Below are 57671 nucleotides of genomic sequence, written 5' to 3'. Positions count from 1 at the left end.
ACCTGACCCAGATCGAGTTCAAGCTGGTGTCCCTGCTGGCGCAAAACGCCGGCCGCGTTCTGACCTATGATTCCATCATATCGAAAATCTGGGGGCCTTATGCGGGGAGTAATAATCAGATCCTCCGGGTAAATATGGCGAATATACGCCGCAAGATCGAGAAGAACCCTGGAGACCCCCAATATATCTTTACCGAGGTCGGTGTTGGATATCGTATGATAGAAGAGGACGGGGAGTCCTGACTGCCTGCCGGATTACTTTTATGAGCTGGATCAGCAGAGTCGGAAGGAAGGCCAGCACATAGATCAGGCACAGTTCGGTGATGTCAGGCTTACTTACGGAGAACAATCCCTGCAGGCCCGGTATCATCAGAACGGCATTTAACAGCAGAAAGCCTGCGCCGAATGCGGCGATGCTGTATTTGTTGGAGCCAAGGCCGATATCAAAGACGGATCTTTGGTTCCGGCAGTTAAAACCGTGGAACAGCCGGGCCAGAGTCAGCGTGGCAAATGCCATTGTGCTGGCCATAGCGGCGCCGCCCCGGTTCATACCGATAAAATAGGCAGCCATCGTAAAGACGCTGAGCAGCATGCCCTGCCAGAGTACGGCGGTAAGAAAATCTCCGGTTAAAATGCCCTGCTTTGGATCGCGGGGCTTTTGTTTTAAGAGCCCCCGCTCTGCAGGCTCCATCCCTATGGCCAGCGCCGGCAGACTGTCGGTCAGCAGGTTGATGAACAGCAGATGGACCGGTGCGAACGGTACCGGAAGAGCCAGCAGGAAAGTGAACAGTACGCATAAGATGCCGGCCGTGTTCCCGGATAACAGGAACTGGATGGCATTTTTTATATTCTGGTACACGTTGCGGCCGTTGGCCACCGCCTTGATGATGGTGGCGAAGCAGTCGTCGGTCAATATCATGGAAGCGGCGTCTTTGGAGACCTCCGTGCCGGTGATTCCCATGGCGACTCCGATGTCTGCCTTTTTTAAGGCCGGCGCGTCATTGACGCCGTCTCCGGTCATGGCTGTGATATGGCCCCGGCGCTGCCAGGAATCCACGATCCGGATTTTGTGCTCCGGCGATACCCGGGCGTACACGCTGATACGGGGTAACTTTTCATCCAGCTCTTTTTCCGTCAAGCGGTCCAGCTCCGTTCCGGTCAACGCCAGATCTCCGGCCGTGTAGATACCCAGCTGTTTTGCAATCGCGGTGGCGGTAATTTTATGGTCTCCGGTGATCATGATGGTGCGGATACCGGCTTCCTTGGCCTGTGCCACCGCATCTATGGATTCCGGCCTGGGAGGGTCGATCATGGAGACCAGCCCCAGAAAGATGAAGTCCGTCTCCTGGTCCGGGGTGAGTACGGCGTTATCCGGAAGATAACGAAGAGCCAGGGCCAGAACCCGGAGTCCCTGTTCGGAAAAGCTCTGGTTCTGATATAGAATTTCCGCTTTGTCGATGGCTGTCAAAGGCCTTGGGCCATCCTCCGTCATGATGCGGATGGTTTTTTCCAACAGGATATCGGGGGCGCCTTTGGTCAGCAGCACAGGCTGGCCGTCAATGACATGGGCGGTACTCATAAGCTTCCGGTCGGAGTCAAAAGGCAGCTCACCGATCCTTGGATAAGACTTCTGTAATTTTGCCGGGTCCGTCCGAAGCATTATGCCCATATGAAGAAGCGCGATTTCGGTAGGGTCGCCGATCTGCTTCTCACCGGCGATGGCGCTGTCGTTGGCCAACAGAGCTGTATATAAGAAATATTTGTGAACCGGGGAAGCGGGATTCAGGTTGTGGAAATCCAAAACCTGCCCGCCCAGGTAGCAGGACTGCACCGTCATTTTGTTCTGTGTCAGAGTCCCGGTTTTGTCGGAACAGACGATGGAGACGCAGCCTAAGCTTTCCACGGCTTTGAGATCCTTGATGATCGCGTGTTCACGGACCATCTTCTGGGTTCCCATAGCCTGTACAATCGTGACAATGGAGCTTAAGGCTTCCGGAATGGCGGCCACGGCCAGAGCGACCGCGAACATCAGGGAGTCCAGTATAGGCATATCCCGGTACAGACTCAGGAGGAAGATGATTCCGCACAGGACCAAAATGGCGAAGGCAAGACGGCTGCCGAACTGATCCAGGCTTATCTGGAGCGGGGTTTTCTTTTCTTTGGTCTGATTCATCAGGGAGGCGATTTTGCCAAGCTCCGTGTCCATACCGGTAGCGGTAACCACAGCGGCCCCTCTGCCATAAGAGACCAGGGAACCGGAGAAGATCATGTTTTTTTGATCGCCCAGAGCTACTTCCTGTGAAGGAAGCACCACATCCAGCTTTTCCACCGGTACGGATTCACCGGTCAGGGAGCTTTCGTTGACCTGCAGGGAATGGCTGTCTATGATCCTGGCGTCCGCGCTGATCAGGTCGCCGGCATCCAGCATCAGGATATCGCCGGGCACGATCTGGCTGGCCGGGATCTCGACTTTTGCGCCGTCTCTCTGCACTTTGGCCGTCGGGGCGGATAAGGCTTTCAGACTGTCCAGGGACTTTTCCGCTTTCCTATGCTGTACCGTACCGAGAATAGCGTTCAGAATGATGACGGCAAAGATAACCAGGGTGCTTTCCAGATTGCCGGAGATCATGGAGATCACCGCCGCACAGATGAGGATGAGGACCAGAAGATCCTGAAACTGCTTCAGGAATATGAAAAAGATACTGGTTTTTTTGGATTCTGTCAGGGTATTGGGTCCATATTCCTCCAGCCTTTTTAAGGCCTGCCGGCTGCTCAGACCATCGGACCCCGTATGAAGGGATTCGAATACTTCCTGTTGTGTCTGATTGAAAAATTTCATAATAAAACTCCTCCTTTAAATAAAAAAGACCTTCAACGTACCCAATCCTTGATCGGATACGTTAAAAGTCTTGTTACCGGATACGGTATGGCCTGCCAGGCCTTACAGGGCCGGGATTGTTGACAGGACATTTGTAACTACTCCCTTTTAACTTAGCCGCATTATATCGAACAATGTGCGCCGGGTCAACCACTTTCTATTTTTCTTTACAAATTTTTAACGACGAAATGAGGGATTTCATGTTACAATTGGTATGAAATGAAGCTATGGCGCTGTAAATGCGTAACTGGAGGTAAATATGAGAAAAACTAAAATAGTTTGTACCCTGGGTCCGGCCACGGAGGATGATCAGATTTTGAGACAGCTGATGCTGGAAGGTATGGATGTTGCCAGATTTAATTTTTCACACGGAGATCATGAGCAGCACGAGCACAACTTGACGCGGATCCGTAAACTGAGGGAGGAGCTGAATCTTCCCATAGCCGCTTTACTGGATACCAAGGGGCCTGAGATAAGGATCGGAACCTTTCCCAACGGTCCGGTAATCCTGAAAAAGGGCCAGCAGTTTACGCTGACGGTCAACGAAGTCGAAGGGGATGAGCACAGAGTTTCTATTACCTATAAGGAACTGGTGAAAGATATCGAGGTGGGAACGAGAATTCTAATCGATGACGGGCTTATTGAGATGAAGGTGTTAAGCTTTGATGACACGGATATCCTGTGTGAAGTGATTAACGGCGGGACCATATCGGACCGCAAGGGCGTCAATGTGCCCGGAGCTAACTTAAGTATGCCATATATCAGCGATAAAGATTATGAGGATATCGTATTTGGTATTGAAAAAGGTTTTGACTTTATAGCCGCTTCTTTTGTCCGGACGGCGGATGATGTTCTGCAGATCCGTAAAATTCTGGAGGAACATCATTGCGACAGCATCAATATTATATCAAAAATTGAAAATTTACAGGGTGTGAAAAACATAGATGAGATCATCGAGGTGTCCGACGGCATTATGGTTGCCAGGGGAGATATGGGAGTGGAGATTCCGTTAGAAGATGTCCCCATTGTCCAGAAGATGATCATACGGAAGGTATACAATGCGGGAAAACAGGTGATCACCGCTACCCAGATGCTGGATTCCATGATCAAGAATCCCCGTCCGACCCGGGCGGAGGCGACAGACGTGGCAAATGCGATCTATGACGGTACCAGCGCGATCATGCTGTCCGGAGAGACGGCCGCGGGCCAGTATCCGGTCGAAACTGTTAAAACGATGGTAAAGATCGCCATCAAGGCGGAAGAAAGTATCGATTACCGGGCGTTGTTCAAAAACAGAGAATCTGTGAATAATCCGGATATCACCAACGCCATCTCCCATGCCACCTGTATGACGGCGGTGGATCTGAATGCCTCGGTGATTATCACCGTCACCAAATCCGGAAAGACGGCGCGGATGATATCCAAGTACCGGCCGCCCTGCCCGATTATCGGAGGCAGCACCTATGGCTATGTCTGCCGGCAGTTAAACCTGTCCTGGGGTGTGATTCCCATCATGATGCGGGAAGAGCGCAATACGGACGAACTGTTCCACCATGCGGTGGAAGCGACCAGAAGGGAGGGATACTTAAAGGAAGGGGATCTGACCGTTATTACGGCTGGGGTACCGCTTGGGATGTCGGGCACTACGAATTTGATAAAGGTACAGACCGTCTGAGAGGACATTCGGCAGAGAAGAAAAGGGCTGTGAAAAAACTTTAAGGAAAAAAGGTTTTTTCACAGCCCCGTTTATGCTATTCTTTCGCAGCGTACGTTCTACCTTTTGCCGGGCTTACTGCCGGGCGGGGGGAACCAGGTTGCCGATGGGGTCCTTGACCGTATCGGTGGCGCTCAAGCCTTCTCCGATATCGGAAAGGTATTCCCCACCATCTTCGACAAGGCGGACGCCTCTATAATTAGCATCCTCCTTATCAAGGTGGTCTTCGGCTGTAGCGAGAGGATCCAGGCCCTCGCTGATTTCCGTAAGAGCAGGTTTCGCTTCGTCGGGCACATTGCTGTCGGGTGTGTTGTGTCTCTCGGCAGCGAACGCGGAGATGGTAAGGGTGGTAATGATACCGACAGCAACGATAGCGGAAATAATTTTTTTCATAATAGCATCTTCCTTTCATACCTGTTTTTGTGATTTTGTGTTCTGGCCGGGATGGGTTCTCCTGGGGAACAGCATCAGTATAGCATAGTCTTTATTAGATAAACGTTAGTTTTCAGAGGCGGACGTCAAATCTTAAATTTAACTTTAGTGCCCTTTCCCAAAACGCTGTCTATTTCAAGCGTACCGCCGTACCGGTCCATAACCGTCTTTACGATGGACATGCCCAAACCGCTGCCGGGAATTTTTTGGGAGCGGGAGAGATCGGAACGGTAAAAAGGTTCGAAGATGTTTTGTACCGCTTGCGTGTCCATACCGATACCGTTATCTTGAATGACTAAATAGCGTTCCCGGCCTGATACGGTAACGTTCACATAGCCCCCCTCGCGGTTATATTTTACGGCATTTTCGATCAGATTAAAAATAATTCTGTAAAACAATTCTTTATTATAAATCAGCTGAAAAACGTCCCCTGTTACGGTTATGCGGACTCCCTTTTCTTCCGCAAGTGGAGTCAGGTGAGCTTTGATTTGATTTACAACCGACAAAGCGTCTATAGCTTCAGTTTCATCTTTCAGGGATGAATTGGTCAAGGTAGTCAGGCCTTCCACCGTTTGAATCAGCCGGTTCATACTTTGCTTTACGTCGTCGGTACACTCGATATAGTCCTCGTGACTGGGGTTTTCTTGCAGTTCCAGTACCTGCAAGGAGGTTTTCATAATAGAAAGAGGTGTCTTCAGTTCGTGGGCGGCATTGGCGGTAAAGTTTTTTTGGGCGGTATACGAGCCTTCCAGCCGGTCCATCATGTTGTTAAAGGATTTTGTCAAACGAAATACTTCGTCCTCTGACTTGGGGAGTTCCACCCTTTGACGCATATTTTTATCGTCCATGCTGCTCATGAACTGTGTCAGGTGACTGAGCGGTCTCAGTATCTTTCCTGTAAGGATGTATATTACGGCCGCCAAAACAAGAATGGTGAGCAGCATTGACATAAGGGCGTTTCTTGCAAAGGCATTCATGATGACCTGGTAGGAAATCCGGTTTTCTTCAATGTCTTTAATAGGTGGGGTGGCTGGAGACTGTCTTAAAAAACTATCTTCCCGAATGCCGCCCTGTGAAGGAGGGGGAGCAGCCGTACCCTGATCAGAGAAGCCTACATCATAGGAAATCATGGAGCGCATATACTTATTTGCGGATGAGATGGAGATTGCAGTCAAAAAAAGACCGGCTACGGCTACCGTCATACTTGCCATAATTACGATCTTGCCTCGAAGCGACATGGATTTCATACGCTGTCCTCCTCGCAGGATGAAACCATATATCCCTGGCCTCTGACGGTAGTAATGAACTCACCAGTACTTCCGGCCTCCTTGATCTTTTTGCGCAGGGAGTGTATATGAAAGCGGAAGGAGTTTGAAAATAAATCAATATCACTGTCCCAGACATGTTCTATAAGATCTTCCGCACTTATGACAGTATCTGGGTGATGAAGGAGATATTGAAGGATAGAATATTCTTTTTTGGTCAGGTCTAAAAGAGCACTATCCCAATAGGCCTTTTTTGCCGAAGTATCTATAGACATTTTGCCACACCGTAAAACAGAGTCATGAAAGCCGGTGTTTTGGCGGAGCAAGTTTCTGATTCGAGCTTCCAGTTCAAGGAAATCAAAGGGTTTGGTTAAATAGTCGTTACTACCACAATCTAACCCCTTTACCTTATCGAAAACTGTATTTTTGGCGGATAGTATAATGACATGCAGATGGCTGCCTGCTTCACGAATTCTTTTGAGCACATCTAAACCGTTTATTTTGGGAATGTTAATGTCTAATACCATCAGGTCATATGTGTTTATTTCTAAAAGTTCAAGAGCTTCTTCTCCGTCAAAGGCACAGTCCACCGCATAGCCCAGTTTGCGTAGTCCCTTTGCAATGGATTTTGAAAGCAAAACTTCGTCTTCTACAATTAATAGTTTCACAAGATTCCTCCTCTGTTAAGAAAACAGGTATAATGGTCGTATTTTAACTATTATACCTGTTTTTATGTTAGATTTATATTAGTTTTTATTGGATATACATTCGTGACTGACGAAATATAAACGATAATTTTTTGGGAATTTATAAGGTGAATTCTTTTCATGGAGCACTTTCCGACGAAAGGAAAGTAGAAAAGGGTGGACAAAACGTCCGCCCTTATTTATTATGGATAAGGATAAGATATGCTGTATTAAGAAAATGCAGTAAATATATATTAGTGGAGGATAACATGGAATATTATGAGACACAGATAGAAGGATTCCGGATTCGGAAAGCAGAGCGTACGGATATACCGGTAGTTCTGGAGCTGATCAAAGAGCTGGCGGAGTATGAAAAAATGTCGGACGATGTGGTGGCGACTCCGAAACTTCTGGAGGAATGGATATTTGATAAAGAAAAAGCGCAGGTGCTGTTAGGAGAGGCGGATGGAGAAATCGTCGGTATGGCGCTTTATTTCTATAATTTTTCTACTTTCCTGGGCAGAGCGGGAATCTATCTGGAGGATTTGTTTGTAAAGCCTTCCATGCGTGGCAGCGGAATGGGAAAAGCGCTGCTGACGCAGCTGGCCCGCATCGCCGTGGAAGAAGGATGCGGCCGTATGGAGTGGTCCTGTCTGAATTGGAATGCGCCCAGCATCGGATTTTATAAATCTTTGGGGGCGGTGCCTATGGATGAGTGGACCGTGTACCGGTTGACCGGGGATGTGCTTGACGAGTTGGGAAGGTGAAAGCATTTTCTCCTAACGACCGATCGTGCACAAACAAAGAGAAAATTGGATGGGTACCCGGAGGGCAGAGGGGATTGGCTGCGCTCCGGGTGAGGACGTTTAGCCAATACCAGGCGGTATAGCCGGAGCTTGCGAATCATGAGTATGTGATTTGCAGGCTCCGGCTTTATTTATTTGTTATTGGGTGAGAAGCATTAATAGAGGTGAGAATGAGAATATGAGTGTTAGAAGGTATTGGGATTCCGGAAGGAAAAAATATATATAAAATCACAGTATATATATTGACAGAGTATATTATATGATATATAATATAGAAAAATTAAGCATATATAAAATATTTTATATATTGGAAAGGAGGAGTTGATATGGTGTATCAGTTGGGATCGGCGTTGTTGGATGCTTTTGTACTGGCGATTGTGTCGAAAGGAGACGCCTATGGCTATCAGATCTCGCAGGAGATCAAGACTGTGGTGAATCTGAAGGAATCGACCCTTTATCCGGTGCTGAAAAGGATGCAGGAGGCAGGATACCTGGAAGTATATGACAGGCCGTTCCAGGGAAGGAACAGGAGATATTACCGGATTACGGACAGCGGACAGGATAAGAAACGTTATTATGTGAAGGAATGGATCGACTTCCGTATGGATGTGGAGAGAATTTTGCGAGGAGGGGAAAGCGATGAACAGACAGGAATATCTGCGGATTTTGAATAAGGAGCTCAGAAGACTGCCGCGCGCGGACCGCGAGCAGGCACTTCAGTATTATGAGGAATATTTTGAGGACGCCGGACCTGAGAATGAGCAGGCGGTGATGGAAGAACTGGGGAACCCGATAGACATTGCCAATCAGATTATACGGGATCTGGCAATTAAGAAGATGGAGGAGCCGGAGAAGTCGGTTAAGCATGGTTTTTCCGCTATCTGGATTGTGATTCTGGCCGTGTTTGCGGCACCGATCGGGCTGCCCCTGGCATTTGCCTTCGCATTGGTTATTTTTTGTGTGGTTTTGGTGGTATTCATCTTTGTGGCCTGCTTTATTTTCGCGGGAATCTGCCTGGGCGCCGGGGGATTGCTGTCATTAGCGGCAGGCGGATACCTGCTGTTCCAAACATTCGCCGATGGCCTGGCGGTGATTGGAAGCGGACTTTTGGCGGCTGGCGTTGGAATCTTTATCCTTTACGGGAGTTATTATCTCGGAAGATTACTGTTTGCCGGAATTGCGCGTCTGTTCCGCAGAATGCTGACAAGGGGGAAGAAAAAACATGAAAAAGTTCAGTAAAACGATATTAATGATAGCCACCTGCCTGGTCGTGGCAGGAGCCGGTTTTTTGGGAGTCGGATACGCGCTGGGCGGCAGCCCTTCTTTCGCGATTGGACCGGAAGGGATTGTCAACGGGACGACATCCGTGAATCATTCACTGGAAAAGACCCGAATCGACGCTTTTGAAAATGTGAAACTGACCGTTAATTTCGGTGATATTACGATCGTACCTTCGGACGGATATTATCTGGAGTATTCATTAACCGGAGATGAGAAAGGTCCGGCTTACAGTGTGGACAATAAGACGCTCACCTTCCGGGAAATCCAGGAAAATGCAGGCGCGGTATATAGCTTTTTCTATTCCGGCCCGGTAGGAAACGTCTATGATCCGAAGGGAAATGATTATCTGAAATTATATGTGCCCGAGGATGTCTATCTGGAAAATGTGCAGATCGTCGGAAGCGACGGGGAATTTGTCTGGGATGGCTCGGTGAAAACAGACTGGCTCAGCGTGGATATCTCATACGGGGATATGAAAGTGAGCGATGTACAGGGAAAACAAATCGAACTGAATTCCAGCGACGGAAAGATAGAGGTAAGTAATTGCGCCGCGGAAACGCTGAAGGTCTATAACGCCTATGGAAATACCATCTTAAAACAAGTGGATGTGCAGGATTTGACCGTTGAATTAAGTGACGGCAAGCTGGAAATGGAACAGATAAAAGCGGAAAATAACGATATCAGAAACTATTACGGCTCGATCAAAGGGGACGTTCTGAGCGGAAATATCTGGAACGTATACCAGTCCGATGGAAACTGCCGTTTTGACGAGGCGGATATACAGGATCTGAAGGTTGAGAGTTCTTATGGAGATGTGGAGCTGAATATGCTGGGAGCGGAAGACGATTACGACTATGATCTGCACTCAGATTACGGTTCTGTCAGACTGAACGGATACCGCCGGGATGAAGAAATAAGAATCCGGAATAAGGCCGACCGTGTGATCAGAGTGGATTCCTCTGACGGTAAGATCGTTGTCAACACGGAGAAAGATTGAATCCAACCCCAAAACAGAAGTCAAATGTCCTGGTCAAGGCGGAAGACAGAGGCGTCCATTCGAAGAGCATCCTCCTCATCGTGGCTGACCATCAGAACCGTCTTGCCGGACAGTTGACGATATAACCAGGAACCAACCACAGACCGGGTGGCTTCGTCCAAACCTTCAAAGGGTTCGTCCAGAAAACAGATCTCAGGATCGGAAAGGACGGCGCGGACGATGGCCACCCGGCGTTTCATTCCTCCGCTGTAATCACGTACCGGCTTATACAGGCTGTCGGTAATGCCTACTTGTGTGAGCGCTTGGGTGATCCGTTCTTTTGGAAGCGCGTGGCTGCAAACCATCCGCACATTGGAGATGGCATTCAGATTCTCACACAGGCGGTATTCCTGGAAAACGGCGCCCATCCGCAGACCGGACAGGCCCAGGATCTCACCCTCATCCGGCTTTTCAAGTCCCATCAAAAGGCGGAGCAGGGTCGTCTTTCCGCAGCCGGAAGGCCCCATGATGCAGGTAGTCTCCCCCTCACGGAACGTATGGTTAAACTGGCGCAGCACTGTCAGATCTCCATATGATTTTGTCACATTTTTCAAAGTGATATCCATAATTGCCTCCTTGTGTGCGGATTGTTTCCTAAACCGTTAACTTCTCTCAATTGCGTGGATCGCCGTGTCCAGCAGTTTCATGAACACTTTTCCAAACAATACGCTGACCAGAATGATGACAAAGGTCCAGGCAAAGAGATCCGGGGTATCGAGATAAATCTTAGCCTGATACAGCATGTCGCCGATGGAGCCATCCGGCATACCGATCACCTCCGCCGCGATCCCGGATTTCCAGCAAAGCCCCAGGGAAACTCCGCACGCGGAGCGAAAATACGGCATGACCTGCGAAAAATAGATGTAACGTATTCTGCGCAAGCCCCGTACCCGGAAGATTTCGGCCATCTCCAGCAGCTGCCGGTCCGTATGATGAATACCTTCCAGCACATTCGTATAAATGATGGGAAGCACCATCAAAAAAGAGATAAATACCGACAATCCCCTGGAAGGAATCCACACCAGGCAGAGGATAATAAAGGAAGCCACGGGAGTCGCTTTTATGACTGCCATCAACGGATGCAGAAGTTCCCGGAACCAGGAAAAGCAAAAAGAAAGCGCGGCAAAAAGCACTCCGGCCAATAGCGCCAGCACAAATCCGCCGACAATCCGTATAAAAGAAAAAGATACCGCATGCCAAAACGCAAGAGTCCGAATCAGTGTTCCAAGACGCAAAAGGACCGAGACAGGAGAAACCAAAAGAATCTCCTGCCCCAGCGCCATGCTTGTCAGCTGCCAGACAACAAGCCAAAAAACGATTGCCCAAACACGGAAACCGGTACCTGCCTTTGCAGCCGTTCCTTTTCGAACCGTGAATCTTTTACCGTCTTTTCGGTTATCTGCTGTAGTAGAACGTCTCATCCGGCAACGCCCCTCCGACCGCCTTCGGATTCTGCTCCAGGAGTACGGCCAGATATCCGCTTAAGGCGTCTTTCATTTCAGTACCTTCCATAAATACGATATTACAAGCCGGAAGCGCTTTCACCGCCACTTCCTCAGGAACGATATTGTAAGAGCCTACCAGCTTGGCAGCGTCCTGCACATTACCATTCACATAATCGATAGAAGTGTGATACTCATCCAAAAAAGTATGAACCAGATCCGGATGCGCCTCTATGAATTCGTTCCTGGCGACAACGACCCCTGTGATGAGAGAACTTTTGACTTCCTGTCCCTCCTGGGCGTTATCCCATTCCTTCGTCAGATCAAGCGCCACCCGGATATCCGGATTTTTTACCTGGGCTGTCGTCACAAAGGGCTGGGGAAGCATGGCGACACCTGCAGGGTCAGCCGCCAGCGCGGCCACGCATTCCGTATGTTCCGATTTATATTCGATCGTCAGATCTTTTGCGGGATCCAGTCCATTCGATTTCAGGATGTAATTAAGGGCATATTCCGGAGTAGCGCCCTTCCCGCTGGCATACAAGGTTTTTCCCTTCAGATCCGCCACAGACCGGACAGTCTCTCCGTTTTCCACGATATAAAGCACGCCCAGCGTATTAACGGCCAGCACGCTGATCTGTCCTTTGGTATTATGATACAGAACGCTGGCCAGATTCGCGGGCACAGCGGCGATATCAAAATCTCCCTGCACGATCTTCGGAGTCATCTCATCCACCGCGCCATGAATCGAAAATTCATATTTGCCGGCGGTAGTTCCCGCGTCTGAATCCGCCATCAGCTTGACCATACCCATAGAAGTAGGGCCCTTTAAAGCGCCCACATGAATGACCGTCTCATCGTCTGTCACTGCCGGAGCCTGCGGGCTTTCCGACGGTTCCGGTGTCTCAGCCGCCGGAGCAGGGCTTTCTTCCGCCGCCGCAGGCGTGGCCGAAACCGCCGGCGCACTGGTGCCGCTATCCTTTGAGCCGCACCCCGAGAGCAGTCCGGCAGTCATACACAGTGTTACCATTACCACGAATATTTTTTTCATAATCTTATCCCTTCTTTCCCACCTAATTTAACAGTATGTTATGAAAAAGTCAAGCGGACCGGCGGATTCAAGGCCCACAACCGGACCGTTCCGGCGGAAAGAAGTTTTACTTTTTAAGAAGATTGTATTATGATAGTAACATCTGAAAAATGACGAGAGGTGATGATGGAATGAAATTGATTTCCTGGAATGTGAATGGAATCCGGGCTTGTGTGCAGAAAGGGTTTCTGGATTTTTTTGGGGACGCGGATGCGGATATTTTCTGTATTCAGGAAAGTAAGGTACAGGAAGGGCAGATCGACCTGAACCTGCCCGGGTATTATCAATATTGGAATTACGCAGTGAAAAAGGGGTATTCCGGGACTGCTATATTTACTAAAAAGGAACCTTTGGCTGTGAGCTATGGAATAGGGATGGAGGAGCACGATCAGGAAGGACGGGTCATAACCTTGGAATTTGATGAATTCTATATGGTGACCGTCTATACGCCGAATTCCCAGGACGGCCTGGCGAGGCTTTCTTACCGGATGCAGTGGGAGGAGGATTTCCTTGGTTATCTGGAGAAGCTGGAGGAGTCAAAGCCGGTGGTGGTGTGCGGTGATATGAATGTGGCCCACCAGGAGATTGACTTGAAGAATCCGAAGACGAATCATAAGAACGCCGGCTTTACCGATGAAGAGCGGGAAAAATTCACCAGGCTTTTGCAGGCGGGCTTTATCGATACCTGGAGGTATTTTCACCCGGATACCCAGGGCGTTTATTCCTGGTGGTCCTATCGCTTTAAGGCCAGGGAGAAAAATGCGGGATGGCGGATCGACTATTTCTGTGTGTCCCAGGGACTAAAAGACCGGCTGCAAGGAGCGGATATACATACGGATGTTTTCGGATCGGACCATTGCCCGATCGAGCTGGACCTGGATGTGTAAGGATGCCAAAGGTTCAGGCGGGACAGGCACAGGATGAAGACTTCATACAGAAAGAAATTCAGAAAGCGGATGATTGGATATGGAACGATTATTTGAGCCCCTTGCGATCCGGGGCCTGGAGATAAAAAACAGAATTTGTATGCCGCCCATGGTATGCTATGGATGGGTGGGGGACGATGGATTGGCGGTTGAGAAAAATGTGGAGCATTACAGGGCGGCGGCCCGGGGTGGCGCCGGTCTGATCATTCAGGAGGCAACCTGTGTGACAAAGGAAGGCAGAATCTGCCGGGACCAGTTGGGAATCTGGGAAGAGGAGCAGATCCCGGGACTTTGCAGGATTACCGAGGCGGTCCACCGGGAGGGATGTCCGATTATCGTCCAGATTCACCATGCCGGGGTGGTAGGGGGAACCACTCAGCACGCGTATTGCCCCAGTGATTTCCGCTGTGTGAAGAACGGGGAAGAAAAGACCGGGTATGAGATGAGCCTGGAAGAGATCCGGCAGATACAGGATGCGTATATACAGGCAGGAAGAAGGGCTTATGAGGCGGGGTACGACGGTGTTGAGCTGCACGGCTGCCATCAGTACCTGATGTGCCAGTTCTTTAACCGCAGGGTGAACCGGCGCAGCGATGAGTACGGCAGGGAACCGGAACGGTTTGCGCTGGAAATTCTCAGGGGAATCCGGGCGTTAACGCCGAAAAGCTTTATCATCGGAATCCGGCTGGGCACCTTCGAACCTGCTCTGGCCGACGGAATCGCTCACGCGAAGGCGCTTGAGGAGGCCGGAATCGATTTTCTGGACATCTCGTATGGTTTTCAGGGAATGGATGAGCCGGAGAAGCCGGAAGACTTTCCGTACCGGGATGTCATATATGGAGCCGCCGAGATAAAAAAACAGGTGCACGTGCCTGTATTCGCGGTATATGGAATACAATCCCCGCAAATGGCAGAAGATATTCTTATGCGCACCGGTGTGGATATGGTGGACATCGGCCGCGGCATCCTGGTGAATCAGAACTGGGCACAGGACGCGCAGGCGGGACGGGATACGGGCAGATGCCTGGACTGTAAAACCTGTATGTGGCGTGTGAATCCGGATAAATGCGCGGGACGGGTTCTGCTGAACCGCAGAAGAGAGGGTTAACAGATCCGGACCGGCAGATCAGGAAGAGGAACTATATGCAGACAAACATAATGCAGACAAACATAATGCAGACAAACAAGAAAAAGCGGGCGGGAAAAGTGATTAAGTGGATCATTATCATTGTAATCTTATATGTGGCGGCAGGAGCGCTGGTGCCATTTATGTTTCATCCGAAAGTGAAGGCGGATGCGCAGAAGGAATTGGATATTTCAAGATTTTACGGACAGGATTCGCCGGGAATAGACCGGGCTGTGGTTGTGGAGACCAGCCAGGAAGCGCTGGATGCCAGAATACTGATGATAAATGAGGCAAAGGAGACGATCGCCCTTTCGACATTTGATATCCGGCCGGGCGGCAGCTGCGACGATATTTTTGCCGCGCTTCTTGACGCGGCGGACCGAGGAGTCAAGGTAAGGGTACTGGTAGACGGCCTGTACGGCATGATTCATATGAAAAAGCTTCCGATGTTCTACGCGGCCGGCAGCCACCCGAATTTGGAGATCCGGTTTTATAATAAGCCCAACCTTCTGATGCCCTGGACGATTAACGGCAGGCTCCATGATAAACTGATCCTTGTGGACGATAAGCTTCTGATGGCGGGCGGCAGAAATACATTCGATTATTTTCTTGGCAATTATACGGATAAAAATCTAAGCTATGACAGGGACGTGCTGGTCTATAATACAAAGAGCGGCAGTGAAGAGGGAACGGACAGCGTCGTTGCCCAGGCGTTATCGTATTATGAAGGAGTCTGGAATCTGGGCGTATGCAAAACGGAATATGCCCGTGTGCCGGGGCGGCGCGCGGATGAGGTGAAGGCGGAGGAAGAACGTCTTTGCAACCATTATCAGGAGCTTCAGAAGAACCGGCCCGAGCTGTTTGACGGACCATTGGATTATGAAAGCTTTACGCTGCCCACCGATAAGATCACGCTGATTCATAATCCGACTCATATCTACTCCAAACAGCCCTATGTCTGGTATCAGCTGCAGCAGCTGATGCTGCAGGCGAAGGAGAGGGCCTATGTGCAGACCCCCTATGTGGCATTCAGCAAGGATATGTATGCGGGGATGACAGAGGTGGGAGAGCGGCTTGAGCGGTTTGACATGCAGATCAATAATCCGGCGGTGGGGGATAATCTGATGGCCGGATCGGATTATCTTTTCCAGAAGAAAAAAGTGATAAAAACGGGCGTGCAGATCTATGAATTCCAGGGTGATCATTCCTCTCACGGTAAATCGATGCTGATCGATGAGGATATTTCCCTGATCGGGTCTTATAATCTGGATATGCGCAGCACCTACATCGATACGGAAACCATGCTGGTGATCGACGGGGAGGAATTCCAGGATCAGCTGGAGGCGAAGATCATGGCTATGCACGCGCAAAGCCTGGCGGTGAATCCGGACGGCACTTATGCCCCGAATCCGGACGTGCCCGTGGCGCAGGCGCCGAAAAAGAAGGCGGCGATGTTTCGGATTACTCCCTATCTGTTCCAATTGATCCGTTATTTAATTTAAAGGAATCCGTTATTTTCTTATAAATGCGAAAAATGTATAAAAATGTTAAAATTTTACATAATCTTAAGGGAATTTTAAGTTTCTTAGGGTTGTGTATCCACCGAGCTTTGTGATAATATTAACATGCCGATTCATAAATTATAAGAGAGGGGGAACTCAAATATGAATCTAAAGACATTTCAGGGATATTTAAACAGCCGTGGGTATAAGATATTAGATAAAATTGCTTATGGTGTAGAAAATGATTATCCCACAGCAGTTCAGTTTAACGCCAATAAGCAGTGGAAAGTCATTATGTCCGCTCCGGTAACCGAGTGGAAAGCTCTGGTTAAGGATTTGAAATCAGAACTGGGCAAGAAGTATTACTTTATGTACGAAAACGGACATCTGTGTTTTACCTTGGTATTAAAAGATGCGGATTACCAGCAGGCCTTCCAGGGAGCTGTGAACGCGGTAACGGAAGCTTTGAGAAGGCGCAGTGTGGCGCCGTCCAAAAATTGTCCGGTCTGCGGAAATTCCGGCTGTGACATTCTGGTTGCCTATAAAGGCGGCTATGAAGCGGCTCATAGGAGCTGTATGGAACAGGTCGTGTCCCATGTTAAGAACAAGGCGCAGAAGAGCGTCAGTGAGGGAAATTATTTTACCGGAATTATCGGTGGTATCCTGGGTGCAATCGTCGGTGTGCTTCCTTCCTTTTTAAGCGTGGTGCTGGTTGAGAAGATATACGCGCTCCTGTTTGCGCTGATTCCGCTGTGCATTTATTATGGATATAAGCTGCTGAAGGGTAAAATGAATAAAGTAGTGATCGTTTTGACGGTCATTTTATCTGTTTTAAGCGTCTATATGATTGAGATGCTGCTTCTGGCTTATTATATAGTAGCAGAAGGGTTCCTTATATCGGAGGCGATACAGATCGTATGGGCGTCCCTGTTAGAACCCAGCGTTTGGACTGCTATGACGATGGACGCACTCACATCCTTCCTCTTTGTTGCGCTTGGTATCTGGATTGCCTGGGGAAGAATCTCCAGAACAGCCGGAACCGAAGTGAAAACGATGGATCAGGTTATGGCGACAGTCACTCCTTATGGTACGACGGATGGATTTTCGGATTATGCGGCATTTACCAGCGAGGACCGTGGAGAAAAAGATCCGGCGGATGGTGTATCGCTATAAAGAGTACATATGAATGAAATATCGGGTTGCTGCAGCGGTTTTTTTGCAGCAGCCCTATTATTTTGCTATGAGCACTTAGCGGCTCGAAAGAAAAAATAAATAAGTAAGACAGATTATTAATAATAAACAAGCGATGGTCTGCCGGTTAACGAAACGCATCTACCGGAAAAGAATCAGCAAGGAACAAAATACACAGCCAAGTCTGTTCAAAAACTACGATATACCCGTCCCTCCTCTGTACAGGCAAGGAGGGGGAGTCAGGCTTCAACAGAGATTTATTAATAATAATTAACATGGATTTTATTAATAACAGAATAGTACAGGGCTTCTGTTCTTGACGGCGGTTCATTTTATGTTACAATCAAGAAAAACGATGATAAGAGAGGGTGATAGACTTGAGAGAGTCGATGGAGTTGAAGGAATATTTGAAGGGAAGACCGGACTGCGCCTGTAACAGAGCCCATGGCACAGATCTGATGGAACTGGAAATCGGAAGCGGGGCGATTCAAAAGCTGCCCGGGATTCTAAAAAAATACAACTATAAAAAGCTGCTGGTGGTGGCGGATGTAAATACATGGGAAGCGGCCGGCTCTTATACCGCGTCGGTTCTCGAAACCGCGGGTTTTACCGTGGACACTTTTGTCTATCAGGATACGGCTCTGGTTCCGGAGGAGCGGGCGATCGGCCGGCTTACGGTGGCGGCGGACCCGGGCTTTGACGCAGTCGTCGGGGTCGGAAGCGGTACCCTGAATGATCTTTGTAAATATATCAGCTATAAAATGGGACTGGACTATTTCGTGGTGGGATCGGCTCCTTCCATGGATGGATTTTCCTCCAATGTGGCGGCTATGATTACGAATCAGTTAAAGACTACATACGAGGTTCATACGCCCAAAGGCGTAATCGGGGATGTGGACGTTCTGCGCACCGCGCCCATGCCGATGATCGCGGCGGGCGTCGGGGATATTCTGGGCAAATATGTCTGTTTAACGGACTGGAAGATTTCCCACCTGCTTCAGGGAGAGTATTACTGCGGTTATGTGGAAGAGATGGTGCTAAATTCCATTCGGGTCATTATGGAAAACGCGGATCTGGTTCGTGAACGGGAGCCGAAGGCAGTGGAAGCGGTTATGAACGGATTGACCCTGTCCGGCATCGCGATCAGTTATGTGGGGAATTCCCGCCCGGCATCGGGAAGCGAGCATCATTTATCCCATTACTGGGAGATGATGTTCTTATTTCAGAACCGTCCGGCCGTGCTCCATGGGACCAAAGTGGGAATCGGTACCATCAGCGCGCTGAAACTCTACGAGATGCTGGCGGATACGCCCATAGATTTTGAAAAGGCCCGGGCGAAGGCGCGAAGCTTTGATCTGGAAAATTGGAAAGAAAAGATCCGAAAGGCGTATGGACCGGCGGCCGGGGAAGTGATCCGCCTGGAAGAACGGGTGCACAAGAACGATCCGCAGGTGGTCCTCAGCAGGATCGGCCAGATGGAAGCGAATTGGGACGAGGTATTAAAATTGATCCGTGCCCTGCCGAAGGCGGAAGAGATCAGCGCGGTTTTAAAGGGGATCGGCGCGCCCGTCACACCGGCGGAGATCGGTGTGGACGCATCCATGGTAAAAAATAGTGTGCTGTATGCCAAGGAACTGAGAAACCGGTTCGGACTTCTGCAGATCCTGTTTGACCTGGGCTTGAATGAGGAATTTGCAGACCGCCTGACGGCAGAATTCGGGATGTGAGGTTTTTTATGTTAAAAGAAAAGAAATTGTTTTTATTTGATATTGACGGAACCATAGCGGTGGGGGATGAACTGCTCCCCGGCACCAGGGAGCTGCTGGAGCATATCACCGGCATCGGGGGGAAGGCCCTTTATATTACCAACAATTCCACCAAAAGCCGGAAGGATTATGTGAAAAAGTTCAAGAAGTGGGACCTGGCAGTTCCGGAAGAACACTTTGTGACCGCTGCCTATGCGGCGTGTCTCTATCTGAAAGAACGCTACGACGGAAAAAAGTTGTTTGTACTGGGGACACGTTCTTTTGTGCAGGAGCTAAAAGGCTGGGGACTGCGGGTCACGGAAGAGGCAGAGCCGGATACGGAATGTGTGGTAGTGGGATATGATAATGAACTGACCTATGAAAAACTGGAAAAGGCCTGTGAGCTTTTATTCCGGGAGAAGATAGATTATGTAGCCACAAACCCGGATCTGTGCTGCCCGGCTCCTTTTGGTTTCATACCGGACTGCGGCGCTATCTGTAACATGCTGTATGACGCGGCCGGAAGGCGGCCCGAATATATCGGTAAGCCGAACCGGAAAATCGTGGATATCTGTCTGAAGCAGACCGGTTTCACAAGCGCGGAAACACTGGTGGTGGGCGACCGGCTCTACACCGATATTGCCTGTGGAATCGAGGCGGGGGTGGAAACCTGCGTGCTTCTGACCGGGGAAGCAAAACAGGAAGATTTGGCGGATACTCCTTATAAGCCTACCTACTGTTTTGAAAATGTAGAACAGCTATACCGGGCGGTTATCCTGTGATGCTGCCGTACAAAATAACAGAAAGCCGCTTAAAACAAAAGAATGTGCCGTGAGGCACATTCTTTTGTACACTTTATGAGGGGGGAGATAGTGAGTGTGTAATCAACTATCTAAATACATTATAACTGCAAAGTATGTTCAAATTGTGTCGAAAATCTTAAAGAATCTGAAAACATCTTAAGTTATTCCAAAATCCTTATAAAAATTTCCGAATATAACCCATGAATCCTCCTCCAGCCAGATGTGATATTACAGGAAAAAACAGGGTCATGCGACAAAAAGTTTCACGGCCTTAAGCCTTTGGTAGATCCATAAGGTTAACGCAGCGTACAGCAGAGTAAATACGGCGGTAACGGCCAAAGGGTTCTGGAACAGGATGGCGGCCGCGATTGGAACCAGAGTAGTCAAAAAGCCAAGCAGCATAGAGACGAGTACGGCGGTTCCGCGTTTGACTACCGCGTATTCGCTTTCCCAGTCATAAAGCGGGAACTTTAAATTGATCATAAGGCCCGCGACGGAGATAAAAAATGTATATACAACGGGCAATGCGAACAGGAGCAGGGTGTTCAAAAGTCCGGTTTTTAACCCCAGAGCCAGCAGGAGGCTGCTGACCAGTACGCAGGGCAAGAATAGGATTAAGTTTACAGCGATTTTCGAAACAAAGACCGTTATGGTCTCAACCGGCGCAGAATAAATAATCCAGCGGTTCTTACCCTCCAGAGAGATGGAACTGTTGGTCGTGGGGGAGAGCCCGATAAAAAACAGCGGAATTAACGGCGCCAGTGAACGGAACCACTGACCGGCTCCGGGCAGGTTGAGCAAGTCTTCCAGCTGACTCGGATCAAAGAAGACCAGAGCAATGGAAAGCGCCAGAAGAAGCAAAACGCCCATGACGGTATTCAGCACATAAATGGAACAAGAGAAATATCGGCGGAGTTCTTTGGAAAACAGCGCCCGGAACGGTGTGGACACCCGAAGTTCTTTTAACTGATAACCGCCCCTGGTGTGTACCGCCCCAAGCAGTGTGTTCAGTCTGGTATAAAAAAGAGACAGGACAGCCAGCAGCAGAAGCGCTCCTGCGATGGATAGCAGAGTAAACAGCCCGAAATCCGCCCAGGAGGAACTGACGACGGCTTTGGACACCAGAGAAGCGGGCGGATAGTAGTGATTTACCGCGTCACCGGCGGCTTTTCCCAGTGCCGTTATATCCCGGGAATCCCACTGGGACGTCTGCATACTGCCGGCCAGAAACAAAAAGATGAGAGTCAGGCTTAACAAAATGGTTACCAGGTTCCGGTGCCGGAAGCGCAGCGATACGGCAGTGATCAGGATACAGAGCAGTGTAGCTGCAGCCAACGGCAGCAGCGGCGCCAGAAACAGCAGGAAAAACAGCATGACCCAACTGGAAAAAGAGAGCTCCGCAGCGCTGCCGTAAACAATCCCGGCGGGTACTAAAGCGACCAGGTTAAAGAGCAGATTCATTCCATAGACACTGGCCATCCGGCTTAGAACCACGGTAAAACTGGTGACCGGCAGCGACATGATCATATCATAGTCATGAAATCCGAATAAAATGCCGTTTCCTTTTAGAAAAGTAGTGACCAGGGTAATCATAGCGGAAATCAAAATCATCATGGAAGGCAGTAAATCTTCCAGACCCAGATACACGTACCCGTATGCGGCTCCGGCGCTGTAGCCGGCCAACAGCAGAGCCAGCAGCACACCGCCAATGAACAAAAGGAGCATCCGCCTTTTCTCCCTGGAAGTGCCGGAATGGATCAGGCGGTTGATACCAAACTGCTGGAGCAGCTGTATTTTAAAGAGCAGAGCGCATTTACGCATCATGATCCACCACCTCCAGAAATACCTCTTCCAGGCTGCTGTCTCCGCGGACATCCTGTGTGTTACCGCTGGCGATCAGTTTTCCGTTCTTTATGATGGCGATCTTGTTACAGAGCTTTTCGGCTACCTCCAATACATGGGTGGAGAAAAAGATGGCGCTGCCTTTTCCGCAGAGCTCATGCATCATATTTTTCAGATCGAAGGATGCCTTGGGGTCCAGGCCGACAAAAGGTTCATCCAGGACAAGCAGCCTGGGCTGATGCAAAAAGGCGGATATAATGGCGGTTTTCTGCTTCATCCCATGGGAGTAGGAGGAGATCAGATCACCCAGATTCGGGGTCAGTTCCAGCAAATCCCCGTAATGCCGGATCCGTTCTTCCCGTTCCTGCCTTGGCACCTGAAAAATATCCCCGATAAAATTCAGATACTGAATTCCGGTTAAATGCTCATACAAATCGGGATTATCTGGTATATAAGCGGTCATGGATTTACATTGGACAGAGTCTTTTTTGACAGAATGTCCGCAGATGAAGATTTCGCCCTGATCAAAATCCATAACCCCTGTAACCGCACGGATCGTAGTGGTCTTCCCGGCGCCGTTGTGTCCGATGAATCCGTAGATATCTCCGGCCTGTACGGTCAGGCTCAAATCATCAACCGCTTTCTTTTCCTTATTATATGTCTTGGTTAAATGCCGGATTGTGAGTATATCAGCAGCCAATATCAGTACCTCCTTTGAAGACTAGGGTTTCAGAGTTCCTTCGGCGGCGTGAGGATCACGCCGAATGAGTGCATTTTCCGGTCCGGTGTGGACGGATTTTGAAGCAGCGGCGTCAGAATCTCGCCAATTTTGGTTAAGGCGTCTTTGATTTCCTCCGGGGAAGCGTAGCAGGGACATACGGTAAAGCTGAACGGCTCCTTCTCCGGATCGATCTTCCCGCGCCTGGAATAGTCTTTGAATTCCTGTAAAAACGCCATCATATACTGCGTAAACATCTGCAGCAGTGTGGCGCTGGGATTTTTCTCGAACAATTTCTTCCCGACGGAGTCGAAGTCAAAAGCGATCCCGTACACCTTTTCCGTCACGCCACGAATTTTATTTTCCTCAACGACCTCGATCAATCCGTCTGTTAACATGCGGTTCAAGTGACGGTACAGGGTAGCCTGTGGAATATCGGGTAAAGCGGCGGATAATTCCTTTGTGGTCATTTTTTGGCGCGTATAAATTTCCAGCAGCAGTTTACTTTTTACCGGGTTGACAAATGCATCCATTAATTTTTCAATCAATCAGCATCCTCCTTCCATAGGTTTCTCATTTGTTAAACAAAATAACATCTCGTATCCTAATCCGTTAATTACGGATATAAAATATTATCAAATGATAATATTATTAATGTGATAATATTATCATAAATGAGAATAAATAGCAAGCAGTATTTTTGATTGACAATGATTTCCGGTAGGATAAAATCCTATTGCGAGGGACATGGTCTGGACCACTGCGGCCAATGTGCGGAATTTCCGTGTGATATGCTGAGTCAAATGGGAAAGGACCAGGGCTTTGATCCCACGATCAAAATTGAGCAATTAAGAAAATGGAATCAGGAGTAATGCATAACACGGGAGTAAAGCACGCGCTTGACAGAAAAAAACCGGATGTTATAATGAATGTTAGGTTAACATTACGGAGGCGATATCTTGAAAAACAGAGTGAGGCAGCTAAGAGAGGAACACGGCTGGACACAGGAACAGCTGGGACGAATGGTAGGGACATCCAGACAGGCGATCCATGCGGTCGAATCGGAAAAATTTGAACCATCGATCTGGCTGGCCCACGATATATCCCAAGTGTTTCAATGTCCGATTGAAGAAGTATTTCTCTTTGAACAAAGTGAAAGAAAATCAAGAGCGACAAGCAGCAGAAGGGCGTACGAGTGGCAGACAGAAAGCTGCTCATAGCGATAAACATCATCCGTGGAGACCGCACAGCGGCGGAAAGGAACCAACTCTATGAAAAAGACACAGGAACTGGTATTACTCTATAATTTCCAAAATACCGAAAAAGCAAGAAAATTAAAAGCAGTACTGATCCAAATGGGAATCCGAATCAAAAATGTAGAAAAAGGAGCCTATCTGGAGCCCATAGGCAGTCTATGCGGCATAGAAGGAATCGAAAAGACCGACAAACAATACGAAGGCGAAGGATTCCCGGAGGAAATGCTGGTCATGAAAGGCATGTCCGGCGGCAGGGTCGACACCCTCTTGACTCTCCTGCGCAAAAACAAAGTAGAAAAAATCCAATTAAAAGCCATACTCACCGAAACAAACCAGCAGTGGAACTCTCTGGAATTATATGAAGAGCTGAAAAAAGAACATGAAGCGATGAGCAAGCAATAGAGTAAATTTTTCCCGGCAACGGAAACAACAGCCGATCCTGCAGCTCTGCGGAGCAACAGGGGTTCTTCCTCGGGCTTGGGCATGCCCGCTGCTCAGGGCTGGGATGCTCCGGACTGCCGGGTTCAGGAACCGAGCCTATTCACCGGGGGCCGTCGCACGAACTTAGCGCACTTCCTGGGGACTTCATATGCCGCTGCTTACGGCTTGGAACCGCGGGCGGTATGGTATAACGGGGATGCTCCGGGCAGCCAGGTTCTTTTGTATCTCCCTGGGGGCGCAGAGGGCTTGCGCTGGAATACGCTAAGTGAAATCGAAAAGCCGGGTTCAGGAACCGAGCCTATTCACCAGGAACACGTGATGTGTTCCCGGTTCAGAGGCTCTTGCCCGTCGGACGTGAAGTCCGCCGTGCATCCTGAATCCGGCTTTCCGATTTCACTAAGCGTATTCGCAGCCGCCCTATGCGTCCCCAAGGAGATACAAAAGAACCTGGCTGCCCGGAGCATCCCCGTTATACCATACCGCCCGCGGTTCCAAGCCGTAAGCAGCGGCATACGCCCCCCAGGAAGTGCGCTAAGTTCGTGCGGCGGCCCCGGTGAATAGGCTCGGTTCCTGAACCCGGCAGTCCGGAGCATCCCGGCCCTGGCAGCGGGCACACCCAAACCCGAGGAAGAACCGCAACAGGTCCTGCGTGGTTGCAGCAAAGTAAAATCCAAAAGCCGGACAGGACAAGAGCCCAGTCACCAGGAAACGTATGACACGTTTTCACGGTGACTAGGCTCTTACTCATCGGACTTGGAGGCCAGCACCAAAGCAGGCGGGAAACGGGGCGGGGGCAGGCGCGGTGTATGGAGGAAAAAACATTGGGGGCGGGCTTAGAGCTATGGGCATGGCCGGGAAAGAACCCCCGTTTTTCGGAGCATGTTTGAGCGAAGCGAGTTTGCGTAGAAAAATGTAATAAGGGGTTCTTTCCCGGCCATGCCCATAGCTCTTAGCCCGTCCCCACGTTTTTTCCCTCCATACACCGCGCCTGCCCCCGCCCCGTTTCCCGCCGGCCCCCTCCAAAAATAACAAAAATCCCCCGGATTCTTACAAGTCCGGCGGTTTTCCCCATCCTCAAAAACCGCTAGGATAGGAGGTATAAAAAAGAGAGGATGATTAAAATGCTGGAATTGAATCATTTAAGCAAGACATATCAAACGGGGAATCAAGCCTATCCCGTGCTGAAAGATATTTCCCTGCGGGTGGAGAAAGGAGAATTCACCGCTGTTATGGGGCCGTCGGGAAGCGGGAAGACCACATTATTAAACTGTGTCTCCTGCTTTATCCCTTTTGATGAAGGAGAAATACATCTGGGAGACACCGTAATGAAAAATCTTACGGAGAAAGAACTGGCCTTTGTGAGAAACAACAGGCTGGGGTTTGTGTTTCAGGATTATATGCTGTTTGACGGACTGACGGTTTTTGAAAATATCTGTGTGCCTCAGATTATCCGGGGAGGCCAGATCCCTCAGATGGAGACACGGGCAAAGGAACTGTGCCGGTTGTTTGGGATTCATCACATTGCAGAAAAATATCCGGTGGATATCTCAGGCGGGGAAAAGCAGAGGACTGCTGTGGCCCGGGCGCTGATGAACGATCCGGATCTGATACTGGCTGATGAACCTACCGGAAATCTGGACAGCAAATCCTGCCGCACAGTAATCGATTCCTTTCTGAAAGCCAAGGAGGAGCTGAACGCTACGATTTTAATGGTAACCCATGACAGCTTTGCCGCCAGCTTCTGCGACCGGGTGATTGTATTAAAAGACGGCCGGATCTTTCAAGAAGTGGTGAAAATGGGAAGCAGACAGGAGTTCTTTGACGAATTGCTGGATCTGCTGCGGGAACTGGGAGGCGGAGAAAATGACGGCGAATAAACTGTATGCAAAATTACGGTACTATAACCGGAAAAATTATCTCATGTTGTTTTTGTGTACCGTACTGTCCGTTATGCTCATTACCTCCTACGCGTTGATCTACTTAAGCCCTACGGTGCAGAATGTGCTGCCGGCCGGAGGGGACAGCAGAAAACAAGCGGTAATGATATTTGCGGTGGCGATTGTCGGATGCGCAATCTTTTCCACATATGCCTCCTCTTTGTTCCTGAAATATAAGAGCAGAGAGATCGGGATTCTGATGGCTTTGGGGGACCGAAAGGGACAGCTGAAGAAAATGCTGTTCTCGGAAATTATGCTGGTGGCCGCTGCTGCCTGCGCTGCGGGACTGGTCTTAAGCTTCCCGCTTTCCTATGGCATATGGCGGATATTTCAGCTGCTGATTGTAGATACCAGGGAAATGGGCTATCAGGTGCAGGGCGCCGGACTTTTATTCGGAGTTGGATTTTCCGCTGTGCTGGTTCTTTGTATTTTTTTGCTGGCGGTCCGGTTTATCAACCGGACGAATGTTATGGACATCATCTATGAGCAGAGAAAATCAGAGCCAATCCGGGATGTGGGAAAATGGACCGGGGTGACCGGAGTTATTCTTCTCATTTTGGGCTTGGTTCTCGGTTATCTGGTGCCTGTGGCGGTGTTTAAGTTGTTTCATTTCTATATGCCGTCCGTCTGGAATGTGGTATATTTGCTTTCGGCAGCCGGCATTTACCAGATGATGACCTTTCTGGCCGTACATTCCAGGCGTGGAAATCACCCGCGTAAATACTACCGGAACCTGATTTCCACCAGTATGATGCGATTCCTGGGACGCCAGACAGTCCGTAACATGTGCGTTATTATCTTGCTCACCGGAGGGGCTTTGTTTGCCGCTTTTTATCTCCCGGTAACGATCATGGGGGTGAAGGAAAATGTACGGAATAATCCGGTGGATTATCTGTTCACTTATCCGTCCGGACAGATTCAGTTCAGGGAATCCGAGATAGAAGCGCTGGCTGATGCGCATCAAATTAAAATAAAAGGTTATCAGGAACTGCCGTCCCTGAATCTTCAGGTCGATGGCTATGAATGGGTATACCAAAAAAGCGGTAAGGTGGATATGATTTACCATGATGTGGCCGGGACGAGTACTTTTTTTAATGCAGAGGACCTGTCTGTACTATTAAAAAAAACAATTGAAGTAAAACCGGGCGAATACAGGATGATTGCAAGCGTTCCGACTACACAGGCGGACGACGGGCTGCCGACCCTTATTACCGATCCGGTTACCGGGGAACAGAATCCTGTACAATATGTGGGGACGGTAGAATTCGCTGGAAGATTTTTTAATACCCCGGAAGGCATTAACACCTGCTATGTGCTGAGCCCGGAAGACTTTGCGCGGTATGACAATCATTTAAAGGGGGCGGACCGCAATGTCACTGTGGCCTTCGGGGTTGAGCATTGGGAGGAGAGCTATGCGTTCGCAAAAAATCTGAAGGATGAGATGATCAACCGGTATCCGGGCGAGACCGTGAAGGATCTCATGGACAGACCCATAGAACTTTCCCCGGATAATCCGGAGCTTAGCAGGAGCTGGGCGTATTATCCGCTCTTTAAGCCCTTGCAGAGTCAGGATTATATGAAAAACATGGCCGTATTTTTCATGCTGTTTGCCTATATTGCAATCATATGCTTTACGGCTGTGGGCATCATTGCCTATACGCGGGGAGTCACCATAGCGGTTAACCAAAAACATGTGTTCGTAGATCTTGAGCGTCTGGGCGCCGACAGCCGATATGTGGACCGGTGCATGAAGAACCAGCTGCGCAGGATTTTTATCTATCCCTATCTTACAGGCAGTATAGCCGCGCTGGGATTTATCATGATGATCTTATACACCAACGACGGCCGGATCAGCATAGCGGAAGCTAAGGCGACAGGCATTAATCTGATTATCATGGCCGGGCTTGGGGTATACCTGTTCCTGGTATATGCGGGAACTTGTAAAAAATTCCGCGCGGTTATCAGGGAATCCTGATATAATAGAAAGAAATCCGGGCAATAGCATAGTGACCGGAAGGGAAGGAGTGCCGGACCGATAGAATAACCGATATAGATCGGAAACCGGACCTATACGGGAACTGGTGCAGAAAGGATAAGTTATGGTGGTTATCGGAATTTGTGATGATGAAAAACAGCAGCGCGGTCAATTACAAAAGACCATAGGGACTTATCTGCAGCTGGCAGGAGAAGAGTACGAGATCCGGATGTATCAGGAGGCGGAACAGTTACTGAAGGATATAAAAAAAGACCGCAACTGCCTGGATATCCTGTTCCTGGACATTGAGCTGGGAGGTATGAACGGCGTGGAGGCTGCCCGCGTATTAAGAAGATATACGAGGGATCTGATTCTGGTATTCATTACCGGATATGAGGATTATGTGTTCAATGGATACGAAGTGGGCGCTTTGAATTATATTATGAAACCCTACCGGCAGGAGAAGATCAAAGAGGTATTAAGAGAAGCCCTGCTTCGTCTGGATAAGTGCAAAGATCATTACCTCACCGTTCAAAACGGCACGCAGATATGCCGGTTTCATACCAAAGACATCCTATATCTGACCAGCGATCTCAGAAAAATAACGATTTTTACACGGGATGCAGCGTTTGAATTTTATGGTAAATTAAGCGATCTGGAACAAAAGCTGCCTTCCACCTTTGTAAGAACCCATCAGAGATATCTGGTAAACTTACCGGAAGTGGAGCGGATAGATAACAAATGCGCGGTGATTCATGGCAAAGCGGTTCCGGTCAGCAAAAGCAGATATCAGGAAGTGGCAGGCAAATTTGCCAGAATGATGCTGGAAATGTAAAGATCCATGAGAAAAAACAAAGAGCTGCAGGAGGTTTGAAATCTTGAAAATTCTTTACCCGTTCATGTATCTGATGCAATTTATATTATCCTTCTGGAACGCCATCTATCTATACAGAATCATGGGTCAGTTTGTGGATTACAGAAATGGCAGTCTGTTCAAGGCTGCCATTATCCTGGGCTGCTGCGCTATGTCCAATATGCCCATTGATCTGCTGGACCCGGTTAATAGCCTGGGTATATTCTGCCTGTTCATGGGACTGATGCTCGTGTGCAGCAACAGCCGTCTGATCAACAAGGTTTCCGTTATTCTCTTACTGTTCCCTATCATACTGGGCATGAACTTTATCACCGGTCGCCTCGTTTGGAAGATCATCGACCTGACCGGAAGCGGTTTGGAACATGTGATCTGGCTGAGAAATATTTTTTCCCTGATCAAAATCGGTATCTGGTATCTCATCAGCCGTAATCTGGCCGGCCGCCTGAAATCCATAAAAAAGTACGTAGACACCAAAACCTGGCTCCTGGCAGACACTATTTGCCTGCTGGCCCTTTTGTCTATGCTGGTTGCTATCATCAAACCACCCAGCACAAATATACTGCAGGAGTACCGGGAGATCACAACCGGATACGACCTGTTTGGGACTTATCTCATCGTCATGGCGGGTATCTTTACCAATCTTGGCGTGATACTTCTATTTGATCCGCTGATTGAAAATGTGAAAATGAAGATGGATCATCAGGCTTCCCGAATCCGGGAAGAATATTATCATTCCCTGGAAAAGCAGCAGGATCAAATACGGAAAATCCGGCATGAAATGAATCATCACTTCCAGATGCTGTACACCTGTCTGGAACAGCAAAATCCGAAGGAGGCGAAACAATATCTGGAAACTCTTCTGGAACAGACCCAATCTACATGCGGGAGAAAATTCTGCCAGAACCAGGTGCTGAATGCCATACTCAATGATCGTTACGGCAAATTGCTGGAAAACCAGGTAGACACCCATTTTAATATATCCATCGATACCCATCTGGGCATCGACGTCATGGATCTGGGAATTCTATTTGCGAATGCGCTGGATAACGCCCTGGAAGCCTCTTTGAAAATTACGGAAACTAATAGGCGCAAAGTGGTCCTGCAAACCCGCTGTGAAAACGGCATGTTCAGTTTCCGCTTGAATAACCGCAAGAACAATGAGATATACGCCTCCAAAGGCAGAATCCTGACGGACAAACCAGATAAAAGAAATCATGGTTACGGACTAGAAACGATGCAGGAACTGGTAGATAAATATCACGGAACTCTTGAAATTAGTTATACAGACGATGAGTTTACCCTTTTCTTTTATATTCGAACGCTATAGGTTCCCGGCCGGTAATGGAAGCCAAAGATTGTATTCTGAAGCCAAAGGTGATAGAATAGACGAATAAAGGATAGTTGAATAGGAAGCCTAATTGCGCATGGAAAGAATTCGATTACGAATAGAAGGGTATACGGATGACAGAGTTGAGCGGCAGACACATACATAATATTGTACGCAGGGCATTGAATCGGGTGGATGACAGACTGGTGGACCATGGGGAGCGGGTGGCGTATCTTGTGATGCACATGCTGTTAGAAGAGGGGAGCTGCGACGCCAGAACCATCCGGAACGTATCTTTCGTGGCGCTGCTGCATGATATCGGAGCGTACAAGACAGAAGAAATTGACAATATGCTTCGGTTTGAGATTGAGCAGTCCTGGAATCATTCGATCTATGGATATTTATTTTTGAAATATCTTTCTCCCTTTCGTTCCTATGCGCCGGTGGTGTTGTTTCACCACACGCCCTATGTGGAACTGGAGGCTATGAACGTCCCCTTAAAAGAGCTGGCGGAGTGTGTCAGTTTGGCGGACCGGGTGGATGTCTTTATGGAGCAGGGGGCCGGGGAGCATGTGCTGGAGGTTATGGAGGCATACAGAGGAACGAAATTTTCCCCTAAATGGCTGGATCTTTTAAAACAGGCGGAACAAAAAAAGGGGATTCTGGAAAAGCTTTCCGGCAGCCTGTTTATGGATAAAGTCTATGAGGCGCAGGAGAAGGTACCTTTAAGTAAAGAAGAAATCGACGTCTTTCTGAAAATGATAATCTTTGCCATAGATTTCAGAAGCCGGTATACGGTGATACATACCATCACAACGACCAGTATCAGCAGACAGTTGGCGGTCCTGTTCGGTTTTGATGAGGAGAAAACCGATAAGGTGCGGCAGGGGGCTTTGCTGCATGATCTTGGAAAGATCGGCATACCGGTGGAAATCCTTGAATTTCCCGGGAAATTAAGCCCCCAGGCGATGAAAATCATGAGGACCCATGTGGATATCACCGAGGAGATCATGGGGGGCGAGATCGAGGAAGAGATTACCAGGATAGCCCTGCGCCATCATGAGAAACTGGATGGGTCCGGCTACCCCAGAGGGCTTCGTGACGAAGATATGACGATGGGAGAGAAGATCGTGGCCATTGCGGACATTGTCAGCGCGCTGACCGGAGAGAGAAGCTATAAAGTGGCCTTTGATAAAAAGAAAACGGTTCGGATATTACGGGAGATGAAGGAAGAGAACCTGCTTTGTCCTTACTGCGTGGAAATGATGATCAGCCATTTTGATGAAATCATGCGGCAGGTGGGGAAAACCGGAAATCATATACTGAATATCTACAATATTATGCAGCTGGAATATGAGGAGCTGGCAAGACAGTATGCATATAAGGGAAGGGATACCAATGAAACATAAATACCAGACGAGCAGGCTCATATCCATATTGTACCGGCAGGGATGCCGATTTTTTGACCGTGAGCTTTCCGGGACGATGGTTGGTTATGGACAGCAGCTGTTTTTAATCCTGATTTATGAAAATCAGGGAATCAGCGTTCTGGATCTGGCTAAAACCGGACAATTCGATAAGGGCACCGTGACCAAGGCCATACAAAAACTGGAAGAACAGGGATTGATCCGATGGGAACCGGACGCCAAGGACCGGCGGATTCACCATGTATTTACCACGGAGGAGGCGGAGCCGATCATCGAAGAGGTCTATCGCAAGCGGCATAAATGGAACAGTATCCTGGTGCGCAATATGTCAAAAGAGGAGGCCGCCGCCGTAGATAAATTGTTATTGCGTATGACAGAGAACGCATTTGATTATATCAATCACGGAAATCAGGATGAGAGTACGTTGACAAGCGCTGATGAATCTGATATACTGTGAAAAATTAAGAAAAGAAAGGTTGGTTTTGATGTCGGTATTGTCTGTAGAGGTAAAAGACAACTAAATCGTTGTAACAGGTATTCGATGCCAGCGGCCTGAGGCCGTTTGTTTTGGTACCCTGTTTGCTGCCCTTACAGACTTCTGTCAGTATAGAAAACCAATATGCGATAAAGGATATGTAGCGGGGATATTCATGCCCCGTTTTTTTATGCCATAGGAAATCCTCCTATGGTATAGATAAGCGGTCATCAATTTGAGCTGTACCGCCTTATCCGCTATCCCGCAGATGCATTTCGACTGAAAGTCGTAGGTGCAGCTGCGGGATTTTTTTATCCGCTAATCGATGAAGACAGCGGATCAGAAATTTGGAGGTAACTATGAATCAAAATGAACAGATATTAGAATTTCATAAAATACGGGAGATGCTGTGTGATATGGCAGTGAGTGAAGAGGCGAAGGAAAAACTAAAGCAGCTGTCCCCGTTTCATAAGGAAAGAAAATGCATAGAGCAGCTGGAGGAGACCACCCAAGCCAGGCGGATCTATGATACGTATGGTCTTCCGCCGGTCTGTACGATGAAGAATTTGGAAAACATCATGGAATTATGCCGGGCCGGGGCTATGCTGCTGCCGGAACAGCTAAGTGAGGTGGCAGGATTTATCACCGGCTGCAGACGGATGAAACAATATCTAAAAAAAGGGAGAGACTTAGAACCTGGTATGGCCTCTTATGGAGAAGGGATTTATGATCTGACAGATTTGTGCGAGGAGATCCACCGTGCGGTCCGCTATGATGAAGTAAACGAAAACGCATCGCCTGATCTGCGCGCAGTCAGCCGGAACATCGAACAGGTACAAAGCCGGATTCAGGAGAAATTAGGCCAGATGCTTAAAAGGAACCGGCAGTGGTTTTCGGGGGATACTCCGGTCCAACGGAATCAGATCTATGTCCTGCCGGTTAAAAAAGAATATAAAAATCAAGTCAGCGGTTCTGTGATAGAAGTCTCGGGCAGTAAGGGGACCTGCTTTATAGAACCCTCGTCAACGGCCAGGCTGCGGGAAGAGTTATCCTGTCTGAGGATCGAAAAAGAAGATGAGATCCGCAGGATCCTTTATGAGCTTACCGGATACGTGGAGGCAAAAGGGAAGGAACTCCGGTTCAACATGGAAATGATGCAGAAGCTGGATATCATCTTTGCAAAAGCAAAGTTAAGCGCCCAGATGGACGCCATACCGCCTGTACTTACTACAGAACGCAGAATTCGGATCTTCAGCGGACGGCATCCGCTGATACCGAAGGATCAATGCGTGCCGTTAGATTTTAAACTGGGTGATGAGTATGACGGGGTGGTGATTACCGGGCCGAATACCGGCGGCAAGACCGTAGCCCTTAAGACCGTTGGTCTCTTATGTATGATGGCCCAGTGCGGCCTGCATGTACCGGCCGGCGACGGTACATGCCTGTGTATGAACAGCCAGTATCTGTGTGACATTGGCGACGGACAAAGTATATCGGAAAATTTATCTACTTTTTCCGCCCATATGACCAAGGTAATTGATATTCTGAATCGGGTCAATGAAGAGAGCTTGGTTCTGCTGGATGAGTTGGGTTCCGGGACAGATCCGGCGGAAGGCATGGGGATCGCGGTCGCGGTTCTGGAGGAACTTAAGAAACGGGGATGCCTCTTCCTGGTGACGACGCACTATCCGGAAGTGAAAATTTACGCGGAGAAGACAGGAGGCATACAAAATGCCCGAATGGCGTTTGACCGGGACACGTTAAGCCCCTTATACCGGATGGAACAGGGGGTAGCCGGAGAGAGCTGCGCGCTCTATATCGCCGGCAGACTGGGTATGCCCCCGGGATTGCTGAAAAAAGCGGAGCAGGCAGCTTACGGATTGGAATCGGAACAGGTTCCGGTGAAAATCTGGGAACAGAAGAAACCAGAGCCGCCGGGTGAAATTGTCCGGTTTAAGGGCCCAAAGATTCAGCCGATACAGGAAAAGCCGTCCCCTAAGAATCTGCCCCAAAATACTTTTCAAGTGGGAGACAGTGTATGCATTTACCCGCAGAAAGACACCGGGATTGTATATAAACCGGCGGATGAGATGGGAGAAGTGATTGTTCAGGTCAAAGGGCAGAAGCGGAAGGTGCCGTACAAGAGATTGAAACTGCTGGTTCCCGCCTCTGAATTATATCCCGATGATTATGATTTCTCCATTATATTTGATACGGTAGCGAACAGAAAGGCCAGGCATAAAATGGGGAAAGGGCATCAGCCGGGACTGGAAATTCAGTATGACGAATAATATGATCAGGAGGAAACAGCAAGGTCTTTGACCATAAAGAGATCTGCGTGGGGATTGTTATTATACCGCGGTATTTCCCGGAATCCATACTTACGGTAAAGAACTTCGGCACCGGAGCCGGACCGGATGGTATCCAGGTACATGCTGTGGTAGCCGCAATCCTGCGCATAGGAAAGGGCTGTGGTTAAGAGAAGAGAACCATAGCCTTTTCCGTGGAATGTCTGGCGCAGATACAGTATTTTCAATTCGCAGCTGCGGGAACAAGCGGAACCGGTTTTTTTATCCGTTAAGGTTAGGGGACGGACGGCTACGGTTCCGACCAGTTCGCCGCGTTCAAACAGACACCAGCATCTGCCTTCCGAAAAAGTTTCCGCCAGACGAGTAAGCGAAGCATGCCGGCCGGCGGGTTCAAATACCCGGCCGGATTCCGGCAGGCATTGTGTGAAAAAAGTATTGGCCAGAGGCTGGTCGTTTTCCTGAAAGACGCGCAGATCCATTGTAGAATCATCCTTTCGCATGCACTTGTATTTAAATAAAGTGTAGCTGTATTCGGATAAAAAGGCAATTATAAAATATTTCTAAAATGTCCGGCAGTTATTGCAAATAGCATAATAAATATATATAATAATCTTATTAGAATCAGGTTATCTCATTTGGCAGTTCTGCCCGTTTTCCCTGAAGCTTTAAGAAGAAAAAATATGTTATGAGTCCCGAGATTTTACTTGTAATAGTTACTATTTAAAGACTATAATAAAGAAAGTATAAGCTTAGTATGTCGGCGGTGCATAAGAAATTCCGAATGAATATGCGATAATAAGGTTGGTTTCGGTTTTTTTGTTCTGCTTATGAGAAAATCAATCCCCGGAGATTCTAATGCCGGAGATCCTGTCCCACCGGTCGTATGGGTGTATTTATCCTGGGGAAAGAAGTTGTAGTCTACTAATAATTTTGAAAGAGTCGAAAGGAGGAGTTTAAATTTGGCATTATCACAGAAGGATTTGCAGGCAATAGCAATCTTAATGGATTCTAAATTGGATCCAATCAAAACGGAGATCGTTGAGTTGAAAGAAGGAATTACAGGGTTAAAGACAGAGATTACAGGGATGCAGACAGAAATTACAGGATTAAAGACAGAGATTGCAGGGATGCAGACAGAAATTACAGGGTTAAAGACAGAGATTACTGGGTTGAAGACAGAAATTACAGGGATAAAGACAGAGATTGCAGGGATGCAGACAGAGATTACGGGGATAAAGACAGAGATTACTGGGTTGAAGAAAGAGATAGTAGGAATCAAAGTCGAATTATCCAAAAAAGCAGACAAGAAGGATATTGAATATCTTAAAAACCAAATCAGAAAGTCCGAAAGACTATTGCTTGACGAAGTGGAAAGAGTGCATGAGATCTTAGATATGCATATCAAAGACACTACGCGGCATACAGCATAAGCGGGTCCCCCGTATGGGCGATGCCGGCCTGTGCGGGGGATGGTTATAGTTGTCACATATAAAGCGGTATAAACAAAAAGAACAGAGGATACTAATACCCCTGTTCTTTTAATTTCTTAACCAATTCCACATAAAATTCTCTTACATCAAAACCCCTGATATTTTCTCTGCGCAGATCGATCATATCCCCATGGGAGATACCGCGGCGTCCGGGTGTATCCAAATACCCTAAAAACTTTCCCCAAACTGCCGAATCGGCGCATACCAGCCCGTCGTTGACACCCTCACAGTGCTTGACAAGCAGATACCCGATATTGCAGGGAACACCGTCACTGAACATACTGCTCATACGGGACATGACACTTTGACAAAGAATGTCGGAATAATCCCCGGTTTCTTCGTTGAATTGTGAGCAATGGTCGTGCGTCAGGTCGAAAACTGCTGCTTCAAAGTCCGGTGAAGCGTCGCCTAACTTGGAAAAGATCCGGTTATATTTAGCGGCTACGAAAGACAGCAATTTTTTCGGACATCGCGCCAGCACCTGATCCACCCAGCAGCAGCCCAGATGAGGTGTATTGATAGTAGTCAAAGAGGCGACATAGGGGGCGAGACCGAGACGGCTGATCGCATAACGGGAATCCAGCCCGCCTTTGGAGTGGGCGATGAGATTCACTTTTTCACAGCCGGTTTCCTCTATAATCGAAAGAACCCGTTCTTTAAGCTCCCGGGCGCTGGTCTCGACCGAAGCGGCGGACTGCTGCTTACCATAATAAACCGTACAACCATTTCGGATCAGCTCTTTTGGTATTCTGCCCCAATAATTAAAATATTGCCAGTCTCTGAAGAAAACGCCATGCACCATCACAACCGGATACCGGGTTTTACAGCATTCATTTTCCCGGCGTACTTCGTTTAATTCAATCTTACTCAACTCAAATTCATATTCCATACGGACCGCATGACAGATGGAAAAAGTCAGCCACAGATTCAGCACGGGAACCCACCAAAGCAATAACCAGGCCAGTCTTTTAAACAAACTGATCTGAGTGGAGGTCGCAATAATCCGCAAAAAACCGTTTAGCATCATCAGAAAACCCAGAATCACAGCCACCAGAATATTGAGCAGGAAGATGACAACCTCCCCCCAATTCGACAGCCGTTGGGTTCCAAACCAGACCAGAAATGCAACTTCGGCCACCGCACTGACTCCGGTTACCAGGATTAGTTCATACCCGCCGGATAAAGCCTGCAGACGGACCGTCATCTTTTTCCGGTAGACCGGCAGAATCTGATATAACACATAGGCAGTACAAAACAGGAGTATTCCGGCGATCACCAGCGGCAGAGGGAAACGATGCCGTGTGATAATTAAAATATAATTCGCTAAAATAAGATAAATACAAATTCCACAGAACCTTTTCAACCATTTCATCCTAAGTTCCTCACTTTATGTAGAAAAAACAGATATCTTGTCTGCCGCTATTATATCATAAATAGAAATGACGGACAATTTGATCTTTTTTATATAATCATTTACAACGTTTACAACTGCTTGCCTGCCTGTTTCGATTGAGGTGAGTGTATAATGAAGCTTGTTCCATACGTTAACAAAATCTTAATGCCGGATAAGGAAAGCGATATGCTTTCTTTATTTTTTTTGTGCTACCCTTTAAGTGTAGAAAAGATAAAGTCATAGAAAGGGATGTTTCCTATGTTAGCACAGAGCAGTTTACAGACCATACCAGAATCTTATGGATACCATCCGGTTGTTCCGTTTAGAAAGAGAATCCGCAATTTTCTGAAATTCAGAGAAGATGCGAAATACCAGGAATTCGTCGATGCACATCCGTTTACAGCTATACTTCTGGGGCAGTTTGTGTTAGCGACAGGACTGGTCATATCGCTTGGCGTCCTGACCACGATCTGTGCGGTCCCGGTATGGCTGATCTATAAACTACTGGGAGTTATGTAAAAAATGGAGGTAGAAGTCTATGAGTGTAATGCTAGGTTTAATTGGATTGACAGCGGTATTTCTATTTGTGTATTTGACGATTATCTTGTTAAGAGGTGATAAGCAATGAGCAATGTGGTGATTCAGTGTGTGTTATATCTGGTGATTTTAGTTGCGCTTGGAATCCCATTAGGCAAATACATGGGAAAAGTGATGAACGGGGAGAAAGTGTTTTTATCGAAAGTTCTGTCCCCGGTGGAACATGGGATTTATAAACTGTTACATATCGACAAAGACGAAGATATGACCTGGAAAAAATACGCAGTGTGTACGGTGGTATTCAGTGTTATAGGCTTTATTTTTTTGCTTGTAATGTGTCTGGGACAGGGAATCCTTCCGCTGAATCCGGAAAAGTTTGGCGGACAGTCCTGGCACCTTGCCTTTAATACGACGTCAAGTTTCGTTACCAATACAAACTGGCAGGCGTATTCGGCGGAGAACCCTTCCGGCGGGCTGAGCTATTTTACACAAATGCTCGGATTAAATGTCCAGAACTTTGTGTCGGCCGCCACCGGAATCGCAGTACTGTTTGCGCTGATCCGCGGATTCCTGCGGGTGAAGAAAAAAGGCCTCGGGAATTTCTATACGGATATGACGAAGATAGTCCTTTATATCCTGTTGCCGATCTGTCTGATTTCCGCGGTTGTATTGGTGTCTCAGGGCGTTCCGCAGACTTTCCGGGAATATGAGGAGGTAGATCTGCTGGAGCCTGTAACGCTGGAAGACGGCACAGTCGTCACGAAGGAAGTCATTCCCTTGGGACCGGCGGCGAGCCAGATCGCGATCAAACAGGCCGGCACCAACGGCGGCGGCTTCTGGGGGGTAAATTCCGCGCATCCGTTTGAAAATCCCACCCCGCTCAGTAATATGTTCGAGATGATTCTGCTCTTGCTGATACCGGTTGGGCTTTGCTTTACATTTGGCCGCAATATAAAAGACATGCGCCAGGGCCGGGCGATTTTTATAGCCATGTTCCTGATGCTTGTCGTTGCCCTTGGAATCGTTGCTTTTAACGAACAGGCGGGTACTCCCAAGCTTGCGCAAAACGGCGCGGTGGATATCGCTGCCGGGGCGGACCAGGCCGGCGGAAATATGGAGGGGAAGGAGACCAGGTTTGGCATCGCCACCTCGTCTGCCTGGGCGGCCTTTACGACGGCGGCGTCCAACGGTTCGGTTAACTCTATGCATGACAGCTATACTCCGATCGGCGGTATGATCCCCATGCTTTTGATGATGCTGGGCGAAGTCGTGTTCGGAGGGACCGGCTGCGGACTGTACGGAATGATCGGTTTTGCGATATTGACCGTATTTATCGCGGGTCTGATGGTAGGCCGGACTCCGGAATACCTGGGTAAAAAGATAGAACCATTTGAGATGAAGATGGCTGTGCTTGTGTGTCTGGCCACACCGATCGGAATCCTGATCGGAAGCGGGCTGGCCTGCTTGCTCCCGGCAACGGCGGACAGTCTGAACAATCCGGGCGCTCACGGCTTATCCGAAGTCCTGTACGCATATTCCTCCGCAGGAGGAAACAATGGATCGGCGTTTGCCGGATTCAATGCGAATACGCCGTTCTTAAATGTCAGCATAGGACTGGTCATGCTGTTTGTACGTTTCCTTCCCATGCTGGCTACCCTGGCAATCGCAGGAAGTCTGGTACAGAAGAAAAAAGTGGCGGTCAGTGCGGGAACTCTGCCGACCCACAACGCGATGTTCATTTTCCTTTTGGTCTTTATCGTTCTTCTGGTAGGAGCGTTGAGTTTCTTCCCGGCGCTGGCACTTGGACCGATCGCTGAATTCTTTCAAATGATTGCTTAGTGGAGGCTATATAAAATGAGTGATAAAAAGAAGAGTATATTTGCCGATAAAAATATAATGATACGGGCGCTGAAGGATTCCTTTGTCAAACTGGATCCCAGAGTGCAGATTAAAAATCCGGTTATGTTCATGGTCTATGTATCGGCCATACTGACCCTGGTGCTGTTTGTCTTTGCCCTGTGCGGTATAAAAGATGCGCAGCCCGGATTTATCCTGGCAGTTTCTGTCATACTTTGGCTTACGGTTCTGTTTGCTAATTTCGCGGAAGCGATCGCCGAGGGGCGGGGAAAAGCACAGGCAGATACGCTGCGTGCGAACCGGAAGGACGTGACCGCCAATAAAATTCCGTCTCCGGAGAAAAAAGATAAGATCCTGCAGGTCCCGTCCGGGAACCTGGTGAAAGGTGATATTGTATATGTACGTGCCGGGGAACAGATCCCCGGTGACGGAGAGGTGATCGAAGGCGCGGCATCGGTAGATGAAAGCGCGATTACCGGTGAATCCGCGCCGGTGATCCGGGAAAGCGGCGGGGACAGAAGCGCGGTCACAGGCGGGACCACGGTGGTATCCGACTGGCTGGTGATTCGGATTACCAGCGAGCCAGGCGAGAGCTTCCTGGATAAGATGATCGCCATGGTAGAAGGTGCCGCCAGAAAAAAGACCCCAAACGAGATAGCCCTGCAGATCCTGTTGGTAGCCCTGTCTATTATATTCCTGCTGGTTACGGTGGCACTGTATTCGTATTCCCTGTTCTCCGCTGAACAGATGGAACGGCCGAATCCGACGTCTGTGACGGCTTTGGTGGCTCTGTTAATCTGCCTGGCGCCCACCACGATCGGTGCGCTTTTGTCCGCCATCGGTATCGCCGGGATGAGCCGGCTGAATCAGGCCAATGTACTGGCCATGAGCGGCCGCGCCATAGAAGCGGCCGGGGATGTGGACATTCTGCTGCTTGATAAGACCGGAACGATCACGCTGGGGAACCGGCAGGCGGACGAATTTATTCCGGTAGACGGCAATGATAAAAGAGAACTTGCGGATGCCGCGCAGCTGGCCTCTCTGGCGGATGAGACACCGGAAGGAAGAAGTATCGTAGTTCTGGCGAAGGAAGAGTATGGCATCCGGGAGAGGAATATCGGACAGATGCATGCGCAATTTATCCCCTTTACCGCCAAGACCCGGATGAGCGGTGTGGATTATGACGGCAATGAGATCAGAAAAGGCGCGGCTGACGCCATCCGGGAATATGTGGTGTCCAGGGGCGGAACCTTCAGCAGTGACTGCGAGGACGTTGTGACAACTATTTCCACCCAGGGAGGAACACCGCTGGTGGTGGCTAAGAATGGGAAAGTGCTCGGCGTGATCCACCTGAAGGATATCGTAAAACACGGAGTCAAAGAAAAATTTGCAGATCTTCGGAAGATGGGAATCAAAACGATCATGATCACCGGGGATAACCCGCTGACCGCATCCGCCATAGCGGCGGAGGCCGGCGTGGATGACTTCCTGGCGGAAGCCACACCGGAAGCAAAATTATCCATGATCCGTGATTATCAGGCCCATGGCCATCTGGTGGCCATGACCGGTGACGGGACCAACGATGCTCCGGCCCTGGCCCAGGCCGATGTGGCCGTGGCTATGAATACCGGCACGCAGGCGGCCAAGGAAGCCGGAAACATGGTGGATCTGGACTCCTCGCCGACGAAACTGATCGAGATCGTGAAGATCGGCAAGCAGCTGCTGATGACCCGGGGAGCCCTTACCACTTTCAGTATAGCCAATGATGTGGCAAAATATTTTGCCATCATTCCGGCCTTATTTGTCAGCTTATATCCGGGACTGCAGGCCCTTAACATTATGAATCTGCACAGCGCCCAGAGCGCGATTATTTCGGCGATTATCTATAATGCGCTGATCATAGTGGCGCTGATCCCGCTGGCACTCAAAGGAGTGAAATACCGGGAGGTACCCGCATCCAAGATGCTTTCCAAAAACCTGCTGGTCTATGGGCTGGGCGGTATCCTGGTCCCGTTCCTGGCGATTAAGCTGATTGATGTCATTATTGTTGCACTGGGAATTCTGTAGGAAGTGATTCGGAATGTATGTTAGATATTCATCAAAACAGGTTTTAAAAATGTTCCGGTATGCGGTAATCGTACCGCTGGTAACGGTATTGTCTGCGATGATCCTGCTTGGGATCATACAGACAATCATCACCGAGTGGCTGTAAAACCTATATGTGCCAAAAAAGCACACGATTGGAGGATAATATGAAAACATTAAAAGCAGTTGTACCGAGAATGTTGGTTTTTTTTATATTGTTGATGGTCATAACCGGTCTGGTCTATCCGCTTGTAGTAACCGGTATTTCCAAGGTGTTTTTCAATGATAAGGCAACCGGATCTATTATAGAGATCGACGGTAAAAAATACGGCAGTTCCCTTTTGGCCCAGGAATTTACATCCGATGATTACCTGTGGGGCAGAATCATGAATCTGGATACGGGAACCTACCAAAACGAAGAGGGTGAAACGCTTGCCTATTCCTGGGCATCCAATAAAACCCCGGCCGGCGAGGAGCTGGAAAGTATGATTGCCGAAAGAGTGGAAAAAATCAGGAGAGCGAATCCCGATAGAGAGGGAGAAGCGATCCCGGTGGATCTGGTCACCAGCTCCGGTTCCGGTCTGGACCCGCATATCTCTCCGGCTGCGGCAGAGTACCAGATTCCGAGAATCGCAAAAGCCAGAGGAATTACCGAGGATGAGCTAAGAGCGGTGATTGACCGGTACACGGATGGAAAATTCCTGGGGATTTTCGGGGAAAAACGGGTAAATGTACTGGAAGTCAACCTTGCATTGGACGGCATTTTAAAGTAGAATTAGGGCGTAAATTTTTCAAACCGCCATCTTTACACAATCTTAACACCTGCCGTGACAAAATGCATAGTATCTTAATTCTTTTGATAATATAATAAAATTATCAAAAGAAAGGAAGGAATGCCTTATGTTTAAGAATAGCCATTTAACGAGAAAGAAACGGCGGACAGCGCTGGTGATCGGATGCGGCAGATTAGGCGCGAACCTGGCCGGCAGCTTATGCGATAAGGGATACGATACCATTGTTATTGACAAGGACGAGACGGCGTTCGGGCAGCTTCCTGATAATTTCAGCGGATATCAGATCACCGGCGACGGAACAGATAAGAACCTCCTGGAAAAAGCCGGAATCGGGAATGCGGATATGGTGATCGCCGCCACCGAGCGGGATAATATCAACAGCCTGGTGTGCCAGATGGCAGGAAGGATTTACCAGGTTCCCGACGTCTATATGAGACTGAACGATCCCAATATGGAAGATATTATCGAAGGCTACGGAATCCGGGTCATCTATCCCTTCCGCCTTTCGGTAAATGAATTTGAACGTCTCAGTCATGCGAAGGCATAGAACAATGAATAAATTGAAGTCTGGAAGTGTAAAGCAATGAACATGGTAGTGGCCGGAGGAAGGACAAAAGCGGATTTTCTGATAGCCAATCTGCTGGAAAAACATCACAGGGTAGTGGTGATCAACGATGATGACGAGTTTTGCAAGTATCTGGCATACACCCACAACCTTCCGGTCGTGTGCGGGGATCCATGTAAGAAATCCGTCATGGATGATGCACAGATCGGGGATTTCGATGTATTGATCGCCCTCAAGCCGGATGATGCGGATAATTTCGAAATCTGCCAGATGGCGAAAAAACGCTATCACATCAAAAAGACCGTCTGCGTCGTTTCGAATCCGAAGAATGTGGAGATATTCAAAGAACTGGGGATCAACACCGTAATCAGCGCGACTTACGAGGTGGCGCATATGATCGCGGAGGCAACGACGCTTGACAGTTTCCGGAAGACACTGGAATTGAAAGAAGATCAGATCATATTGACCGAATTGGAGGTAAATGAGTCTTATCCCATATGCAGCCGGCAGATAAAAGAGCTGGATATTCCGGAAAATGTAATCATCAGCTGTATTATACGGGAGAATCACATGATTGTTCCAAACGGTTCCACAAGGTTACAGGAAAAAGATAAATTACTGGTGATATCATCGAAGTTGAGACAGCAGGAAATGATCCGTCAGTTTTCGGGAGGGAATGAATAAATGTCTCGGAAACAGTCACATGGCAAAGGATACCGGCTGATCATCCGGTATCTGGGAATAACAAGTATTCTGGTAGGGGTAGCGTTATTGCTGCCTCTGCTTTTGCTGCCGCTATATCCGCAGGAGGCGGTGTATGCCAAATGTTTTCTGATACCGGGAATCCCGGCGGTCACAGGCGGATATCTGGTTTACCGTTTTTTAAAGGAGGACGCCGGGGGCAGACTTAAAAAGAACCAGGCGGCGATGATCGTAACCTTATCCTGGGCCCTGGCCATACTGGTCAGTGCGGTTCCATTTATGATGACCGGCAAATACAATTTTACCCAATCCGTATTTGAGTGTACCAGCGGATACAGTACTACCGGACTTTCCGTTGTAAATGTGGAGGAGGCCCCCCGCCTTTTTTTGATGTTACGCAGTATCATGTTGTTTGTGGGAGGAGTGGGATTAGTTCTGGTAGTCATGTCCGTCATTACCGATTACTACGGGATGCGGCTGTTTGAGGCCGAGGGGCATGATCAGATGGCGCCAAACCTGGGTAAATCGGCCCGGGTGATTATTTCCATCTATTCCGGTTATATTATCGGTGGTACATTGTTATACATGGTTTTCGGGATGAACTGGTTCGATGCCTTGAATCATTCCATCGCTGCGGTCTCCACAGGAGGCTTTTCCACGAAAGCGGCCAGTATCGGTTATTACCGGAATCTGGGAATCGAGATAGTAACGATCGTGCTGATGCTCCTGGGCAGCACCGGTTTCCTGGTCCATCTGGCGATAGTAAAAGGGGAGTTTAAGAAGGTGGTTTCCCACTGTGAATTCCGGTTCCAGCTGGTGGTTTACCCGATAGCGGTCGTGGGGGCGGCTGTGCTGATGCTGCGTCAGTTCGCTTTATCGGTCCCGGAGAGTATCCGCAGCGCGGCGTTTCAGGTGGTTTCCGCCATGACAACCACGGGGTTTCAGACCGTGGATAGCTTTCAGACATTCAGTCCGGCCCTTCTGCTCATCCTGACACTTCTGATGCTGATCGGCGGCGGGGCAGGCTCCACGGCCGGAGGAATCAAGCAGTACCGGGTATATCTGGTGATAAAAGAGATGATCTGGACGATTCAGGACCGGCTGTCGCCCGGACGCGTGATCCGTCCCAGAACCGTCAACCGGTGCGGGGATAAACTGATACTAAAAGAGGATGAAAAAACTGCGGTCAGTAACTATTTTGTTTTATATATTTTTTTATTTATGGTCGGGACATTTATATTCTGCTGCTACGGCTATTCCGTACAGGATTCCATGTTTGAATTCTCCTCAGCGATCAGCACGGTAGGCCTGTCGGCGGGGATTACCGGCTATGACGCTCCGGCCGGTGTATTGTGGACGGCCACGGCAGGGATGTTTATCGGAAGACTGGAAGTGTACATAGTGCTTATAACAATTTTAAAAATGATGATTGATACAGGAGAGCAGGTGCGGGAATGGAAAAGAGGAATCCGGAACAGATTCTTAAAATGATACAGGAACAGGATCGGGAGCGGGAGGATCATCATGGTAAGCTGAAGATTTTCTTCGGATATGCGGCTGGGTCCGGTAAGACCTATACCATGCTGGAAGCGGCCCACGATCTGGCCAGGTCCGGCGTGGACGTGATATCCGGGTATATTGAACCCCATACCCGTCCGGCCACCATGGAATTGACAAAAGGCCTGGAAGCCCTGACTCCCAGGTCCGTAGAATACAAAGGAATCACGCTCCGGGAGTTTGATCTGGACGCGGCGCTTCTTCGAAACCCCCAGGTGATTCTGGTGGATGAGCTGGCGCACACCAATGCGCCCGGTTCCAGACACCCGAAGCGCTACCAGGATATCCAGGAACTATTAGACGCGGGGATCCATGTATATACCACTTTAAACGTCCAGCATCTGGAAAGCTTAAACGACATCGTGTCCTCCATTACCCATGTGATCGTCAAAGAGCGGGTGCCGGACTTTATCTTCGATGAGGCGACCCAGGTAGAGCTTGTGGACATCGAACCGGAGGAGCTGCAGGAGCGGCTCAGGGACGGGAAGATCTATGAGGCCTCCAAGGTGGAGCGGGCCTGCACCAACTTTTTTACCACGGAAAACCTGACGGCTCTGCGTGAAATCGCGCTGCGGCGGTGCGCGGACCGGGTAAATAAACATATTATCCGGGAAAAAGAGATGAGCCAGAAACAGGAATATTACGCAGGAGAACATATTCTGGTGTGCATATCCGCATCGCCCAGCAATGCGAAAGTGATCCGGACCGCGGCCAGAATGGCGCAGGCCTTTCATGGCAATTTTACCGGATTGTTTGTGGAGACCACCGAATACGAGCAGGAGAAAAAGAAACTGGAGACTTCGCTGGATAACAACATCAAGCTGGCCAAGCAGTTGGGCGCCAATGTGGCTACCACCTATGGACAGGATATCGCCCATCAGATCGCCGGTTATGCCAGACAGGTGGGTGTATCCAAAATCGTAATCGGCAGAAGCGTCAGAAAGAAGACCTGGGTCAATAAAGATCTGAATCTGATCGAAAAACTTTCCCTGCTGGCCCCGGAGATCGACATCTACATTATTCCGGATGTATCCGCCGAGGCGGTCAAACGAAAATTCCCCGGAATAAAACGCCCGGGGCTGCGGGACGGTGTCCGGACGGCTGCTATTCTGGCGGTCTGCACGATCGCCGGACTGCTAGTTAAAAAGTTCGGTATGACGGAAGCAAATATTATATCCATCTATCTGCTGGGCGTACTCGTCGTAGCGGCGACCACCAGGGGCCGCATATGCGGCGCGGTCGCATCCTTCCTAAGCGTGGTGATTTTCAACTTTTTCTTTACCGTGCCGATATACACATTCCGTTTTTATGATAAAAACTATATATTTACCTTTCTGGTGATGTTAGTCGTCTCTCTGGTCATCAGTTCCTTTGCCATCAAGCTTCAGAATCAGGCGATGCAGGCGACCAAGACTTCCGTACGGACGGAGATCATGTTCAACACCAGTAAAATGCTGCAAAAAAAGCAGGATATTGAAGGAATATTAAGCGGCACGGCGCGGCAGTTGACCGAATTGCTCCACAAGACCGTTGTATTATATCCGGCGTTGGACGGGAACCTGTCCCGCCCCGTTTTTTACGGCAGCCCGGAAGAACAGGCGGAAGCAAAAAAACTGCTGGACAATGAATATGAGCAGGCCGCCGCCCTCTGGGTGTTGAAAAACCGCCATTGCGCCGGCAGGACCACCGACACATTGCCCTCCGGTAAAGCAATATATATGCCGATCCGAAACGCCGGCCAGGTATTTGCCGTAGCGGGAATTGAACTAAAGGAAGGAGAGGTGCTGGAGGCCTTCGAGAGAAACGTGATGAAAGCCATGCTGACCGAAGTGGCTTTTGCAATAGAAAAAGTAATACTGAATCAACAAAGAGAAGAAATTATGGTACAATCAGAGAAAGAAAAGCTGCGCAATAATCTGCTGCGCTCCATTTCCCATGATCTTCGGACCCCGTTGGCCGGTATCACGGGAAGCGCCAGTTTTCTGCTGGAGAGCTACGAGAAATTAGATCAGGAGAGCAGAGAATCCCTGCTGCGGGATATTTTAAATGATTCCACCTGGATGAGCAATCTGGTAAACAATCTGTTAAATATGACCAGGATACAGGACGGCCGCCTGAGCATACAGCATGAAGACGAAGTCGTGGAAGATATCGTCAGTGAAGCGGTATCCCGGATGGAGCGGCGCTTAGGCAGCAGAACCCTGGATATCGATCTGCCGGAAGAGCTGCTGGTAATTCCAATGGACGGGCAGCTGATCATACAGGTGCTGGTGAACCTCATGGAAAACTCCATGAAGCATACGGCCCAGGACGGCACGATCCGGATCCGCGTATACCTTACTAAAGATGAGAGAGACAAAGAATATGCCCGCTTTGAGGTGACCGATAACGGCAGCGGAATCGATGAAAAAATTCTGGATACCATGTTTGAGAGCTTTGTCACATCCGGCGCCTCCACAGCCGACGGCAAAAGGGGGACCGGCCTGGGCCTGAGCATCTGCAAAGCGATTATCCAGGCGCATAACGGAACCATCCGTGCATTTAACAATGAAGACCAGGGAGCGACGGTATATTTTCTGCTCCCGGCAAAAAGAGAGGACTGACGGCGAATGACCAATACAAAAGGACTGGTACTGATCATAGAAGATGACAAAAGCATATTGAATTTTCTTGGAATCTCCATGAAGACCAACGGATATTCCTACGACATAGCGGAAACCGGACTGACGGGTATCTCCCTGTTCATGACCAATAAGCCGGATCTTATCTTGCTGGACCTAGGGCTCCCGGATATCGACGGCACCGAGGTTATCAAGCAGGTCCGCATGACCTCCAAGACCCCGATCATCGTCATCTCCTCCAGGGGACAGGAAAAAGAAAAGGTCGAAGCGCTTGACTTGGGGGCCAATGACTACCTGACCAAACCATTCAGTGTTAACGAGCTGTTTGCCCGGATACGTGTCGCCATGCGCAGCACCTACCCCATAGAAAGCGCGGACGAAGTATTTACTCTGGATGCCCTGAAGATCGATTTTGAAAAGCGTCAGGTGTTCATAGACGAAGAAGAGATCCACTTAACCCCCATCGAATACAAAATCCTGGTTCTCTTAGTCAAAAACGCCGGCAAGGTCCTGACCCATACCTACATCCAGAACGAAATCTGGGGCTACAGTGAATTTGGGGAGCACCAGTCCCTGCGCGTCTTTATGGCCAATATCCGCAGGAAAATCGAAAAAGATACCAACCATCCCCGCTATATCATGACCGAAGTGGGAGTCGGATACCGCTTTGTGGACCGGTGATGGGGTGGAGAAAGGGGCCGGGGCTGAGGGAGGCGCAGCGGGAGTGGACGGGCGGCGGTTTTGCCTGGGGTTGGCGGCGGTTTTTTGCGGACTCCCGGCGCGGCTCCCGGTTCCCGGTGGGAAATTGGTCCGGGCGTCCGGCTGTGGGCTTGCGCCGGCAGCTGCTAAATAAAAACAGAATGCCGGATACAGGAACCGGGCCTATTCGCCCAGAACACCGGATGTGTTCTGGACTCAGAGGCCCTTGCGTGTCGGCGTGGAACGCCGCCCCGCATCCTGTATCCGGCATTCTGTTTTTATTAAGCAGCTGCACGGCCGCCCAATGCCGGACGCCCGGACCAATTTCCCACCGGGAACCGGGAGCCGCGCCGGGAGTCCGCAAAAAACCGCCGCCAACCCCAGGCAAAACCGCCGCCCGTCCACTTCCGCAGCACCTCCCTCAGCCCCTTCTTTGGCTCAGGCCAGGAGGTGGAGAGGGTGCGAGTGTTCGGAGTTATAAAGGGCAAAGGTTTAGGTTCTCGTGTGTATTGTGGGAGAAGGGACATTATATGCCTGTTATAGTACGGACGCTATGTCCTAGTGTGACAGACCATATATATTGTTATAGTAGTTTTGAATTTAACTTAATTTTTATGGTTTAAGTAGCATGATAGATCATGCCGGCTGGGTACTGGTAATTTTTGGAATGTGAATAATAAAGGTATTGGGCAGCAGGGAAGGAGGGGGCGGTCTGGCGTCGGGAATCGTGCGGTCCGTCGGTGCTGTATCGGGAGATTGTCTGAAGGCTGCGGCGCGTCCCTTTGGGTGTCGGCTCTGTATGGGCAAGTCCCTTGTCCCTTGGGGTACCCGGGGGCGTCTGGCTGGCAGGGGCGGGCGGTATCCGTCTCCTCGGTCACATAAGGCGCCCGTGTGAAATCAAATGAAATCGGTCCGGCCGGTTATGGGCGCAAGACTGCATTCCCTGCAGTCTTGCGGTGGCTGCTGAGCCGCGAATGCATCCGGCATTCGGGGCGAATCAGCCACGAACCCATAACCGGCCGGATCGATTTCATTTAGCTTTCACCGGGTAACAGCCTTAAGTGACCGAGGAGACGGACACCGCCCACCCCTGCCAGCCAGACGGCCCCGGGTACCCCAAGGGACATGCCCATACAGAGCCGCCACCCAAAGGGACGCGCCGCAGCTTTCAGACAGTCTCCCGATACAGCACCGACGGACCGCACAATCCCAACGCCAGGCCGCCCCCTCCTTCCCTGCCCTAAGTCAAATTCTAAACCTTCTCATACCGATCCACGTCCACCACGAAGATGACCGCGCCGCCCACGTCGATCGTGACGGGGATGACCGTACAGTTTCCGGGAGGGGCATTTTCTGTGTAGGGCATGTTGTACATGACCTGTTTGCGCTTTCCGCATTCGGTTTTGATGATGGTGATCGCTTCCTCTACCCGCTCTTCTTCGGTTCCGATCATAAGAGTTGTGTTTCCTTTGCGCATAAAGCCGCCGGTGGTGGCCAGTTTGGTGACGCTGAAATGATTCAGGGTCAGTTCTTCGGTGACGTTGACGCTGTCATCTGAATGGATAATTGCGAATACGATTTTCAACCCGATGACCTCCTTTCTGCCCAGTTCATTCCTGGATGGAATATCACGATATGTTTTCGCCTGATGATAGGTTACATGGATGCTAAAGTTTTTTGTACCAGTGTCCCCGGCTCGCAGGATGAGCTCTCGAAGATGAGTTTTTCATAGTTGAGCTTGTAATGGCGGAATAAAAGGGTAAGCGTTTCCCATTCATCGTGGAATACGCATAATGCGTACAGGGGACGGCTGTCATATTGCTTCAGATAGCGGATTAAAAGCGGTAGTTCCCCGCTGTTGTCCAATGCGGCAATTGTCACGTGATATTTCAGCATATATTGTAACATATTTTGATCACAATCCCAATCCTGTTCTGTGTTTTTGTGAAGAATCAGAATTTCCGGATTGCCGGAATAACCGTATTTATGAATTTGCATATTGGTAGTGCCTCCTTACGAAATGTGTGGAAGAACGGCCGGTTTCATGCAGAATACTTGCTTTTCCGTGAAAATCGGCTTCGACTTTTTGGTCGGTCAACTGGTATTTTTTCATTACCTTTAAGAGCTTTTCGGCCATGACCGGTTCCATTTCGCATAGAGGGAGGCGGCAGGGGCCGACGGGGATGCCCATGTACCGCATGGCTTGTTTTACCGGAATGGGGTTCACGTCGTAGAATAAGGCCTCGATCAGTTCCAGGTATTTTAACTGCAGTTCATCGCTGATTTCCGGGTGGCCCTGGAAGAAGCTTTCGCATATATCGTGTGTTTCCTGGGGGAGAATGTTCGCCAGCACGGATATGACTCCCTTGGCCCCGAGGGCGAGAGCAGAGGTGATCTGATCGTCATTGCCGGAATAGATATCCAGGCGGCTGCCGCAGATGGAAGCGATTTTGGCGATCTGGGAGAAGTTTCCGCTGGCTTCCTTTACGCCTACGATATTTTTTGCTTCGCAGAGCTGCTCATAGGTTTGGGGCAGAATATTGACTCCTGTTCTGGAAGGAATATTATAGAGAATGATGGGCAGGTCTGTGGAGGCGGCAATGGCGTGGAAATGACTGACGAGGCCGGCCTGGGAGCATTTGTTATAGTAAGGGGTTACCTGGAGCAGGGCGTTCGCACCTGCTTTTTGCGCCTGCTGAGACAGCTCGACGGCGTGGGCGGTGCAGTTGGAACCGGCCCCGGCAATGACCGGAATGCGGTGGGCGGCGCGGGATACGGTAAATCGGATGACTTCTGTCTGCTCTTTGACGGAGAGCGTGGAAGCTTCCCCGGTGGTGCCGGTGATGATAATGGCATCGGTATGCCGGCTGATCTGTTTTTCTATGAGCTGTTCCAGTAATTCATAATTTACCGTGTAATCGGAATTCATGGGCGTGATCAGCGCAACGCCCGATCCTTTGAATATGGTTTGGTACATAGGGTAATCCTCCTTGTTCCTTGTAATTGTAGTTTGCTGTTTTTTGTTTTTTGCTTGGCATGTTAACTGCTTTTTGTATATGGCTATATTTTAAATCCGGTCAGGTTAAGATTCCATGCGGGAAAGCGCGTGGCGGATTAAGAAAATGTTAAGACCATTTGAAGCGGTTCATAAGTGATGGCAATCGGATGCAGGACCGGCTGATAAGTAAGAAAAAGCAGAACGACGGATGGTGTTTCTAACGGAAGTCAGATAGAATGTTATGCCTGCCGCCATACATTATTCAATATATATACTTTATGAAATAATATACATTGACAGACGAGGTATATGAAGTTATAATGTATCTCAGATAAAGGAGGTCAGCCTATGTCGATAACATCGGATATTATCCGTGGACACACAGAAACCATTATTTTGGCACATCTGATCAAGCAGGACAGCTATGGTTATCAGATCAATAAGGATATTATGGAGACGACGAATCACACCTATGAATTAAAAGAAGCCACCCTTTATTCGGCGTTTCGCAGACTGGAGCAGGCGGAATACATCGTTTCCTACTGGGGGAATGAAGGGACCGGAGCCAGACGAAGGTACTATTCGATCACGGATAAGGGCCGCAAGGCCTATGAGGAACAGAAGAGGGACTGGGAGAGTGCCAAAGCAATGATTGACAAATTGCTGCAATAAATGGAGGATATCAACATGAACGAAAATCTGAAAAACTATCTGGACGAAGTTTTCAAAAAAGCGCCAAAAACCAGGAAAGCCCTGGAGCTAAAAGAGGAACTGCTGTCAAACTCACAGGACCGCTATGAGGATCTGATCCACGGGGGAACTTCCGCGGAGGACGCCTATGATATGGTAGTGAGTTCAATTGGAAATGTGGAAGAGCTGTTTGATTCCCTGCAAGAGGAGGTAGGAATGGATATGGAGAACAGGATTGAATTGAGAAAAAAGATGGCGGTGATCAAAACCGTCGCTACGGGATTATACATATTGTCCTTCGTAGTTCTGCTTTTGTTTACGATAGTGGATTCGATGATGTCTATTGGTGCGGATTTACCTTTGATCGGTTTTATGCTGATGATCATTATCGATATCGTGCCCACCTGTATGCTGGTATACAGCAACAGCCTTTACGGCCCTTATCAGAAGAGGGAAGATACCATAGTGGAAGAGTTTAAAGAATGGCAGTTCAACTCGAAGCGGAACAAATCGATCCGCAATGCGGCCAGCGCCGTGCTTTGGTCGTTAACCCTGGTGCTCTATTTTATCATTAGTTTCGTGACCTTTGCCTGGTATGCCACCTGGATTATTTTCCTGGCAGCCCTGTGTGCCCAGGCGGTGATTATCCTGATGTTCCGGTTAAGAGAAGCGAGGGATTGATGGGAAGCAATGGATAAGCGAAGGACGGATAAGAGAAGCTGCAGGATGTTTCCTATGGAAATCGTGAATCAACGGTATGCGGTATGCCTTTAAGAAATGCGGTCCGCATCTGTGAGAGATATCACCTATGGAGGAAATGATGAAGAAAATGATGAAAGGCCTGGTCGTCTGTTTTGCCGTACTTTTTGTGGCGGCGCTGGGGATCATGTTTTATATAATCTATAATGGCGGCATGAGTTATGCGAATCTGGGCGGAAAAATGAACCTGGAGAATACGCTTACTTTTGATATGAGTAAGGTAGAGGAAGTGGCGATAAAATACAGCTCGGAGGATGTGGTGTTTTATATCGGTGATACACAGGAGCTGGTGCTCAAAGAATATATGAGTTACAAACCCAAAGAACGGGACTTTTCCACAGGCTATGTAGAAGACGGAAAAGTGGTGATTGAGGGGAAAAAGAATCATTTTAGCCTATTTCATTTTGGAACGAAGAGCAGCCGGGAAGAGATCTATCTGCCAAAATCTTACGCCGGCAGTGTAACGGTATCCACCGCAAGCGGCAATATAAAATCGGATGAAGTGCTAAACCTGTCTCTACTCTTTGCAGACACGGCCAGCGGGGACATCCGTATGAACGAGATTTATGCCTCATCCATTCACGCAGGGACTGCCAGCGGGAATATCAACATGAACCTGGCGGAAGGCAGCCGGGATCTGTCCACGGCCAGCGGAAATATTACGGTCCTGGGCGGCGGCGGGGACACCGAAGCCGATACGGCATCCGGGAATATTAAACTGGAAAATGCGCAGGGCATCTTAGAATTAGGCTGCGCCAGCGGGGATATCAAAGTCATGGGAGCAGCCGGCGGCGGAGAATTTGAAACTGCCTCCGGGAATGTCTCGCTCCAGTTTGACGAAATCACCGCGAGCATCGATGCGCAGTCCACAAGCGGGAACGTGAAGCTCCAGATGCCCCAAAACACAGCCTTTACGCTGGAAGCAGCCACCACCAGCGGAAATATCAATACATTTTTTGATGACCAGCTGCAATATAACAAAAAAGGAAACAAGGCGTCGGGCGCGCTCAACGGAGCCTCGGATCTGGTGATTTCCCTGGAAACAACCAGCGGAAATATCAAAGTACTGGATAATGATTAGCTGGTCCGGTCTGAACAGCTAAGACCGATACAATTGTAATTTGATACAAATATAAAGCAGGATGGCATCATCTTTTGATGCCATCCTGTAATTCTTCCGCCCAGGAAGCCAGATTATAAACGTCACCGTCAAACATTTTCAACAGAACCCCGTAGGGGGAGTCATCACCGGCAAAGGCATTCGCCTCATCGGTATCCACATGCATGGCAAGTCTGAAATTCGGATGGACACGGACCACCACATCCGCGAAGATCAAGGCCCGTTCATAACTCTGGGTAATCACAAACACTTCTTCATTGTCGGAAACGTGCATCTGCAATGCTTCCGTCGGAGTCATATGAATATGACGTTTCGCCACAATCACTCCATGGTCCAGCTCTATCGAACGCCGTCCCGCCTGAATCGTACATCCGGGAGTACCCGCCAGATCCCCCGACTGCCGGATAACCACGGGTACACCGAACTTCCGGGTATCCGTAACAGACAATTCGATCTGAGTCTCCTTTCGAAATGGCCCCAGTATCGCCACATTCCGGAAAGTACCGCGGGGACCGGTGATCGTAATCCGCTCTTTCGCCACATACTGTCCCGGCTGGCTTAGCTCTTTGACAAAAGTCAGGCCCTTTCCCTTCCCAAATAATATCTCAAAATCCGCCTGGCTGATGTGCGCATGCCTGGCGGAAGTCTCTATCGGAATTCTCATTCCCATAAGCCTGTCACTCCGTTTCTGCTGACTATTGTACCAGAGTAGGCAGCTAAAAGCAATAAGGATGGGAAAGAAAGGAAAGACAGGAAGAGGTTTGGAATTGAAAAAATGAGACATATGCACTATAATAAAACAGAGTTTTAATAACGAAAGGAGAAATGCAGAATGCTTGCAGAAAAAGTAGCAGAATTATTAAACACACAGATTAACAAGGAGTTCTACTCCGCTTACTTTTATTTAGACTTTGCCAATTACTATGAAAATGAGGGACTCAAAGGGTTCGCCAACTGGTATGAGATCCAGGCGCAGGAGGAGCGGGACCACGCGATGCTGTTCCGGAAATACCTGTTAAACAACGGCCATTCGGTTACTTTCACAGAAATCGACAGCCCCCAAAAAGAGTATAAAAGTTTTCTGGATCCCCTAAAATACGGTCTGGAACACGAACAATATGTCACCAGCCTGATCCATGAGATCTACAATGAAGCCTACCAGGCAAAAGATTTCCGTACCATGCAGTTTTTGGACTGGTTTGTAAAGGAGCAGGGAGAAGAAGAGACCAACGCGGAAGACCTGATCAAAAAGTACGAGCTTTTTGCAGGAGACCCCAAAGGCCTGTATATGCTGGACAACGAGTTAAGCGCCCGTGTATATACCGCTCCCTCACTGGTATTATAATGAACAAAGATAAAGTAATCTGTCCCTGCCGTAAATTAACCAAAGGCGACATTCTAAAAGCGGTGGAACAAGGTGCTTCCAGTTACAAGGAAGTCAAAAAAGCCACCAAGGCCGGCAGCGCCTGCGGCAAGTGCAAAAAACAGATCAAAAAGGTGACTAAAAAAGCGCTGAAAAAATGATGTTCTTCCCCGGGTATGGGTATGCCTGACCGCAGTCTTAAGCAGCAGGCATACCCATAAATAATCGTCAGGTTTTGTTGAAATAGAAGGGGGTTCAGGGTATAATAAGAACGGGTGATAATAAATCAAATGATCCGATAGAATGTTTTGGGTGATTCATTCCATTGGATGAAGATGAAAACAGGAGGATCATGATTTATGAACAACCATCTCAAATTTAAAACCGGAGCCTCGGTTTTTGAAGTACGGGGGATTCCGGCTATGCGGCAGGCACTGCCGCTGGCGTTGCAGCATGTGGTGGCTATGATTGTAGGGTGTGTGACACCGGCGATTATCGTGGCTGGGGTGGCTATCGATAAGGGTACGATGACACCGTCCGACAAAGTGGTACTTGTGCAGGCGGCGCTGTTGGTCGCAGCAGTTGCGACGTTAATCCAGCTGTTTCCGATCGGAAAGTATATCGGATCCGGATTACCGGTCATTATGGGTGTCAGTTTTGCCTACCTGGCATCGCTTCAGGCAATTGCAGGCGACTTCGATGTGGCTACGATTTTTGGAGCTCAGTTAGTGGGCGGTATCGTGGCGGTCATCGTAGGTATTTTTATCAAATGGCTCAGGCCGTTGTTCCCTCCGTTAGTAGCTGGGACGGTAGTATTCACGATTGGGCTGTCTTTATATCCCACGGCGATCAATTATATGGCCGGAGGACAGGGCAGCGCGGATTATGGCAGCGCGAAGAACTGGTTTGTGGCGATTGTCACGCTGATTCTGGTAGTGGGGCTGAATCATTTCGGTAAGGGATTCTTCAAATTGTCTTCGATTCTGATAGGCATTCTTGTCGGCTATGTGCTGGCGGTCTGCCTGGGAATGGTGGATTTTACGGCGGTCTCCCAAGCCGATTGGTTTTATATTGCGAAGCCCATGCATTTCGGGATCAAGTTCGAGGTTTCGACCATTATATCCATATCCATCCTGTACATCGTTAATTCGGTGCAGGCCATCGGGGATCTGTCCGCAACCACAGCGGGAGGGCTGGACCGGGAGCCGACGGACCGGGAACTGTCCGGCGGTATCATCGGTAACGGCGTGGCCAGTGTGATTGGCGCATTCTTTGGGGGATTGCCTACTGCAACTTTCAGCCAAAATGTGGGTATCGTAGCTACCACGAAGGTGGTAAACCGCTGCGTACTGGGTCTGGCCGCGGTGATTATTTTCCTGGCCGGTTCCGTACCAAAGTTCGCATCGGTGCTCACGACGATTCCCCAGTGTGTGCTGGGCGGGGCCACGGTATCCGTGTTCGCCTCCATCACCATGACGGGAATTAAGCTGATCAGCCAGGAGCCGCTGAATTACCGGAATACGGCGATTGTGGGCCTGGCCGTCGCATTGGGAATGGGAATTACTCTGGTTCCGGAAGCCTTGGCATTGTTTCCGGCTTGGGTGACTACCATTTTTGGAAAATCCGCAGTTGTGGTAGCGACGATTGTGGCAGTTCTGCTGAACTGTATTATTCCAAAGGAAAAACCGCAGGAGGATTCTTAACCGCAGCGCAGGGTCCTTCCTCGGGTTTGGGTATGCCCGCTGCTTAAGGGCCGGTGTGTGTCGGTGTCCCGGAAATGCTCCGGGCAGCCGGATTCCTTTGTGTCTCCCCGGGAGCGCGGAGGGCTTGCGCTGGTACCCGCTAAGTGAAATCGAAAAGCCGGATTCAGGAACCGAGCCTATTCACCAGGAACACGTGATGTGTTCCCGGTTCAGAGGCTCTTGCCCGTCGGACGTG

The 57671-nt window shown here is 49.1% G+C and carries 53 protein-coding genes and 1 pseudogene (1 of these 54 running past the window's edge); 38 read left to right on the top strand and 16 right to left on the bottom strand.

Features of this window, described 5'->3' with window-relative positions; genetic code table 11:
* On the top strand, nucleotides 1-242 hold the final stretch of the coding sequence (locus tag KTH89_RS05325; RefSeq protein WP_158342750.1) for a response regulator. 472 nt of this gene lie to the left of the window's left edge; only the last 242 of its 714 coding nucleotides appear in the window; its start codon lies off the left edge, out of view; its stop codon occupies nucleotides 240-242.
* Here KTH89_RS05325 and KTH89_RS05320 read toward each other — a convergent pair.
* Nucleotides 190-2841: a cation-translocating P-type ATPase gene (locus KTH89_RS05320; RefSeq protein ID WP_408639957.1), complete on the bottom strand. Its 2652-nt coding sequence runs from the start codon at nucleotides 2839-2841 to the stop codon at nucleotides 190-192. The two genes, KTH89_RS05325 and KTH89_RS05320, sit on opposite strands and share 53 nt — an antisense overlap.
* A gap of 295 nt (nucleotides 2842-3136) precedes the next feature.
* Between KTH89_RS05320 and pyk the strand changes: the two are divergent.
* Nucleotides 3137-4549 (top strand): annotated as a pseudogene (gene pyk / locus KTH89_RS05315) (pyruvate kinase); the annotation flags it as partial.
* A gap of 117 nt (nucleotides 4550-4666) precedes the next feature.
* Here the strand turns inward: pyk and KTH89_RS05310 are convergent.
* The 3 genes from KTH89_RS05310 to KTH89_RS05300 all read right to left on the bottom strand — a co-directional run bounded on the left by KTH89_RS05310 (nucleotide 4667) and on the right by KTH89_RS05300 (nucleotide 6956).
* On the bottom strand, nucleotides 4667-4984 hold the full coding sequence (locus KTH89_RS05310) for a hypothetical protein (protein WP_238720945.1): 318 nt from the start codon (nucleotides 4982-4984) through the stop codon (nucleotides 4667-4669).
* 125 nt (nucleotides 4985-5109) lie between these two features.
* Nucleotides 5110-6270, bottom strand: a complete 1161-nt coding sequence (locus tag KTH89_RS05305) for a sensor histidine kinase (RefSeq protein ID WP_238720944.1) — start codon at nucleotides 6268-6270, stop codon at nucleotides 5110-5112.
* Nucleotides 6267-6956, bottom strand: a complete 690-nt coding sequence (locus tag KTH89_RS05300) for a response regulator transcription factor (protein ID WP_238720943.1) — start codon at nucleotides 6954-6956, stop codon at nucleotides 6267-6269. The genes KTH89_RS05305 and KTH89_RS05300 overlap by 4 nt, the downstream gene beginning before the upstream one ends.
* A 287-nt stretch (nucleotides 6957-7243) precedes the next feature.
* Here KTH89_RS05300 and KTH89_RS05295 point away from each other — a divergent pair, with 287 nt between their 5' ends.
* From KTH89_RS05295 to KTH89_RS05280, 4 genes are all read left to right on the top strand, one after another.
* Nucleotides 7244-7741, top strand: coding sequence for a GNAT family N-acetyltransferase (locus KTH89_RS05295; protein WP_158342747.1), 498 nt, complete (start codon nucleotides 7244-7246; stop codon nucleotides 7739-7741).
* A 365-nt stretch (nucleotides 7742-8106) separates the two neighbouring features.
* The gene (locus tag KTH89_RS05290; RefSeq protein WP_158342746.1) at nucleotides 8107-8454 is read left to right on the top strand and encodes a PadR family transcriptional regulator; all 348 of its coding nucleotides are present in this window, start codon (nucleotides 8107-8109) and stop codon (nucleotides 8452-8454) included.
* Nucleotides 8420-9019: a DUF1700 domain-containing protein gene (locus tag KTH89_RS05285; RefSeq protein ID WP_238720942.1), complete on the top strand. Its 600-nt coding sequence runs from the start codon at nucleotides 8420-8422 to the stop codon at nucleotides 9017-9019. Before KTH89_RS05290 ends, KTH89_RS05285 begins: the two co-directional genes overlap by 35 nt.
* Complete coding sequence (locus tag KTH89_RS05280; protein ID WP_158342744.1) at nucleotides 9003-10058, top strand: DUF4097 family beta strand repeat-containing protein; 1056 nt, start codon at nucleotides 9003-9005, stop codon at nucleotides 10056-10058. The genes KTH89_RS05285 and KTH89_RS05280 overlap by 17 nt, the downstream gene beginning before the upstream one ends.
* Nucleotides 10059-10078: 20 nt before the next feature.
* Here the strand turns inward: KTH89_RS05280 and KTH89_RS05275 are convergent, their stop codons facing one another.
* From KTH89_RS05275 to KTH89_RS05265, 3 genes are read right to left on the bottom strand one after another with little or no spacing between them, the layout of a single operon-like run.
* On the bottom strand, nucleotides 10079-10663 hold the full coding sequence (locus KTH89_RS05275; RefSeq protein ID WP_238720941.1) for an ATP-binding cassette domain-containing protein: 585 nt from the start codon (nucleotides 10661-10663) through the stop codon (nucleotides 10079-10081).
* Between the two features lie 36 nt (nucleotides 10664-10699).
* Nucleotides 10700-11518, bottom strand: a complete 819-nt coding sequence (locus KTH89_RS05270) for an ABC transporter permease (RefSeq protein WP_330655126.1) — start codon at nucleotides 11516-11518, stop codon at nucleotides 10700-10702.
* Nucleotides 11493-12590 (bottom strand): ABC transporter substrate-binding protein, encoded by a 1098-nt coding sequence (locus KTH89_RS05265; RefSeq protein WP_238720940.1) that lies wholly within the window; start codon nucleotides 12588-12590, stop codon nucleotides 11493-11495. The genes KTH89_RS05270 and KTH89_RS05265 overlap by 26 nt, the downstream gene beginning before the upstream one ends.
* Before the next feature lie 170 nt (nucleotides 12591-12760).
* On the opposite strand from KTH89_RS05265, the gene KTH89_RS05260 reads away from it, so the two are divergent.
* From KTH89_RS05260 to KTH89_RS05235, 6 genes are all read left to right on the top strand, one after another.
* Nucleotides 12761-13516: an exodeoxyribonuclease III gene (locus KTH89_RS05260; protein WP_158342740.1), complete on the top strand. Its 756-nt coding sequence runs from the start codon at nucleotides 12761-12763 to the stop codon at nucleotides 13514-13516.
* A gap of 79 nt (nucleotides 13517-13595) precedes the next feature.
* Nucleotides 13596-14663 carry an NADH:flavin oxidoreductase gene (locus KTH89_RS05255; RefSeq protein WP_238720939.1) on the top strand — a complete coding sequence of 356 codons (1068 nt, stop codon included), beginning with the start codon at nucleotides 13596-13598 and terminating at the stop codon, nucleotides 14661-14663.
* 35 nt (nucleotides 14664-14698) lie between these two features.
* The gene (locus KTH89_RS05250) at nucleotides 14699-16183 is read left to right on the top strand and encodes a phospholipase D-like domain-containing protein (protein WP_238720938.1); all 1485 of its coding nucleotides are present in this window, start codon (nucleotides 14699-14701) and stop codon (nucleotides 16181-16183) included.
* Between the two features lie 162 nt (nucleotides 16184-16345).
* Nucleotides 16346-17356, top strand: coding sequence for a hypothetical protein (locus KTH89_RS05245; protein ID WP_238720937.1), 1011 nt, complete (start codon nucleotides 16346-16348; stop codon nucleotides 17354-17356).
* A gap of 395 nt (nucleotides 17357-17751) precedes the next feature.
* Entirely contained in the window at nucleotides 17752-19101 is a 1350-nt protein-coding gene (locus KTH89_RS05240) for a sn-glycerol-1-phosphate dehydrogenase (RefSeq protein ID WP_238720936.1), read from the top strand.
* 8 nt (nucleotides 19102-19109) lie between these two features.
* Complete coding sequence (locus KTH89_RS05235) at nucleotides 19110-19901, top strand: HAD-IIA family hydrolase (RefSeq protein ID WP_238720935.1); 792 nt, start codon at nucleotides 19110-19112, stop codon at nucleotides 19899-19901.
* Between the two features lie 267 nt (nucleotides 19902-20168).
* Here KTH89_RS05235 and KTH89_RS05230 read toward each other — a convergent pair whose 3' ends face one another.
* The 3 genes from KTH89_RS05230 to KTH89_RS05220 are packed head-to-tail and all read right to left on the bottom strand — an operon-like array spanning nucleotide 20169 to nucleotide 23030.
* Nucleotides 20169-21746, bottom strand: a complete 1578-nt coding sequence (locus KTH89_RS05230; protein WP_238720934.1) for a hypothetical protein — start codon at nucleotides 21744-21746, stop codon at nucleotides 20169-20171.
* Nucleotides 21736-22452 (bottom strand): ABC transporter ATP-binding protein, encoded by a 717-nt coding sequence (locus KTH89_RS05225; protein ID WP_238721024.1) that lies wholly within the window; start codon nucleotides 22450-22452, stop codon nucleotides 21736-21738. Before KTH89_RS05225 ends, KTH89_RS05230 begins: the two co-directional genes overlap by 11 nt.
* A gap of 41 nt (nucleotides 22453-22493) precedes the next feature.
* Nucleotides 22494-23030 carry a helix-turn-helix domain-containing protein gene (locus KTH89_RS05220; protein WP_238720933.1) on the bottom strand — a complete coding sequence of 179 codons (537 nt, stop codon included), beginning with the start codon at nucleotides 23028-23030 and terminating at the stop codon, nucleotides 22494-22496.
* Nucleotides 23031-23441: 411 nt separating this feature from the next.
* Between KTH89_RS05220 and KTH89_RS05215 the strand changes: the two genes are divergently transcribed.
* The 9 genes from KTH89_RS05215 to KTH89_RS05175 all read left to right on the top strand — a co-directional run bounded on the left by KTH89_RS05215 (nucleotide 23442) and on the right by KTH89_RS05175 (nucleotide 34485).
* Nucleotides 23442-23702 (top strand): helix-turn-helix transcriptional regulator, encoded by a 261-nt coding sequence (locus KTH89_RS05215; RefSeq protein WP_158342735.1) that lies wholly within the window; start codon nucleotides 23442-23444, stop codon nucleotides 23700-23702.
* Nucleotides 23703-23753: 51 nt separating this feature from the next.
* Nucleotides 23754-24140, top strand: a complete 387-nt coding sequence (locus KTH89_RS05210; protein ID WP_238720932.1) for a DUF3783 domain-containing protein — start codon at nucleotides 23754-23756, stop codon at nucleotides 24138-24140.
* 1160 nt (nucleotides 24141-25300) lie between these two features.
* Nucleotides 25301-26056 carry an ABC transporter ATP-binding protein gene (locus KTH89_RS05205; protein WP_238720931.1) on the top strand — a complete coding sequence of 252 codons (756 nt, stop codon included), beginning with the start codon at nucleotides 25301-25303 and terminating at the stop codon, nucleotides 26054-26056.
* Nucleotides 26043-28091, top strand: a complete 2049-nt coding sequence (locus tag KTH89_RS05200; protein ID WP_238720930.1) for an FtsX-like permease family protein — start codon at nucleotides 26043-26045, stop codon at nucleotides 28089-28091. The genes KTH89_RS05205 and KTH89_RS05200 overlap by 14 nt, the downstream gene beginning before the upstream one ends.
* A 124-nt stretch (nucleotides 28092-28215) precedes the next feature.
* Nucleotides 28216-28926, top strand: a complete 711-nt coding sequence (locus tag KTH89_RS05195) for a LytR/AlgR family response regulator transcription factor (RefSeq protein WP_238720929.1) — start codon at nucleotides 28216-28218, stop codon at nucleotides 28924-28926.
* A 43-nt stretch (nucleotides 28927-28969) separates the two neighbouring features.
* A complete protein-coding gene (locus KTH89_RS05190; RefSeq protein ID WP_238720928.1) occupies nucleotides 28970-30292 on the top strand; it encodes a sensor histidine kinase in 1323 nt (440 codons plus the stop codon).
* 134 nt (nucleotides 30293-30426) lie between these two features.
* Nucleotides 30427-31701 (top strand): HD domain-containing phosphohydrolase, encoded by a 1275-nt coding sequence (locus KTH89_RS05185; protein WP_238720927.1) that lies wholly within the window; start codon nucleotides 30427-30429, stop codon nucleotides 31699-31701.
* Nucleotides 31691-32176, top strand: coding sequence for a MarR family winged helix-turn-helix transcriptional regulator (locus KTH89_RS05180; RefSeq protein ID WP_158342729.1), 486 nt, complete (start codon nucleotides 31691-31693; stop codon nucleotides 32174-32176). Before KTH89_RS05185 ends, KTH89_RS05180 begins: the two co-directional genes overlap by 11 nt.
* A 377-nt stretch (nucleotides 32177-32553) precedes the next feature.
* On the top strand, nucleotides 32554-34485 hold the full coding sequence (locus tag KTH89_RS05175; RefSeq protein WP_238720926.1) for an endonuclease MutS2: 1932 nt from the start codon (nucleotides 32554-32556) through the stop codon (nucleotides 34483-34485).
* Nucleotides 34486-34490: 5 nt separating this feature from the next.
* Here KTH89_RS05175 and KTH89_RS05170 read toward each other — a convergent pair whose 3' ends face one another.
* Nucleotides 34491-34982 carry a GNAT family N-acetyltransferase gene (locus tag KTH89_RS05170; protein WP_238720925.1) on the bottom strand — a complete coding sequence of 164 codons (492 nt, stop codon included), beginning with the start codon at nucleotides 34980-34982 and terminating at the stop codon, nucleotides 34491-34493.
* A gap of 480 nt (nucleotides 34983-35462) precedes the next feature.
* Between KTH89_RS05170 and KTH89_RS05165 the strand changes: the two genes are divergently transcribed.
* Nucleotides 35463-35933, top strand: coding sequence for a hypothetical protein (locus KTH89_RS05165; RefSeq protein WP_238720924.1), 471 nt, complete (start codon nucleotides 35463-35465; stop codon nucleotides 35931-35933).
* A 91-nt stretch (nucleotides 35934-36024) separates the two neighbouring features.
* Here KTH89_RS05165 and KTH89_RS05160 read toward each other — a convergent pair whose 3' ends face one another.
* A complete protein-coding gene (locus KTH89_RS05160) occupies nucleotides 36025-37365 on the bottom strand; it encodes an esterase/lipase family protein (RefSeq protein WP_238720923.1) in 1341 nt (446 codons plus the stop codon).
* 279 nt (nucleotides 37366-37644) lie between these two features.
* On the opposite strand from KTH89_RS05160, the gene KTH89_RS05155 reads away from it, so the two are divergent.
* The 10 genes from KTH89_RS05155 (at nucleotide 37645) to KTH89_RS05115 (ending at nucleotide 48785) form a co-directional block, all read left to right on the top strand.
* The gene (locus KTH89_RS05155; RefSeq protein ID WP_158342725.1) at nucleotides 37645-37905 is read left to right on the top strand and encodes a hypothetical protein; all 261 of its coding nucleotides are present in this window, start codon (nucleotides 37645-37647) and stop codon (nucleotides 37903-37905) included.
* A gap of 105 nt (nucleotides 37906-38010) precedes the next feature.
* The gene (gene kdpA / locus KTH89_RS05150; protein WP_158342724.1) at nucleotides 38011-39762 is read left to right on the top strand and encodes a potassium-transporting ATPase subunit KdpA; all 1752 of its coding nucleotides are present in this window, start codon (nucleotides 38011-38013) and stop codon (nucleotides 39760-39762) included.
* A 15-nt stretch (nucleotides 39763-39777) separates the two neighbouring features.
* On the top strand, nucleotides 39778-41847 hold the full coding sequence (kdpB, locus tag KTH89_RS05145) for a potassium-transporting ATPase subunit KdpB (RefSeq protein WP_238720922.1): 2070 nt from the start codon (nucleotides 39778-39780) through the stop codon (nucleotides 41845-41847).
* 13 nt (nucleotides 41848-41860) lie between these two features.
* Nucleotides 41861-41992 carry a hypothetical protein gene (locus KTH89_RS24875; RefSeq protein ID WP_267287635.1) on the top strand — a complete coding sequence of 44 codons (132 nt, stop codon included), beginning with the start codon at nucleotides 41861-41863 and terminating at the stop codon, nucleotides 41990-41992.
* A 40-nt stretch (nucleotides 41993-42032) separates the two neighbouring features.
* Nucleotides 42033-42638, top strand: coding sequence for a potassium-transporting ATPase subunit KdpC (kdpC, locus tag KTH89_RS05140; protein ID WP_238720921.1), 606 nt, complete (start codon nucleotides 42033-42035; stop codon nucleotides 42636-42638).
* A gap of 127 nt (nucleotides 42639-42765) precedes the next feature.
* Nucleotides 42766-43206 carry a potassium channel family protein gene (locus tag KTH89_RS05135; protein ID WP_158342721.1) on the top strand — a complete coding sequence of 147 codons (441 nt, stop codon included), beginning with the start codon at nucleotides 42766-42768 and terminating at the stop codon, nucleotides 43204-43206.
* 36 nt (nucleotides 43207-43242) lie between these two features.
* Nucleotides 43243-43908 carry a potassium channel family protein gene (locus KTH89_RS05130; protein WP_158342720.1) on the top strand — a complete coding sequence of 222 codons (666 nt, stop codon included), beginning with the start codon at nucleotides 43243-43245 and terminating at the stop codon, nucleotides 43906-43908.
* Complete coding sequence (locus KTH89_RS05125) at nucleotides 43909-45417, top strand: TrkH family potassium uptake protein (protein ID WP_238720920.1); 1509 nt, start codon at nucleotides 43909-43911, stop codon at nucleotides 45415-45417. It abuts the gene before it with no gap.
* Nucleotides 45381-48086 (top strand): sensor histidine kinase, encoded by a 2706-nt coding sequence (locus tag KTH89_RS05120; protein ID WP_238720919.1) that lies wholly within the window; start codon nucleotides 45381-45383, stop codon nucleotides 48084-48086. Before KTH89_RS05125 ends, KTH89_RS05120 begins: the two co-directional genes overlap by 37 nt.
* Before the next feature lie 6 nt (nucleotides 48087-48092).
* Complete coding sequence (locus tag KTH89_RS05115; protein ID WP_158342717.1) at nucleotides 48093-48785, top strand: response regulator; 693 nt, start codon at nucleotides 48093-48095, stop codon at nucleotides 48783-48785.
* A gap of 1270 nt (nucleotides 48786-50055) precedes the next feature.
* Here KTH89_RS05115 and KTH89_RS05110 read toward each other — a convergent pair.
* The 3 genes from KTH89_RS05110 to dapA form a co-directional block, all read right to left on the bottom strand.
* Nucleotides 50056-50388 (bottom strand): cyclic-di-AMP receptor, encoded by a 333-nt coding sequence (locus KTH89_RS05110; RefSeq protein ID WP_158342716.1) that lies wholly within the window; start codon nucleotides 50386-50388, stop codon nucleotides 50056-50058.
* Nucleotides 50389-50459: 71 nt separating this feature from the next.
* Complete coding sequence (locus KTH89_RS05105) at nucleotides 50460-50801, bottom strand: hypothetical protein (protein ID WP_158342715.1); 342 nt, start codon at nucleotides 50799-50801, stop codon at nucleotides 50460-50462.
* Nucleotides 50788-51780 carry a 4-hydroxy-tetrahydrodipicolinate synthase gene (gene dapA, locus KTH89_RS05100; RefSeq protein WP_158342714.1) on the bottom strand — a complete coding sequence of 331 codons (993 nt, stop codon included), beginning with the start codon at nucleotides 51778-51780 and terminating at the stop codon, nucleotides 50788-50790. The genes KTH89_RS05105 and dapA overlap by 14 nt, the downstream gene beginning before the upstream one ends.
* A 369-nt stretch (nucleotides 51781-52149) precedes the next feature.
* Between dapA and KTH89_RS05095 the strand changes: the two genes are divergently transcribed.
* The 3 genes from KTH89_RS05095 (at nucleotide 52150) to KTH89_RS05085 (ending at nucleotide 54331) form a co-directional block, all read left to right on the top strand.
* A complete protein-coding gene (locus KTH89_RS05095) occupies nucleotides 52150-52473 on the top strand; it encodes a PadR family transcriptional regulator (RefSeq protein ID WP_158342713.1) in 324 nt (107 codons plus the stop codon).
* 15 nt (nucleotides 52474-52488) lie between these two features.
* A complete protein-coding gene (locus KTH89_RS05090) occupies nucleotides 52489-53172 on the top strand; it encodes a permease prefix domain 1-containing protein (RefSeq protein ID WP_158342712.1) in 684 nt (227 codons plus the stop codon).
* A gap of 127 nt (nucleotides 53173-53299) precedes the next feature.
* Nucleotides 53300-54331, top strand: a complete 1032-nt coding sequence (locus KTH89_RS05085) for a DUF4097 family beta strand repeat-containing protein (RefSeq protein ID WP_238720918.1) — start codon at nucleotides 53300-53302, stop codon at nucleotides 54329-54331.
* A gap of 67 nt (nucleotides 54332-54398) precedes the next feature.
* On the opposite strand, the gene KTH89_RS05080 is transcribed toward KTH89_RS05085, so the two are convergent.
* Entirely contained in the window at nucleotides 54399-55040 is a 642-nt protein-coding gene (locus KTH89_RS05080; RefSeq protein WP_158342710.1) for a PduL/EutD family phosphate acyltransferase, read from the bottom strand.
* Nucleotides 55041-55202: 162 nt separating this feature from the next.
* On the opposite strand from KTH89_RS05080, the gene KTH89_RS05075 reads away from it, so the two are divergent.
* The 3 genes from KTH89_RS05075 (at nucleotide 55203) to KTH89_RS05065 (ending at nucleotide 57436) form a co-directional block, all read left to right on the top strand.
* Nucleotides 55203-55715, top strand: a complete 513-nt coding sequence (locus tag KTH89_RS05075) for a ferritin (protein ID WP_158342709.1) — start codon at nucleotides 55203-55205, stop codon at nucleotides 55713-55715.
* The gene (locus KTH89_RS05070; protein WP_158342708.1) at nucleotides 55715-55894 is read left to right on the top strand and encodes a (2Fe-2S)-binding protein; all 180 of its coding nucleotides are present in this window, start codon (nucleotides 55715-55717) and stop codon (nucleotides 55892-55894) included. Before KTH89_RS05075 ends, KTH89_RS05070 begins: the two co-directional genes overlap by 1 nt.
* Nucleotides 55895-56092: 198 nt before the next feature.
* Nucleotides 56093-57436 carry a uracil-xanthine permease family protein gene (locus KTH89_RS05065; protein ID WP_158342707.1) on the top strand — a complete coding sequence of 448 codons (1344 nt, stop codon included), beginning with the start codon at nucleotides 56093-56095 and terminating at the stop codon, nucleotides 57434-57436.
* Nucleotides 57437-57671: the final 235 nt, after the last annotated feature.

Origin of the sequence: Diplocloster agilis (genome assembly GCF_019042275.1) — a bacterium.
Classification (GTDB): Bacteria; Bacillota; Clostridia; order Lachnospirales; family Lachnospiraceae; genus Diplocloster; species Diplocloster agilis.
The sequence above is the reverse complement of the archived record's forward strand: the minus strand, read 5'-3'. Positions and strand labels throughout refer to the sequence as shown.

Bases quoted from the DNA above. Each gene is read 5' to 3' on its own strand.
- KTH89_RS05280 (WP_158342744.1), top strand. From the start codon at position 9,003: ATGAAAAAGTTCAGTAAAACGATATTAATGATAGCCACCTGCCTGGTC.
- KTH89_RS05090 (WP_158342712.1), top strand. From the start codon at position 52,489: ATGAACGAAAATCTGAAAAACTATCTGGACGAAGTTTTCAAAAAAGCG.
- kdpA (WP_158342724.1), top strand. From the start codon at position 38,011: ATGAGCAATGTGGTGATTCAGTGTGTGTTATATCTGGTGATTTTAGTT.
- KTH89_RS05180 (WP_158342729.1), top strand. From the start codon at position 31,691: ATGAAACATAAATACCAGACGAGCAGGCTCATATCCATATTGTACCGG.
- KTH89_RS05210 (WP_238720932.1), top strand. From the start codon at position 23,754: ATGAAAAAGACACAGGAACTGGTATTACTCTATAATTTCCAAAATACC.
- KTH89_RS05255 (WP_238720939.1), top strand. From the start codon at position 13,596: ATGGAACGATTATTTGAGCCCCTTGCGATCCGGGGCCTGGAGATAAAA.
- KTH89_RS05070 (WP_158342708.1), top strand. From the start codon at position 55,715: ATGAACAAAGATAAAGTAATCTGTCCCTGCCGTAAATTAACCAAAGGC.
- KTH89_RS05155 (WP_158342725.1), top strand. From the start codon at position 37,645: ATGTTAGCACAGAGCAGTTTACAGACCATACCAGAATCTTATGGATAC.
- KTH89_RS05115 (WP_158342717.1), top strand. From the start codon at position 48,093: ATGACCAATACAAAAGGACTGGTACTGATCATAGAAGATGACAAAAGC.
- KTH89_RS05245 (WP_238720937.1), top strand. From the start codon at position 16,346: ATGAATCTAAAGACATTTCAGGGATATTTAAACAGCCGTGGGTATAAG.
- kdpB (WP_238720922.1), top strand. From the start codon at position 39,778: ATGAGTGATAAAAAGAAGAGTATATTTGCCGATAAAAATATAATGATA.
- KTH89_RS05065 (WP_158342707.1), top strand. From the start codon at position 56,093: ATGAACAACCATCTCAAATTTAAAACCGGAGCCTCGGTTTTTGAAGTA.
- KTH89_RS05135 (WP_158342721.1), top strand. From the start codon at position 42,766: ATGTTTAAGAATAGCCATTTAACGAGAAAGAAACGGCGGACAGCGCTG.
- KTH89_RS05310 (WP_238720945.1), bottom strand. From the start codon at position 4,984: ATGAAAAAAATTATTTCCGCTATCGTTGCTGTCGGTATCATTACCACC.
- KTH89_RS05200 (WP_238720930.1), top strand. From the start codon at position 26,043: ATGACGGCGAATAAACTGTATGCAAAATTACGGTACTATAACCGGAAA.
- KTH89_RS05265 (WP_238720940.1), bottom strand. From the start codon at position 12,590: ATGAAAAAAATATTCGTGGTAATGGTAACACTGTGTATGACTGCCGGA.
- dapA (WP_158342714.1), bottom strand. From the start codon at position 51,780: ATGTACCAAACCATATTCAAAGGATCGGGCGTTGCGCTGATCACGCCC.
- KTH89_RS05205 (WP_238720931.1), top strand. From the start codon at position 25,301: ATGCTGGAATTGAATCATTTAAGCAAGACATATCAAACGGGGAATCAA.
- KTH89_RS05085 (WP_238720918.1), top strand. From the start codon at position 53,300: ATGGAGGAAATGATGAAGAAAATGATGAAAGGCCTGGTCGTCTGTTTT.
- KTH89_RS05170 (WP_238720925.1), bottom strand. From the start codon at position 34,982: ATGGATCTGCGCGTCTTTCAGGAAAACGACCAGCCTCTGGCCAATACT.
- KTH89_RS05130 (WP_158342720.1), top strand. From the start codon at position 43,243: ATGAACATGGTAGTGGCCGGAGGAAGGACAAAAGCGGATTTTCTGATA.
- KTH89_RS05285 (WP_238720942.1), top strand. From the start codon at position 8,420: ATGAACAGACAGGAATATCTGCGGATTTTGAATAAGGAGCTCAGAAGA.
- KTH89_RS05260 (WP_158342740.1), top strand. From the start codon at position 12,761: ATGAAATTGATTTCCTGGAATGTGAATGGAATCCGGGCTTGTGTGCAG.
- KTH89_RS05290 (WP_158342746.1), top strand. From the start codon at position 8,107: ATGGTGTATCAGTTGGGATCGGCGTTGTTGGATGCTTTTGTACTGGCG.
- KTH89_RS05080 (WP_158342710.1), bottom strand. From the start codon at position 55,040: ATGGGAATGAGAATTCCGATAGAGACTTCCGCCAGGCATGCGCACATC.
- KTH89_RS05250 (WP_238720938.1), top strand. From the start codon at position 14,699: ATGCAGACAAACATAATGCAGACAAACATAATGCAGACAAACAAGAAA.
- KTH89_RS05270 (WP_330655126.1), bottom strand. From the start codon at position 11,518: ATGAGACGTTCTACTACAGCAGATAACCGAAAAGACGGTAAAAGATTC.
- KTH89_RS05195 (WP_238720929.1), top strand. From the start codon at position 28,216: ATGGTGGTTATCGGAATTTGTGATGATGAAAAACAGCAGCGCGGTCAA.
- KTH89_RS24875 (WP_267287635.1), top strand. From the start codon at position 41,861: ATGTATGTTAGATATTCATCAAAACAGGTTTTAAAAATGTTCCGGTAT.
- KTH89_RS05175 (WP_238720926.1), top strand. From the start codon at position 32,554: ATGAATCAAAATGAACAGATATTAGAATTTCATAAAATACGGGAGATG.
- KTH89_RS05230 (WP_238720934.1), bottom strand. From the start codon at position 21,746: ATGATGCGTAAATGCGCTCTGCTCTTTAAAATACAGCTGCTCCAGCAG.
- KTH89_RS05125 (WP_238720920.1), top strand. From the start codon at position 43,909: ATGTCTCGGAAACAGTCACATGGCAAAGGATACCGGCTGATCATCCGG.
- KTH89_RS05095 (WP_158342713.1), top strand. From the start codon at position 52,150: ATGTCGATAACATCGGATATTATCCGTGGACACACAGAAACCATTATT.
- KTH89_RS05105 (WP_158342715.1), bottom strand. From the start codon at position 50,801: ATGCAAATTCATAAATACGGTTATTCCGGCAATCCGGAAATTCTGATT.
- KTH89_RS05160 (WP_238720923.1), bottom strand. From the start codon at position 37,365: ATGAAATGGTTGAAAAGGTTCTGTGGAATTTGTATTTATCTTATTTTA.
- KTH89_RS05305 (WP_238720944.1), bottom strand. From the start codon at position 6,270: ATGAAATCCATGTCGCTTCGAGGCAAGATCGTAATTATGGCAAGTATG.
- kdpC (WP_238720921.1), top strand. From the start codon at position 42,033: ATGAAAACATTAAAAGCAGTTGTACCGAGAATGTTGGTTTTTTTTATA.
- KTH89_RS05275 (WP_238720941.1), bottom strand. From the start codon at position 10,663: ATGGATATCACTTTGAAAAATGTGACAAAATCATATGGAGATCTGACA.
- KTH89_RS05075 (WP_158342709.1), top strand. From the start codon at position 55,203: ATGCTTGCAGAAAAAGTAGCAGAATTATTAAACACACAGATTAACAAG.
- KTH89_RS05185 (WP_238720927.1), top strand. From the start codon at position 30,427: ATGACAGAGTTGAGCGGCAGACACATACATAATATTGTACGCAGGGCA.
- KTH89_RS05120 (WP_238720919.1), top strand. From the start codon at position 45,381: ATGGAAAAGAGGAATCCGGAACAGATTCTTAAAATGATACAGGAACAG.
- KTH89_RS05295 (WP_158342747.1), top strand. From the start codon at position 7,244: ATGGAATATTATGAGACACAGATAGAAGGATTCCGGATTCGGAAAGCA.
- KTH89_RS05235 (WP_238720935.1), top strand. From the start codon at position 19,110: ATGTTAAAAGAAAAGAAATTGTTTTTATTTGATATTGACGGAACCATA.